45 protein-coding genes, 7 tRNA genes and 2 pseudogenes are annotated in these 52,024 nt (G+C 61.9%); 22 read left to right on the top strand and 32 right to left on the bottom strand.

Translation table 11 applies throughout. From position 1 onward, the window contains the following. Positions 1-264, top strand: a pseudogene (locus tag F7P65_RS08280) (transposase); the annotation flags it as partial. A gap of 301 nt (positions 265-565) precedes the next feature. Next, positions 566-874: a hypothetical protein gene (locus tag F7P65_RS08285; RefSeq protein ID WP_162854565.1), complete on the top strand. Its 309-nt coding sequence runs from the start codon at positions 566-568 to the stop codon at positions 872-874. A 43-nt stretch (positions 875-917) separates the two neighbouring features. Here F7P65_RS08285 and F7P65_RS08290 read toward each other — a convergent pair whose 3' ends face one another. Together F7P65_RS08290 and F7P65_RS08295 are read right to left on the bottom strand one after the other, a co-directional pair. Continuing rightward, positions 918-3,512, bottom strand: coding sequence for an FG-GAP-like repeat-containing protein (locus F7P65_RS08290; protein ID WP_150291278.1), 2,595 nt, complete (start codon positions 3,510-3,512; stop codon positions 918-920). An 88-nt stretch (positions 3,513-3,600) separates the two neighbouring features. Then, positions 3,601-4,360: pseudogene (locus F7P65_RS08295) on the bottom strand (IS5 family transposase). A 106-nt stretch (positions 4,361-4,466) separates the two neighbouring features. Between F7P65_RS08295 and F7P65_RS21975 the strand changes: the two are divergent. The 3 genes from F7P65_RS21975 to F7P65_RS08305 are packed head-to-tail and all read left to right on the top strand — an operon-like array spanning position 4,467 to position 5,485. Then, entirely contained in the window at positions 4,467-4,616 is a 150-nt protein-coding gene (locus F7P65_RS21975) for a hypothetical protein (protein WP_162854566.1), read from the top strand. A gap of 32 nt (positions 4,617-4,648) precedes the next feature. Beyond that, a complete protein-coding gene (locus tag F7P65_RS08300) occupies positions 4,649-4,891 on the top strand; it encodes a hypothetical protein (RefSeq protein ID WP_150291279.1) in 243 nt (80 codons plus the stop codon). Positions 4,892-4,927: 36 nt separating this feature from the next. Further along, the gene (locus F7P65_RS08305) at positions 4,928-5,485 is read left to right on the top strand and encodes a hypothetical protein (RefSeq protein ID WP_150291280.1); all 558 of its coding nucleotides are present in this window, start codon (positions 4,928-4,930) and stop codon (positions 5,483-5,485) included. A 61-nt stretch (positions 5,486-5,546) separates the two neighbouring features. On the opposite strand, the gene F7P65_RS08310 is transcribed toward F7P65_RS08305, so the two are convergent. The 9 genes from F7P65_RS08310 to F7P65_RS08350 form a co-directional block, all read right to left on the bottom strand. Further along, a tRNA-Lys gene (locus F7P65_RS08310) sits at positions 5,547-5,622 on the bottom strand. 38 nt (positions 5,623-5,660) lie between these two features. After that, positions 5,661-5,736, bottom strand: a tRNA-Lys gene (locus tag F7P65_RS08315). 38 nt (positions 5,737-5,774) lie between these two features. Next, positions 5,775-5,850: transfer RNA gene (locus F7P65_RS08320), tRNA-Lys, on the bottom strand. Between the two features lie 38 nt (positions 5,851-5,888). Beyond that, positions 5,889-5,964, bottom strand: a tRNA-Lys gene (locus F7P65_RS08325). A gap of 124 nt (positions 5,965-6,088) precedes the next feature. After that, entirely contained in the window at positions 6,089-7,201 is a 1,113-nt protein-coding gene (rodA, locus tag F7P65_RS08330) for a rod shape-determining protein RodA (RefSeq protein WP_150291281.1), read from the bottom strand. After that, positions 7,198-9,264 carry a penicillin-binding protein 2 gene (gene mrdA, locus F7P65_RS08335; protein ID WP_150291317.1) on the bottom strand — a complete coding sequence of 689 codons (2,067 nt, stop codon included), beginning with the start codon at positions 9,262-9,264 and terminating at the stop codon, positions 7,198-7,200. The genes rodA and mrdA overlap by 4 nt, the downstream gene beginning before the upstream one ends. Positions 9,265-9,266: 2 nt before the next feature. Continuing rightward, positions 9,267-9,797, bottom strand: coding sequence for a rod shape-determining protein MreD (gene mreD / locus F7P65_RS08340; protein WP_150291282.1), 531 nt, complete (start codon positions 9,795-9,797; stop codon positions 9,267-9,269). Continuing rightward, the gene (gene mreC / locus F7P65_RS08345; RefSeq protein WP_150291283.1) at positions 9,794-10,708 is read right to left on the bottom strand and encodes a rod shape-determining protein MreC; all 915 of its coding nucleotides are present in this window, start codon (positions 10,706-10,708) and stop codon (positions 9,794-9,796) included. Before mreC ends, mreD begins: the two co-directional genes overlap by 4 nt. A 9-nt stretch (positions 10,709-10,717) precedes the next feature. Continuing rightward, a complete protein-coding gene (locus F7P65_RS08350) occupies positions 10,718-11,764 on the bottom strand; it encodes a rod shape-determining protein (RefSeq protein ID WP_007685698.1) in 1,047 nt (348 codons plus the stop codon). Between the two features lie 147 nt (positions 11,765-11,911). On the opposite strand from F7P65_RS08350, the gene mutL reads away from it, so the two are divergent. Then, positions 11,912-13,690: a DNA mismatch repair endonuclease MutL gene (gene mutL / locus F7P65_RS08355; RefSeq protein ID WP_150291284.1), complete on the top strand. Its 1,779-nt coding sequence runs from the start codon at positions 11,912-11,914 to the stop codon at positions 13,688-13,690. 58 nt (positions 13,691-13,748) lie between these two features. Here mutL and F7P65_RS08360 read toward each other — a convergent pair whose 3' ends face one another. Further along, positions 13,749-14,096, bottom strand: coding sequence for a DUF952 domain-containing protein (locus F7P65_RS08360; RefSeq protein WP_150291285.1), 348 nt, complete (start codon positions 14,094-14,096; stop codon positions 13,749-13,751). Then, positions 14,093-16,771 (bottom strand): DNA gyrase subunit A, encoded by a 2,679-nt coding sequence (gene gyrA / locus F7P65_RS08365; protein ID WP_150291286.1) that lies wholly within the window; start codon positions 16,769-16,771, stop codon positions 14,093-14,095. The genes F7P65_RS08360 and gyrA overlap by 4 nt, the downstream gene beginning before the upstream one ends. A gap of 257 nt (positions 16,772-17,028) precedes the next feature. Between gyrA and F7P65_RS08370 the strand changes: the two genes are divergently transcribed. Then, positions 17,029-18,306: a hypothetical protein gene (locus tag F7P65_RS08370; RefSeq protein ID WP_150291287.1), complete on the top strand. Its 1,278-nt coding sequence runs from the start codon at positions 17,029-17,031 to the stop codon at positions 18,304-18,306. 105 nt (positions 18,307-18,411) lie between these two features. After that, entirely contained in the window at positions 18,412-19,683 is a 1,272-nt protein-coding gene (locus F7P65_RS08375) for a tetratricopeptide repeat protein (protein WP_150291288.1), read from the top strand. Between the two features lie 79 nt (positions 19,684-19,762). Here the strand turns inward: F7P65_RS08375 and F7P65_RS08380 are convergent, their stop codons facing one another. After that, on the bottom strand, positions 19,763-20,239 hold the full coding sequence (locus F7P65_RS08380; protein WP_150291289.1) for an Lrp/AsnC family transcriptional regulator: 477 nt from the start codon (positions 20,237-20,239) through the stop codon (positions 19,763-19,765). 168 nt (positions 20,240-20,407) lie between these two features. Between F7P65_RS08380 and F7P65_RS08385 the strand changes: the two genes are divergently transcribed. The 3 genes from F7P65_RS08385 (at position 20,408) to F7P65_RS08395 (ending at position 23,355) form a co-directional block, all read left to right on the top strand. After that, positions 20,408-22,120, top strand: coding sequence for a sensor histidine kinase (locus F7P65_RS08385; RefSeq protein WP_240334240.1), 1,713 nt, complete (start codon positions 20,408-20,410; stop codon positions 22,118-22,120). Positions 22,121-22,167: 47 nt separating this feature from the next. Next, positions 22,168-23,205: a polysaccharide deacetylase family protein gene (locus F7P65_RS08390; protein ID WP_150291290.1), complete on the top strand. Its 1,038-nt coding sequence runs from the start codon at positions 22,168-22,170 to the stop codon at positions 23,203-23,205. Positions 23,206-23,279: 74 nt separating this feature from the next. Beyond that, positions 23,280-23,355 (top strand) — tRNA-Ile (locus F7P65_RS08395). 388 nt (positions 23,356-23,743) lie between these two features. Here the strand turns inward: F7P65_RS08395 and F7P65_RS08400 are convergent. The 3 genes from F7P65_RS08400 to F7P65_RS08410 all read right to left on the bottom strand — a co-directional run bounded on the left by F7P65_RS08400 (position 23,744) and on the right by F7P65_RS08410 (position 25,699). Then, positions 23,744-23,820 (bottom strand) — tRNA-Pro (locus F7P65_RS08400). A gap of 130 nt (positions 23,821-23,950) precedes the next feature. Then, on the bottom strand, positions 23,951-24,166 hold the full coding sequence (locus F7P65_RS08405; protein WP_150291291.1) for a hypothetical protein: 216 nt from the start codon (positions 24,164-24,166) through the stop codon (positions 23,951-23,953). A gap of 156 nt (positions 24,167-24,322) precedes the next feature. Further along, the gene (locus F7P65_RS08410) at positions 24,323-25,699 is read right to left on the bottom strand and encodes a M28 family peptidase (protein ID WP_150291292.1); all 1,377 of its coding nucleotides are present in this window, start codon (positions 25,697-25,699) and stop codon (positions 24,323-24,325) included. Between the two features lie 101 nt (positions 25,700-25,800). Between F7P65_RS08410 and ettA the strand changes: the two genes are divergently transcribed. After that, positions 25,801-27,486, top strand: a complete 1,686-nt coding sequence (ettA, locus tag F7P65_RS08415) for an energy-dependent translational throttle protein EttA (RefSeq protein WP_150291293.1) — start codon at positions 25,801-25,803, stop codon at positions 27,484-27,486. Between the two features lie 202 nt (positions 27,487-27,688). On the opposite strand, the gene F7P65_RS08420 is transcribed toward ettA, so the two are convergent. Genes F7P65_RS08420 through F7P65_RS08430 form a run of 3 tightly spaced genes read right to left on the bottom strand, consistent with a single transcriptional unit; the run spans position 27,689 to position 29,356 of the window. Continuing rightward, positions 27,689-27,970, bottom strand: coding sequence for an acylphosphatase (locus F7P65_RS08420; RefSeq protein WP_150291294.1), 282 nt, complete (start codon positions 27,968-27,970; stop codon positions 27,689-27,691). After that, positions 27,970-28,704: an NYN domain-containing protein gene (locus F7P65_RS08425; protein WP_150291295.1), complete on the bottom strand. Its 735-nt coding sequence runs from the start codon at positions 28,702-28,704 to the stop codon at positions 27,970-27,972. Before F7P65_RS08425 ends, F7P65_RS08420 begins: the two co-directional genes overlap by 1 nt. Position 28,705: 1 nt before the next feature. Continuing rightward, on the bottom strand, positions 28,706-29,356 hold the full coding sequence (locus F7P65_RS08430) for a carbonic anhydrase (protein WP_150291296.1): 651 nt from the start codon (positions 29,354-29,356) through the stop codon (positions 28,706-28,708). A gap of 38 nt (positions 29,357-29,394) precedes the next feature. Here F7P65_RS08430 and lipA point away from each other — a divergent pair, with 38 nt between their 5' ends. After that, complete coding sequence (gene lipA, locus F7P65_RS08435) at positions 29,395-30,360, top strand: lipoyl synthase (RefSeq protein ID WP_150291297.1); 966 nt, start codon at positions 29,395-29,397, stop codon at positions 30,358-30,360. Between the two features lie 4 nt (positions 30,361-30,364). Then, positions 30,365-30,841: a type II toxin-antitoxin system RatA family toxin gene (locus tag F7P65_RS08440; protein WP_150291298.1), complete on the top strand. Its 477-nt coding sequence runs from the start codon at positions 30,365-30,367 to the stop codon at positions 30,839-30,841. On the opposite strand, the gene F7P65_RS08445 is transcribed toward F7P65_RS08440, so the two are convergent. Further along, on the bottom strand, positions 30,787-31,305 hold the full coding sequence (locus F7P65_RS08445; protein ID WP_150291299.1) for a CinA family protein: 519 nt from the start codon (positions 31,303-31,305) through the stop codon (positions 30,787-30,789). The two genes, F7P65_RS08440 and F7P65_RS08445, sit on opposite strands and share 55 nt — an antisense overlap. Positions 31,306-31,309: 4 nt before the next feature. Beyond that, positions 31,310-32,476 (bottom strand): bifunctional 2-C-methyl-D-erythritol 4-phosphate cytidylyltransferase/2-C-methyl-D-erythritol 2,4-cyclodiphosphate synthase, encoded by a 1,167-nt coding sequence (locus F7P65_RS08450; protein WP_150291300.1) that lies wholly within the window; start codon positions 32,474-32,476, stop codon positions 31,310-31,312. Between the two features lie 106 nt (positions 32,477-32,582). Here F7P65_RS08450 and dusB point away from each other — a divergent pair, with 106 nt between their 5' ends. The 7 genes from dusB to hflX all read left to right on the top strand — a co-directional run bounded on the left by dusB (position 32,583) and on the right by hflX (position 41,888). Continuing rightward, the gene (dusB, locus tag F7P65_RS08455) at positions 32,583-33,602 is read left to right on the top strand and encodes a tRNA dihydrouridine synthase DusB (protein WP_150291301.1); all 1,020 of its coding nucleotides are present in this window, start codon (positions 32,583-32,585) and stop codon (positions 33,600-33,602) included. Continuing rightward, positions 33,599-34,708 (top strand): two-component system sensor histidine kinase NtrB, encoded by a 1,110-nt coding sequence (locus F7P65_RS08460; RefSeq protein ID WP_150291302.1) that lies wholly within the window; start codon positions 33,599-33,601, stop codon positions 34,706-34,708. The genes dusB and F7P65_RS08460 overlap by 4 nt, the downstream gene beginning before the upstream one ends. Continuing rightward, positions 34,708-36,153 carry a nitrogen regulation protein NR(I) gene (ntrC, locus tag F7P65_RS08465; protein WP_150291303.1) on the top strand — a complete coding sequence of 482 codons (1,446 nt, stop codon included), beginning with the start codon at positions 34,708-34,710 and terminating at the stop codon, positions 36,151-36,153. The genes F7P65_RS08460 and ntrC overlap by 1 nt, the downstream gene beginning before the upstream one ends. A 97-nt stretch (positions 36,154-36,250) precedes the next feature. Beyond that, positions 36,251-38,503: a sensor histidine kinase gene (locus F7P65_RS08470; RefSeq protein ID WP_150291304.1), complete on the top strand. Its 2,253-nt coding sequence runs from the start codon at positions 36,251-36,253 to the stop codon at positions 38,501-38,503. Next, positions 38,493-39,866 (top strand): nitrogen assimilation response regulator NtrX, encoded by a 1,374-nt coding sequence (gene ntrX, locus F7P65_RS08475; protein WP_150291305.1) that lies wholly within the window; start codon positions 38,493-38,495, stop codon positions 39,864-39,866. Before F7P65_RS08470 ends, ntrX begins: the two co-directional genes overlap by 11 nt. 144 nt (positions 39,867-40,010) lie before the next feature. After that, positions 40,011-40,493 (top strand): RNA chaperone Hfq, encoded by a 483-nt coding sequence (hfq, locus tag F7P65_RS08480; RefSeq protein WP_150291306.1) that lies wholly within the window; start codon positions 40,011-40,013, stop codon positions 40,491-40,493. Positions 40,494-40,556: 63 nt separating this feature from the next. After that, a complete protein-coding gene (gene hflX / locus F7P65_RS08485; protein ID WP_150291307.1) occupies positions 40,557-41,888 on the top strand; it encodes a GTPase HflX in 1,332 nt (443 codons plus the stop codon). Between the two features lie 12 nt (positions 41,889-41,900). Here hflX and mazG read toward each other — a convergent pair whose 3' ends face one another. The 10 genes from mazG to F7P65_RS08535 form a co-directional block, all read right to left on the bottom strand. Next, entirely contained in the window at positions 41,901-42,689 is a 789-nt protein-coding gene (mazG, locus tag F7P65_RS08490; RefSeq protein WP_150291308.1) for a nucleoside triphosphate pyrophosphohydrolase, read from the bottom strand. Positions 42,690-42,817: 128 nt separating this feature from the next. Further along, complete coding sequence (locus tag F7P65_RS08495) at positions 42,818-44,113, bottom strand: MFS transporter (protein WP_150291309.1); 1,296 nt, start codon at positions 44,111-44,113, stop codon at positions 42,818-42,820. Then, positions 44,110-44,718, bottom strand: coding sequence for a retropepsin-like aspartic protease family protein (locus tag F7P65_RS08500; RefSeq protein WP_150291310.1), 609 nt, complete (start codon positions 44,716-44,718; stop codon positions 44,110-44,112). The genes F7P65_RS08495 and F7P65_RS08500 overlap by 4 nt, the downstream gene beginning before the upstream one ends. A 5-nt stretch (positions 44,719-44,723) precedes the next feature. Next, on the bottom strand, positions 44,724-45,515 hold the full coding sequence (locus F7P65_RS08505; protein ID WP_150291311.1) for an MBL fold metallo-hydrolase: 792 nt from the start codon (positions 45,513-45,515) through the stop codon (positions 44,724-44,726). Then, positions 45,512-46,285, bottom strand: coding sequence for a TatD family hydrolase (locus F7P65_RS08510; RefSeq protein ID WP_150291312.1), 774 nt, complete (start codon positions 46,283-46,285; stop codon positions 45,512-45,514). Before F7P65_RS08510 ends, F7P65_RS08505 begins: the two co-directional genes overlap by 4 nt. 3 nt (positions 46,286-46,288) lie before the next feature. Further along, complete coding sequence (metG, locus tag F7P65_RS08515; RefSeq protein WP_150291313.1) at positions 46,289-47,851, bottom strand: methionine--tRNA ligase; 1,563 nt, start codon at positions 47,849-47,851, stop codon at positions 46,289-46,291. A 20-nt stretch (positions 47,852-47,871) separates the two neighbouring features. Beyond that, positions 47,872-48,858 (bottom strand): AAA family ATPase, encoded by a 987-nt coding sequence (locus tag F7P65_RS08520; protein WP_150291314.1) that lies wholly within the window; start codon positions 48,856-48,858, stop codon positions 47,872-47,874. Then, a complete protein-coding gene (gene tmk / locus F7P65_RS08525; RefSeq protein ID WP_240334241.1) occupies positions 48,855-49,493 on the bottom strand; it encodes a dTMP kinase in 639 nt (212 codons plus the stop codon). Before tmk ends, F7P65_RS08520 begins: the two co-directional genes overlap by 4 nt. Then, positions 49,490-50,653, bottom strand: a complete 1,164-nt coding sequence (locus tag F7P65_RS08530) for a D-alanyl-D-alanine carboxypeptidase family protein (RefSeq protein ID WP_150291315.1) — start codon at positions 50,651-50,653, stop codon at positions 49,490-49,492. Before F7P65_RS08530 ends, tmk begins: the two co-directional genes overlap by 4 nt. 78 nt (positions 50,654-50,731) lie before the next feature. Continuing rightward, the gene (locus F7P65_RS08535; RefSeq protein ID WP_150291316.1) at positions 50,732-51,769 is read right to left on the bottom strand and encodes a lytic murein transglycosylase; all 1,038 of its coding nucleotides are present in this window, start codon (positions 51,767-51,769) and stop codon (positions 50,732-50,734) included. Positions 51,770-51,916: 147 nt separating this feature from the next. Between F7P65_RS08535 and F7P65_RS08540 the strand changes: the two genes are divergently transcribed. Continuing rightward, a tRNA-Ser gene (locus tag F7P65_RS08540) sits at positions 51,917-52,006 on the top strand. Positions 52,007-52,024 lie beyond the last annotated feature (18 nt).

Raw genomic sequence — 52,024 nt, forward strand, 5'->3', positions numbered from 1 at the left:
CGGGTTCGGCACCAAAATCCACGCCATAGTGGATGCCTTGGCTTGCTGATCCGCTTCATCCTTGGTCTCGGGCAGCAAAACGACATGGCGCCAGCCTGCGATCTGATCCGAGGCATTCCGGCTGACAAGGTGCTGGCCGATCGCGCCTATGACGCCGACAGCTTGCACGACCTCATCTACGAACAAGGCGGCGAGCCGGTCATCCCGCCTCGCCGACATCGCAAATATCAGCACCGCTATGATCGCATCGCCTACAAGCAGCGATGCACGGGGAGAACGCGCCCGCCATGATCCGCGACGGCCTAGCCGCCGTCGACGCTGCGGTGGTGCGCCGGCCACCTCACCGAATCTGCCGCCGAAGCGATCGTTGCCAGCCCTAGGGCGCTGTCGAAGGCCACAGAGTTCCGTCGTTTCGGCGCAAGTATCGGAAAAGCGCGAAGTCCACTATCGGCATAAGCGGCGGTGGCATTGGCGCTCTAGTCATCATCGACGAAACGGTGGTTTCGTCGAAGGAGCAAGCGGCGATCGGGCTCGAAATCGCCATGCAGAATAGCATGGAGGACAGGTGGCCGCCGGCTTGACGATCGGCGTCATTTTCTATAGCTGGAACGGCCGTCCCGCGCTGGAAAGCCAGGATGGCCGGCTCCGCTACATCGCGTCGCCCGGCACCGGCTGGATAGGCGCGACCGACGAGACGGCCACCACCGGCGCCACCCTACGGGCTCATGCCATCACGATCGGCCGCGACGAGTTCGACGATAGGTTTAGCGGGGTGCCGTGGAACGTACCCGATCTGGACGGCTGGTTTCAGCGTCGCGACCCGGCTCGGCCATTCGACAGCTATCGGCGAATGTGCTTCTGGGTAGGGAACTGAAACAGATTCAAATACCGAAATGGCAAAAGCGTCCCACTGCAAACTAAATCAGTAGATCTCCTGCGTGATTGATCCCAGTGTATACGCCGGCGTAACCGAAGCCGACGATGTCAGCGTAGCCGTCACCGTTGAGATCAGAAAGTTCACGGTGATAGTTAAGATCGCTGGTCCAGCCCTGGGCCTGGCTGAAGCCTGCAACGTCGAAGCTCGGAGGTGAAAAAGTGCCTCCCGCATTGCCGAATGCGACCCAAGTGCCCTGCGTGCCAAACCCCACAATATCCTCGAAACTATCACCATTGATATCGCCGGCAGTGCGCGCGAAGCCATTCTGGCTTGCCCAACCTTGGTTAGTGCCAAAATCATCAAGCGCAAGCTGCGGCGCGGCAAAACTACCGTCCCCATTGGACAGCGCGACGTAGGTCCCCATTACGCCAAACCCGATAATGTCATCTTTGCCGTCACCATTCACGTCTGCGGCGACACGGTGGAAGCCGTTGTCGCTTGTCCAGCCTTGGTTTGCGCCAAAGTTTGCTATCGCGAACTGCGGGGCTTGGAAGGATCCGTCACCGTTGCCGAGTGCGACATAGGTGCCTGCTACGCCGAAGCCGATGACGTCGGCGAAGCCATCGCCATTAACATCGCCAGTCGTGCGTGCAAAACCGTCCTGGCTCCCCCAGCCCTGATCGGTTCCGAAGTTGCTGATCTCGAGGGCGGGAGCGGCATAGCTGCCGTTAGACTGCGCTAAAGATACGTAGGAGCCCGCCACACCGAAGCCGACGATATCGGCACGACCGTCGCCATTCACATCCGCCACTGCGCGATGATATTTGTTGTCACTCGTCCAACCTGTCGTTTCCCCGAAGCCGGAAGAAGCGAGCGCGGGCGCCGCAAAGCTGCCATTAGCCGCCCCATAGGAAGCCCACATCCCTGCAAAGCCGAAACCGACTATATCTCCGTAGCCATCGCCGTTTAAGTCAGCCACATGGCGAGGATAGCTGTCTTGGCTCGTCCAGCCGCCTGTTCCGACAGCAAAATTGGAAACTACAACGCTGCTAGGAGAACCGAACTGCAATGAATATAGACCGTCGGCGAACTGAAATTGCTCAACGCTGGAGACCGTATCGATGCCTTCCGTGCTCGCACTGATCGTCACCGTCCCGTTAACGTTGTGCGTCACGGTCGCCTGAGAACGTGATATCGAATAAACCGCTGTGTCTATACCTGTGCCACCGTCTATGACGTCATCGCCCGCGCCGCCTGATAGAACATCGTCGCCTGCATACCCTTTCAACGTATCGGCGCCGTATCCGCCTGAAATATTATCCGCACCTACCCCGCCCAGCAAAATATCGTTGCCGGCGTAGCCGTAGACGGCTCCCAGAACATTTCCGCCTCGGCCATCATAAAGATCGTCGCCAAAATAGAGCTGAACATCGCCAAGGATCGTCCCATAATTGACCACGTCGGTGCCTAAGTCAGCTACAGCGATTGGTTCATTATCCAGTTGGGAATAGCTATAGCCGCCCGAGGCGAAGCCGTAGCGGCCGACTATCGATGAAGCGGAGATTTCAACGTGCCCCGCCAGGCCATTTACATACGCATTAGGTGAAAAAGAATCTACGATAGAAAGTAGATTGCGATGCTGAAAATCAACAGCAGAATAACCGTCAGCATGGCGCAGTGTTAGGTCGAAGATGCGCGGATTGCCCCCGTCCTCCAACTGCTCAAATCCAGTATAGATTGAAAGATCGATATCCCACTGTCCAGATGTGACCAGTTTGAGGGCGTCCTGTCCTGCGCCGCCCTTTACGCCGACCGGCGCTACATATTTTGAGCCATCAGTAGATAGAAAATAGGTGTCGTCGCCATCACCAAGATCAACTATGCCTAGGACGTGACCATCTCCGTCGATCGAAATGAAATCATTTTGATCGTTTCCGGTTAATGATTTAAACACCGAGCCACGGCTTATACCGATGCTCCCGCCGCTAACGTTTATATCTGCAAGTGGGTTGACCGAATAAAGAAAATTGGCAACGCTACCAGGCCTTATATCTACAACACTGAAACCCGATAAATTGAGTAAGTTGTTTGCATAACCCTGAAATGGATCTCCAATCGGAGCATCGATTACCAAATGCTCAAAGTTTAATACATTTTGCCCATGAAATGAGTAGATTTGTCCGGTGAGAATGAATTCATCCATTCCAGTCCCGCCATTTGTTGTGATCATGGCGCCATTCAAACGAGAGGATGGACGAAATTCGAAAACGTCATTTCCTTCGTCCAAGTTATAAATGGCTGAACCGTTTTCCGGCTGACTGGTGATTACATGATCATCACCGTTAGCCAGATCGATCGTTCCATAGATTGCGCCGTAATTCCGGATTGTATCGCTACCGTCGCCCCCGACGACCGTACGGCCAAAGCCTTGAATTATGGCGCCTGATTGGTTTTCGATTAGGCTGCCTGTTCCGGTGACAACTATAGCAGGGCTGTCGGCATATTCTTGGGTTATCAACCCTGACCCGATGTTAAAAAAATTAATTTGGTTGCCTATCAAATTAAAGGCCGGAGCGCCGGATATCGAAATAGAATTCTGGTAGGTATAACTGTCTCCTAGCACGTCGATATGCATTAATTCTGCTCCTTTGGAGCGAAGCTTAAATCAATTTCGTTTTAACGCAACAGATTTGGTAAGACTTTAGGTTGTAGTGACGATTTAATCATTTGAGCCATAGCATGATGCTGGCGAGTTTGACGAAGCCGAGGAAGTTTGCGGCGAGCTTATCGTATCGGGTTGCAATGCGGCGCCATTGTTTGAGCGTTGCGAAGAATCCTTCGATGCCCCATCGCTGCTTGTAGGCGATGCGATCATAGCGGTGTTGATATTTGCGATGGCGGCGGGGCGGGATGACCGGTTCGCCGTCTTGTTCGTGGATGAGGTCGTGCAGGCGGTCGGCGTCGTAGGCTCGATCGGCCAGAACCTTGCCTGCCGGGATGCCGCGGATCAGATCGAAAGGGGGTGCCATGTCGTTTTGCTGTCCGGGAACGAGAATGAAGCGGATCGGCAAGCCCAAGGCATCGACTACGGCATGGATCTTGGTGCCGAACCCGCCTCGCGAACGTCCAAGAGCCTGGGCTTGAGTGCCCCCCTTTTTATCCGCGCTCCGGCTGCCTGGGCCTGAGCACGGATCACGGTTGCATCAATCGCCAGCCACTCAATGTCGGATCATCTGAAACCGCCGCGAAAATCCGATCGATCACACCTTGCTCCACCCAGCGATAATAGCGGCGCTTGGCCGTCTGATAGGAGCCAAACTTCTCCGGCAGATCGCGCCAGCGGCCGCCTGATCGGGCCAGCCAAAGCAAGGCGTCCAAAAACAACCGGCCGTCACTACGAGGACCCCGCTTACCTTTGCGGCCGCCAGGCACAAATTCGCGCAACCGCTCCCATTGATCGTCCCGCAAAACTTCCCCTTCCACGCCTGCCTCCAAAAGCCTGCTTTGAATCAGAAATCCTCACAAGCGTGAATCCCTAAAATGTCACTACAACCTAGAGCGCAGCCCCAAAGCATCGACGCGGACCGCTATGTCGCTTTTCGACATGTTCAAGGCCACTGCGTCGATCATGTCGCAGAACCGTTTATTGGAGGCGGTTGCCGGCCAGGTGAACGAGGTCCGGTTCCTGGCCTATCTTGATATAGCCGGCGACATGGCCAAGCGGATGGGAAACAGTTAGCCGCGCAGGGCGAGGCGCTCGACAGTGTGCGCGTGACCAATACGGGGCAATGGGCCGACGCCGAAGCGGTGCGCGCCTACCGCGCCGCCGTTTCGAAAGAGGTGGATAGCGTCGTGGTGACGCGCAGCGTCGGCGACGTGCCCCTCTTGGCCAATACGCCGCTCGGCAAGACACTGCTTCAGTTCCGCATCTACAACCTCGCCAGCCATCAACGCGTGCTCTTGCGCGCGATGCAGGAAGGCCGGGGGCACTTCACGAGCATGATGGTGGCATGACGTTTGCCGGGCTGCTTTCTGCCTGGCTACGCGCCTATGCGTCCGGTTGGCGAGCGCTTTGAACGTTTGGATCGTCATGACGTGATTCCCGACCGCCATCCAAAACATCATCGAATGGATGTATTCGCGGCCGGCCGGGGGCGGCTGCTACTCCACGGGAAGCATCGCGACGTCCTGTTCGTTGTGAAGCAGCGTTTGCATGAAGCCGCGCGTGTAGACGGTAGGGTCACCGAAGAAGCTCACGCCATCGTCGTGGTAGATGTTCATCAGCATCGTGTCGGCGCTGTCAGGCGGAACGAGTCATGCGCGGCGTCTCCAGTGTTCCGAAAGCGCCTCGCCATCGAATTGGTGAAAAAGCGCGCTCCGCACGGCTGTTTCGAGAGTGACACCATTAAAAGCGCCGACAGGATCGTCCATTCGCCGGTTATGGACAGTAAGCGATTTTCTCTCCGCCATCGTCGCTTTGGCCCTCTCTTCGTCCGCTTTGTCAAAGTCCTAATCGGCCATGGCAAGGCAGGCGAGCAAAATTATTTTCGGCGCGTCGCAAGCGGCCGCAGCAGTATTCCGGGTCTGGAATACATGCGGAACACATAGCCGAAACTGTATTCCAGCCCTTACGCGAGAATGTACTAAGCTGTTGATTTTAGGGAACAAATGGTGGACGCACTAGGGCTCGAACCTAGGACCCGCTGATTAAGAGTCAGCTGCTCTACCAACTGAGCTATGCGTCCACGCTCGCTTTCGGCTTATGCCGTCGGCTGAAAGAATTTGGTGGACGCACTAGGGCTCGAACCTAGGACCCGCTGATTAAGAGTCAGCTGCTCTACCAACTGAGCTATGCGTCCACACTCGCTTTCGGCTTATGCCGTCGGCTGAAAGAATTTGGTGGACGCACTAGGGCTCGAACCTAGGACCCGCTGATTAAGAGTCAGCTGCTCTACCAACTGAGCTATGCGTCCACACTCGCTTTCGGCTTATGCCGTCGGCTGAAAGAATTTGGTGGACGCACTAGGGCTCGAACCTAGGACCCGCTGATTAAGAGTCAGCTGCTCTACCAACTGAGCTATGCGTCCACACTCGCTTTCGGTTCAGTCCCGGATGGGCATCGCCTTGGCGTGGGCGGGCTGTTAGCAGTCACGCTGAGCTTTGCAAACAGGAAATCGCCTGCCGACGCAAATTTTTGTGAACAGGGCGGTTTTAGCCCCAGCTTCCGGGCCGATTGCGCTGTCGCCCCGACCGTTCGATCGCCATGATGATGCCGACACACAGCATGACGGTCAGCATCGACGATCCGCCATAGGACATGAAGGGGAGGGGAATGCCCACCACGGGAGCCAGACCCATGACCATCATCAGGTTGATCGCGACATAAAAGAAGACCGTCGTTGTCAGACCCGCCGCCACCAGCCGCGCATATTTGTCCTGGCTGCGCATCGACACGCCGATCCCCCAACGGAACAGCAGCATGAAAGCGCCGATCAAGAGTACGCCGCCCAGCAATCCCCATTCCTCCGCCATGGTGGCGAAGACGAAATCGGTATGGCCTTCGGGCAGATAGTCGAGATGGCTTTGCGTGCCCTTCAGGAAGCCCTTGCCGAAAATGCCGCCTGAGCCGATGGCGATCTTCGACTGGCTGATATGATAACCCGCGCCCAAGGGGTCGCTTTCGGGGTCCATGAAGATCAGCACGCGGTTCTTCTGATAATCGTGCAGAAAGCTGAAGGCGATGGGCACGATGGCGGCGAAGGCCAGTCCCGATCCGACGAACAGCCGCAAAGGCAGCCCGGCGAGGAACATCACCGTCACCCCACCCGCCGCGATCATCGTCGCGGTGCCGAGATCGGGCTGCACCAGCACCAGCATGAAGGGTACGCCGATCAGCACCAGCGCCGGCCAGATCGCGTTCCACCGCCGGATTTCGCCCACAGGCAGCAGCGCGTAGAAGCGCGCGACGGCAAGCACGATGATCGGCTTCATGAATTCGGACGGCTGGAGCTGCATGAAGCCAAGATTGATCCAGCGCTGGCTGCCACCCGCGACGCCGCCGATGAGTTCGACCATCAGCAGCGACACCAGCACAAGGCCATAGGCGGGAAAAGCAAAGCGCGCGAAATATTCCAGTCTGATCCGGCTCAGCACCAGCGCCATGCAGGAGAAGATGATGAAGCGCACCCCCTGGTTGATGGCCCAGGGCGTGATGCTGCCACCCGCCGCGCTGTAGAGCACCAGCGTGCCGAAACCGGCTATGGCCAGCAGGATGCCGAGGACCCGCCAGGGGAATTGGGTCAAGGGTTCGGGGACGATGCTCATCGCGCCGTGTCTGCCGGAGGAGGGGTATCGTCGGCATCGGCAGGAGCAGGCGTCTGGGCCGCAGAGGCTGTGCTGTTGCCTGGCTCGGCCGCGTTCATGGCATTGGCTGCTGCCGGGGGCGGCGCTTCGCCTTTCTCAATGGCTTTGGCGAGGCGATAGGCGCCCATCTGCCGCGCCATGCGCTCCGCCGGCGTGCCGCCCCAGCCCTTTTCCAACGTCTCCAGCTTTTCCATCGCCTTGGCCTGATCGAACAGGAAGGTCATGGTGTCCGCCGCGATCATCGGTGAGTCTTCGTTCCGGTTGACATGGCCGCCATGCTCCAGAATGCAGGCAATGGCATAGCGGGGATTGTCGAACGGGGCGAAACCCTGGAACAGCGCATGGTCGCGCAGTTTGAAGGGGAGGGATGCATTGCTGCGCACGCCGCCGCCGCGCTCCGCCATGGTGATACGGCGAACCTGAGCCGTGCCGGTCTTGCCCGCCATCAGCACGCCGGGAAGGGTCATCCGCGCCGCGCCCCCGGTACCGCCGCCGTTCACGACCGCGCTCATGGCGTCGCGGATCGTCACCAGATGCTCTTCATTCACTCCGACCGGCGCTGGTTCCGGTCGCTGCGCGCCGAAGATGAAGTTCGGCATCAACTGTTTGCCGGTTGCCAGTCGCGCCGCCATCACCGCCATCTGGAGCGGGTTGATCAGCATATAGCCCTGACCGATGGTCGCGTTGACCGTGTCATAGACCTGCCATTTCTGGTTGTATTTTTTCAGCTTCCATGCCGGATCGGGTACCGTGCCATAGCTTTGGCTGGAGAAGGGCAAGGCGAATTTCTGCCCCATGCCGACGCGCCGCGCCATGCTGGCGATGCGGTCCATGCCAATGCGCTGCGCCATGGTGTAAAAATAGATGTCGCAGCTCTGGGCAATCGCGCCGCGCATGTTGAGCGATCCATGGCCGCGCTTCTTGTGGCAATGGAACAGCGTGTTGCCGACCCGGATCGCGCCGGCGCAGTTCACCGTGTCCATCGGCGAAATCCCCGCCTCCAGCAGCGCCAACGCCACCATCGGCTTCACCGTCGATCCGGGGGGGTAAAGGCCCTGAAGCGTCTTGTTGCGCAACGGCACATGGTCATCCTTCGACAACATGTCCCATTCCATATGGCTGATGCCGTCGGAAAAGCTGTTGGGGTCGAAGCTGGGCATCGACGCCATCGCCAGCACATCGCCATTATGACAATCGATCACCACCACCGATCCACTCTGCGTGGCGAGGCGGCGACCCGCATATTCCTGAAGGCCCGCATCGATGGTGAGCTTGATCGGATCGCCGGGCGTATCGGGTCGAGTGGTCAGTTCCCGCACGATCTTGCCGCGCGCCGTCACCTCGACCCGCTTGGCGCCGGGCTTGCCGGTCAACTCCTTGTCGAACGCCTTTTCCAGACCGTCCTTGCCGACCTTGAAGCCCGGCGTGATCAGCAGCGGGTCCTTGCGTTCCTCATAATCCTTGGCTGATGCCGCGCCGACATAGCCGAGCAGATGCCCGACAGTGGCTCCGCCCGGATAGTTGCGCGAAAAGCCCTGGCTGGGCGCGACGCCCGGCAGGTCGGGCAGGCGTACGGAAACGGCGGCGAACTGGTCGTAGGTCAGTTTTTCGGCGACCTGCACCGGGCGGAAGCCGGCGGACTTGTCCAGTTCCTCCCTGATCCGCTCGACCTCGTCATCGGTCAGGGCCAGCAGATGGGCCAGGCTGCGGATCGTGGATTCCGCATCCGTCATTCGTTCCGGGATCAGGTCGACGCGAAAATCGGTGCGGTTGTTCGCCAGCGGCCGGCCATTGCGGTCGATGATCCACCCGCGCCGGGGCGGGATCAGCGTCAGGTTGACCCGGTTGCTTTCCGACAGCAGATTGTATTTCTCGTTCTCGGCAATGCTGATCCAGCCCATGCGGGTCACCAGCATCGCGCCGACCGCCCCCTGCAATCCCCCCACGACCATCGCGCGCCGCGTGAAGGTGAAGGACAGGGAGGCTTCGGTGACGGTCTTCTTCTTGAGCAGGGGCAGTTTCAACTTCATGCCATCACGCGCCAGCGGTCGATCCGGGCGCATTGCCGGACGACGAAGGGAAAGAGCAGGACCGTCCACAGCATTTGCGGCGCAACCAGTTGCAGCGTGATGCCTCCTCCACCGGTGATCCGCGCGAAGAAGACGCCGCCGGCGATGCAGAAGATAATCGCGGCGGCGGCGATTAGCCAGTCCTGCCGATAGCTGCGCCAGACCATGCGATGTTCGACGGCATCGATGCCGACCAGCGTGACGGTCCACAGGAACATGGCCGAACCGATCGGTTGCCCGCTCGCCATATCGTCGAACAGACCGAGCGGAAGGCCGATCCACGCCCGCCATAATTCGGGCCGCAAGAGCCGCCACGACAGCAACAATAACAGGCCGAAGGGGGGCATCACCGGCGATTGCGCGATCAGTGGCAAAGCAGTGACCACCGATCCCAGCATCACCGTGACGACCGGCGTGCCCGCCAGCCGCCAGCGCGAAGGCTGTCGGCCAAGACGCGGCACGGCGGGTTGAAGATGGGGATCGATCATGGCGTGGTTGCGTTGCCCGCCGGGGGATCGGCGGCGACGGTCGGCACATTGGGATCGGGCCGCGTCACGGTTTCCTCGAAGGAGCGTTCGACCACCACGGCATCCACCTTGGACGGGTTGGCGAGCGGAACCCCATAGGCGATCTCGCCGGCCACCCGCACGATCACCGCGACCGGAATATTGGGTTGATAAACGCCGCCAATGCCCGATGTCACGAGCAGGTCGCCCGGTTTGAACGGATTGCGCCCGGCCGCCAATGCCCGGATTTCCAGCGTCCCGTCGCCCAGGCCCGTGGAAATGGCGGGGACGCTGTCATTGGCCCGCCGAACCGGAACGATATTGCTGGTGTCGGTCAGCAGCAGCACCTCCGCCGTATTGGGCGTGGTGATGTGAATGCGTCCGATCAACCCTTCGGGTGCGCGCACAGGCATGCCTGTGCGCACGCCCTGCCAGTGTCCGGCGTTCAACCGCGCATAACGGCGGGTGCTGGAGGAGGAGGAGGCGATCAGCCGTGCCGTCAGCAATTCGCTGCCATCGTCCTCCACCAGCTTCAGCAGCTTTTTCAGGCGCAGATTTTCCTGCGCGACGGCCTTTGCCTCGATGATCCGGTTGCGGTCTGTCTCCACCTGCCGGCGCAGCGCCACATTCTGGGAACCCGCCTGCCAATAGGATGCGAGTACCTCGTCAATCGAACTGACCCCACTGACCATGTTCTTGAGGCCGACAGACGCCGGGCGCGTGACTTCGCTCGTCGCGATACGGATCGCGGCGAAGCCGGTCGGATCGAAAATGGCGACAACCACCAGAAGCAGGCCGACGGCGGCGCCCGTCATCGCCACCACATAGCTGGCGAAGAGGCTGTATTGCGCCTTCCGGTTGTGCCCGGGGCGTCGGCTGGGTGGCCGCGCCATCGTTTCCCCTTAAGCGGTCTGGAGCACGCCCCGGAAGATCGGATCCTCCATCGCCCGGCCAGTGCCGATGGCGACGCAGGTCAGCGGATCTTCGGCGATGGTGACGGGCAGGCCGGTTTCGTCGCGCAACTCGTCGTCCAGCCCCTTGAGCAGCGCGCCGCCGCCGGTCAGGACGATGCCCTGATCGACGATGTCCGCTGCCAGTTCCGGCGCGGTATTTTCCAGCGCGATGCGAACGCCCTCGACAATGGTGCTGATCGGTTCGGCCAGCGCATCGGCAATCTGGCCCTGATTGATCGAGATTTCCTTGGGCACGCCGTTCACCAGATCGCGGCCCTTGATGTGGATCGTCTCGCCCACCCCGTCTTCGGGCGGCTGGGCGACACCGAACTGCTTCTTGATCCGTTCGGCGGTCGCTTCACCGATGAGCAGATTGTGATGACGACGCACGAAGGAGACGATGGCCTCGTCCATCTTGTCGCCGCCGACGCGGACCGAGGTGGTATAGGCCAGACCGCGCAGCGACAGCACCGCGACTTCGGTCGTGCCGCCGCCAATATCGACCACCATCGACCCGATCGGTTCGGTCACGGGCATGTCGGCACCGATCGCGGCGGCCATGGGTTCCTCGATCAGGAATACCTGCGAAGCACCGGCATTGCTCGCTGCATCGCGAATCGCGCGGCGCTCCACGCTGGTCGAACCCGAAGGCACGCAGATCACGATCTCGGGGAAACGCCAGGGGCGCGATTTGCCGCCATGCACCTTGGTGATGAAGTGCTTGATCATCTGTTCCGCGACATCGATGTCCGCGATCACGCCGTCTCGCAGCGGGCGGATGGCTTCAATCGAATCGGGGGTCTTGCCCATCATCAGCTTGGCGTCGTCGCCGACCGCTTTCACCCGCTTCACGCCGTTCAGCGTCTCGACCGCCACCACGGAAGGTTCGTTGAGCACGATTCCGCGCCCACGCACATAGACCACGGTGTTTGCCGTGCCGAGGTCGATGGCCATGTCCTGAGAGGAGAGTTTGAAAAGTCGCGAGAAGATCGACATGCCTGTTCCTGTTCAGCCCGCATGCCCCGGCGAAGCGAACCGGGACAGTCGGAAAGTTCGCCCCACGTTCCACCCGCCCCCTGGGTAATCAATTTTTCTAAGGCTTGCGTCTCGCGGAAAGCGCTCGCTTGGGCTAGTCACTAATCAATGTCAATACGCCGTCTGCCCGAACATCTGGTCAATCGCATCGCCGCGGGTGAAGTGGTCGAAAGACCCGCCAGCGCGCTCAAGGAAATCATTGAAAATGCACTGGATGCCGGATCGCGCCGGATTTCCGTCCGCATTTCCAATGGCGGCCTCGACCGGATCGAGGTGAGCGACGATGGCTGCGGCATGGATTCGGGCGAGATCGCGCTGGCGCTGGAGCGGCATGCGACCTCCAAATTGCCCGATGACGCCATTGAAAATGTCGCAACTCTGGGATTCCGGGGCGAGGCTCTGCCTTCCATCGCCAGCGTCGCCCGCCTTTCCATCGACAGCCGGCCTGTGGGAAGCGACGGCTGGAACCGTACCGTGGATAATGGCGTGGTCGTCCAAGAGGGGCCCGCCGCTTTGCCGCCCGGCACCCGGGTCACGGTCGAGCAACTTTTCGCCCGCGTGCCCGCCCGCCGCAAATTCCTCCGCTCGCCCAAGGCGGAATATGCCGCCTGTCTGGATGTCGTCCGTCGTCTCGCCATGGCGCACCCTTCGGTCGCCTTCAGCATGGAGCATGACGGCCGCCGCGTGCTGGGCGTGCAGGCCGGGGAAGCGCGGGAAGATCGGGTGGCGGCGCTAACCGACCGGGCGCTGGCGGGAAACCACGTCATCGTCGCACTGGAGCGGGACGGGGTGCGCCTGTCCGGCGTGGCATCGCTGCCAACCTATAATCGGGGGGTGGGCGATCATCAGTTCCTCTTCGTCAATGGCCGTCCGGTGCGCGACCGCCTTCTGGTCGGATCGGTTCGCGGCGCCTATGCCGACATGCTGGCGCGGGACCGGCATCCGGTCGTTGCCCTGTTCCTCGACGTTCCGCCGCTGGAGGTCGATGTCAATGTCCACCCTGCCAAGACCGAGGTGCGTTTCCGCGATCCCGCATTGATTCGGGGGATGATCGTTTCCGGTCTGCGCCGGGCGCTGGACGCGGAAGGGTTTCGGGCTGTGCAGCATGCCGATCCGGCCGGTCTGTCGGCGTGGAAACCGGAGCCGGTGTCGCCCACGCCGATCAGCGCCATGCCGATCTTCGACGCGGTAGGCGCACCTTTGCCGGTCCCGAGCCATATTCTGGCAGACCGCCGCGCCAGCTTCTTCACCCCGCCGCCCCAGGCCCGCGCCGAGCCCGCCGCCGCGCCGGCGCCGGAAGGCAACAGCTTCCCGCTCGGCGTCGCCCGAGGGCAGGTCGCACGCACTTATATCGTCGCGGAGGCCGAGGACGGGCTGGTCATCGTCGACCAGCATGCTGCCCATGAACGGCTGACGCTGGAACGGATGCGCCGGGCCATGGAGGGGCAGGGCGTCACGGCGCAGGCATTGCTGCTTCCCGAAGTGGTGGAACTGGACGAGCCCGCCTGCGACCGGCTGGAAACGCGGATTGGCGAGTTGAAGGAATTGGGACTGGAACTGGAGCGCTTCGGCCCTGCCGCGATGCTGGTCCGCGCGACCCCCGCGATGCTGGGGCAGGGCGATGTGCAGGGACTGGTGTCCGACCTGGCCGACGATCTCGCCGCCTATGACAGCGCCTTGTCGCTCAAGGAACGGCTTGATCTGGTTGCGGCCACCATGGCGTGCCACGGCTCCGTTCGCGCGGGACGTGTCCTCAGCGTCGCGGAAATGAATGCCCTGTTGCGCGAGATGGAAATCACCCCTCGCAGCGGCCAGTGCAATCACGGTCGCCCCACCTGGGTGAAATTGGATCACGCTTCGATTGAAAAGCTTTTCGGTAGGAAATAGAGCGGTTTAAGCCTGATCCGGTTGCGCCGGAGGGTGTAGGCAGGACGTTCCAGTTTCCCTAGAATCCCGCCGGGAAAAGATGTTTGCCCTGCTCATCCAGGCGAAGGATGACCTTGCCGGCCACTGCGCTCAGCGGCAGGTCGGCATAGAGATGAGGGAAGAGGGCGCCGCCGCGCGATGCTTCCCATTTGATCGTATCGCGAAAGGGCGCCAGGTCCACCATCACCATCACCAGATTGTCCTGGCCCGCGAAATGCCTGGCGGCGGTTTCGGCGGCCTGCTGCCGGGTGGACATGTGGATATAGCCGTCCGCAAGATCGACGGGCGCGCCCTTGAACACGCCGTCGGTCTTCAACTGGTCATATTGATCCCTGGTCAGGATCTTATAGGCGAAGAGATCGGTCACGCCTCCGCAGTTTCCACCGCGTCGTCGGCTTCGTCGCTTTCCTCGATCTTGGCGGCGCTGACGACATGTTCGTCGTCGGACACGTTGAAGAGGCGCACGCCTGCCGAACTGCGGCCGATGACGCGCAGGCTGTCGAGGCCCATGCGGATCAGCTTGGCCTGATCGGTGACGAGCATCAATTGATCCCCCTGCGTCGCCGCGAAGCTGGCGACGACCGGGCCGTTGCGGCCGATATTGTCGATATTCGTGATCCCCTGACCGCCGCGTCCGGCGCGGCGATATTCATAGGCCGAGGACAGCTTGCCATAGCCGTTGGAGCAGACGGTGAGGATGAACTGTTCGCGCTCCTTCATCAGCGCGAACATGTCCTGATCCTGCATTTCGCCTTCCTTCTCCGGCTTCCAGGGGGCGAAGCGCAGATATTCCTCGCGCTGTTCCTGATCGGCGCCGGAGCGATGGAGGATCGACAGGGAGATCACCTCATCATCGCCCTTCAGCGTCATGCCGCGCACGCCGGTCGAGGTGCGGCTCTGGAATTCGCGCACATCGGTCGCCTGGAAGCGGATGGCTTTGCCCTGACGGGTGGCGAGGAGGACGTCATCCTCTTCAGTAAGCAGCGCGACGCCGATCAGGCGGTCGCTGCTGTCGTCATCGAAGCGCATGGCGATCTTGCCGTTCGACGGGATGTTGGCGAAGGCGTCCATGCTGTTGCGGCGCACCGTGCCGTTCGCGGTTGCGAACATGACGTGGAGCTCCTTCCAGCTATCCTCATCCTCGGGCAGTGGCAGGACGGTCTGGATCGTCTCTCCCGGGCCAAGCGGCAGCAGGTTCACCATCGGGCGGCCGCGCGTCGCCGGGCCGCCTTCAGGCAGGCGCCAGACCTTCAGGCGATAGACCTTGCCCGCCGTGGAGAAGAACAAGACCGGCGTATGCGTGGACGTCACGAACAGTTCGGTGATGGCGTCCTCATCCTTGGTCGCCATGCCGGAGCGGCCCTTGCCGCCGCGTGCCTGCGCGCGGAAGCTCTCCAAGGGCGTGCGCTTGATATAGCCCTGCACGGTGACGGTGACGACCATCTCCTCGCGCTCGATCAGGTCCTCATCGTCGATGCCGTCGGCGGCGGCGGTGATTTCCGAAAGGCGCGGGGTGGCGAAGTCGCGTTCGATGGCCTCGAACTCCTCGCGCATCACGGCATAGAGTTTCACGCGATCGCCGAGGATGGCAAGATATTCGGCAATGGCAGCCGCGAGTTCGGCGAGTTCATTGCCGATTTCGTCCCGGCCCAGCGCGGTCAGGCGGTGCAGGCGCAGATCGAGGATGGCGCGGACCTGCGTGTCGCTCAGGCGATAGGTGTCGCCGCTGACTTCCGTTTCGATGGCTTCGACAAGGCGCAGATAGGGCGCGATTTCCGCGACCGGCCATTCGCGGGCGAGCAGGGATTCGCGCGCTTCCGCCGGGCTGGACGATCCACGGATGATGCGGACGACTTCATCGAGGTTCGTGACCGCAATGACGAGGCCCAACAAGATATGCGCGCGGTCGCGAGCCTTGTTGAGCTCATATTTGGTGCGGCGGGTGATGACCTCTTCGCGGAAGCGAACGAACGCTTCGATGATGTCGCGCAGGTTCAGGACCTCCGGCCGGCCGCCGCGAATGGCGAGCATATTGGCCGGGAAGCTCGACTGGGCGGGGGTGTTGCGCCAGAGCTGGTTGAGCACGACTTCGGGCGTGGCGTCGCGTTTCAGGTCCATGACGATGCGCACGCCTTCGCGGCTCGATTCGTCGCGAATGTCGCTGATGCCCTCGATCCGCTTGTCCTTGGCGGCTTCGGCGATCTTCTCGACCAGACCGTTTTTGCCGACCTGATAGGGAATGGCGGTCAGCACGATGGAGCGGCGGTCGCCGCGTCCTTCCTCGACCTCATGGCGCGAGCGCATCATGATCGAGCCACGGCCGGTATGATAGGCGCTGCGTGCGCCCGACTGGCCGAGGATCAGCGGCGCGGTGGGGAAGTCGGGACCCGGGACGATCTGGATCAGTTCGTCAATGGTGATGCCGGTGTTGTCGATATAGGCAAGGCAGGCGCGGATCACTTCGCCGAGATTATGCGGCGGAATGTTGGTCGCCATGCCGACCGCGATGCCGCCCGCGCCGTTGACCAGCAGGTTGGGGAAGCGCGCCGGCAGGACCTGCGGCTCGCTTTCCGAGGCGTCATAGTTGGGCTGGAAATCGACGGTGTCCTTGTCGAGATCCTCCAGCAGCGCGTTCGTGACCTTGGCCAGGCGCGCCTCGGTGTACCGCATCGCCGCCGGCGGATCGGGGTCCATCGAACCGAAGTTCCCCTGGCCGTCGATCAGCGGCACCCGCATCGACCAGTCCTGCGTCATGCGCGCCAAGGCGTCGTAGATCGCGCTGTCGCCATGCGGGTGATATTTACCGATCACGTCACCGACGATGCGCGCCGACTTGCGATAGGGCTTGTTATGCTGGAAGCCCGATTCATGGGCCGAAAAAAGAATACGGCGATGGACCGGCTTCAACCCGTCGCGCACGTCCGGCAGGGCGCGGGCGACGATGACCGACATGGCATAGTCGAGATAGCTCGCCTTCATCTCGTCCACGATGGAGATGGGGCTGATGTCCGAGGGGTCGGCGAGGACGGTCTCGTCGGTCAAATCGATTCTCTTTTTGGTGAGTGTATAGTGTTGGGTATGCACTAGCGGAGCGAAACAATTCTGTCACCCCTCGCGCGTACGCGCGCGCCGAGCACGAACTGTACAAACCATGAGATGCATGAAGAGCGGGCCAGAACGTTTGCCGGGGGCTGACATGCGGTTAAGTGGTGCATATAGGCTGTTCAAACGTTATTCACGCGCCGACCCCTAATCGGCGTCATACAAGGGCCGCCTGTCCCCCGGGCGCAGAGGAGAAGATGAACATGCGTTTTGTTACCCCCGTGGCGCTCGCGCTGACTCTTGCGCTGACTGGCGGCGCCATCTCGGCTCCCGCATTCGCCAAGAAGGAAGAGAAGAAGGGCAGCGCGCCCAAGCTCAACGTATCGCCCGATGTCATGAAGGCGCTCCAGGCGGCGCAGACCGCTGCGGGCAAGCAGGACTTCGCGGGCGCCAAGGCGGCGCTGGCCGAAGCGGACAGCAAGGCGAAGTCGAATGACGACAAATATCAGATCGGCGCGGTCAAGCTGAACACCTCCATCGCTGCCAAGGATAGCGCGATGCAGGGCGAGGCACTGACGCAGATGCTCGACAGTGGTCTGACCCCGGCGGACCAGGTCGGTCAGTTCAACGCGGTGGCGGCCGAACAGGCACTTCAGGCGAAGAATTACGATCTGGCGATCTCGCGCGCCAAGGCCGCCGCTGCGGCCGGTTACAAGCCCGACGCGGTGAACGTGACGCTGGCGCAGTCCTATTTCGGCAAGGCCGGCACCGCCAACGCGTCGGTCGAGCCGCAGCGCGGCTTGAACCTGCAGGGCCTCGCGGCGCTGAAGGCGGCGGCTGACGCGACCAAGGCGGCGGGCGGACAGGTGCCCGCGCAATGGTATCAGATCGGCGTCAGCCGTGCTGCCACCGCCAAGTTGCCGGAAGTGACCGAATGGGCGACGCTTGCCTATCAGGCCAACCCGAGCGGCGAAAATCTGCGCACGCTGGTCCGCCTGTTCCAGCAGGCCAACCCGAATATCTCCAACCGCGAAAATCTCGACGTGCTGCGTCTGATGGCGGTCTCGGGTGGCCTGGTGGTCGCGCAGGACTATCTGGAATATGCCGAAATGGCTTCCAAGACCGGCATTTACGGCGAAGTGAAGTCGGCCATTGACGCCGGCCGCAGCAAGGGCGTGCTGAGCGCGAGCCAGGGCGGCGACCTGTATCAGACTGCGGTTCCGAAAATCGCGGGTGACAAGGGTTCGCTCGGTTCGGCCGAGGCCGATGCAAGGAAGGCGGCCAACGGCAAGATCGCGGCCGCGACGGCCGACGCCTATCTGGGCTATGGCGATTATGCCAAGGCTGCGGCGATGTTCGAACTTGCCAAACAGAAGGGCGGCGTCGACGCGGATGAGATCAACAGCCGCATGGGCATTGCCAAGGCGCTGGGCGGCGACACCGCTTCGGCCAAGTCGGCCTTCCAGTCCGTGCAGGCCGGATCGCGCAAGAAGATCGCCGATCTGTGGCTGGCCTATCTCGCGACCAAGGCCTGATTTTTCGGGCGATCGTGACGCGCTGCCCGTGGGGGCGGCGCGTCATGCCTATTCGAACATGATGAACGCTCTGGTCAGGGCCAGGCGACAAGGGGGATGGCTGACATGGCCGCAATTCGACATTCGATTCTGATGGGGTTGTTGGCGGGCACGGCGCTGCTGACGGGGGCGCCCGCTGCTGCGAAGAAGGCGGCTGCGACCGGCCCGGTTATCGAAATGTCGGACAGTTTCCGCGCGGCGACGCAAGCGGCGGAGAGCGCGATCAAGGCAGGTGATTTGTCCGGCGCCCAGACCCAGATTACGGGGCTGATGCCGGTCAGCGATTTCGAAGCCTATGTGGCCGCAGGGCTGCGGTTCGAACTGGCGGTGTTGAAGATCGACCGGCAGGCGCAGCGCGTTGCGCTGAACGACATGTTCAAGACCTCGTCCGTCCCCAAGACGGACATGCCGCGTTTGCGTTATGTCGCGGGCTATCTTTCCTTCATCGTCGGCAATTATGACGATGCGACGGCGCAGCTCGATTATGCCAAGACGCTTGGCTACGATCCCATCGATGCGACCATGCTGCGGGCGGATATCGCTTTGCGGCGGAACAAGGCCAAGGATGCGCGCGGCTTCGTGCAGGACGCACTGGCGCGGCAGCGGGCAGCGGGACAGCCGATCCCGGCCGCCTGGTATGACCGTGCGATCTCCATGGCGTATCAGGCGGGCGACTGGTCCGAGGTCGGGGCGCTTTACCGCGAACGGCTAAGCCATTATGGCTCGACGGGCGACTGGCGGTCCGCGCTGGCGAACTATCTCAGCGCGCCGGGCATGGATGCACAGGCTCAACTGGACCTTTACCGTTTGCAGGCGGCCAATGGCGCCATGGCGAGCGAGCGCGATTATCAGGCCTATGCGCAATTGGCCGACAAGACTGGCTATAGCGCCGAAACCAAGGCGATTATCGAAGCCGGGCGCTCGGCAGGCAAGCTGACTGCGGGTCAGGCGACGACGGCGCAGTTGCTGAAGAGCGCGACGCCCAAGGCGGCGAAGGAAATCGCGGCACTGCCCGTTGCAGCGAAGAAGGCGGCGGCTGCCAAGGATGGGTCGGCGGCGATGACGGTCGGCGACACCTATTTCTCGCTCAGTCAGTTCCCGCAGGCGGCGGAACAGTACCGGCTGGCGCTGAGCAAGGGCGGAGTGGATGCCGGGAAGGCCCATGTCCGGCTGGGCGTGGCGCTGGCGCGATCGGGCGATCTGGCGGGCGCGAAAGCGGAACTGGCGCAGGTGACGACGGGCAACTGGGCCAATGTCGCGGGTTTCTGGTCGGTATGGGTCGATCAGCAGAGCCGCAAGACGGCGTTCACGCCGGTGGTCGTGCCCCCTGCCAGTTGAAAATAGCGTAGGCTGATTTCACGCGCTTGCGATTTCCCCCATCCGTGAGATGGGGGACGTCCATCCATGATCTTCGCGATCACTCAACCGGCAGCGGCACGCCCGGCAGATTTTTCGACGTGCGAATGGTGAGAGATGTCTTCACGCTCACCACATTGGGGGCGGGCGTCAGTTTCGACGTCAGAAATTGTTGGAAGCTCTGAAGATCCTTCGCCACCACCTTCAAAATGAAGTCGATTTCGCCGTTCAGCATATAGCATTCCCGCACTTCGGGCAGGGTGGCGATGTGGTCCTCGAACGCTTTAAGGTCAGCTTCGGCCTGGCTCTTCAGGCTGACCATGGCGAACACGGTGATGGTATAGCCCAGCATCGCCGGGTTGACGACCGCATGATAGGAATTGATCGCGCCGCTTTCCTCCAGCGCGCGAACGCGGCGCAGGCAGGGGGGGGCCGTCAGTCCGACCTTCCGAGCCAACTCCACGTTGGTCATCCTGCCGTCGCCCTGCAACTCGCCGAGGATCTGGAGGTCGATGTCGTCAATATTGGGGCCGGCCATTATTCCGCTTATTTCCTTGCCTGTTAAGAGCAGGTTACCATAATAATATTTCAGGACAATGCAATTGTCCCACTATGCGACGTTCGGATAAGAACCCATTTGCGCCTCTTCCCCTTTGGATCGCGAAGCATTATCGCTGTGTAACGATCTCTCCGACGAGGAATTTGGGTGCGCTTCAACGATCTCATGCAGACGGTTCTTGCCGCGGACAGCAGAAGCGGCCTTGGTGCCGTGACGCTGTGGCGGCAGTGCGTGGATCTGTTGGCGCAGAACGACCGGCATGACCGCACAGTGGTATCCGACGCCGAGCGCGCAGCCCTGTTGGAACGCATGACCGGCTTGCTGCCCAAACTGTCGGAAACGCAGCGCATCGCGACGGTGGTGGAATTGGGCGGGCGGCTGCGGTCGCCGGCGTTGGTGGAATTTTTCGCGGGCGACCGACCGGCCATTGCCGCGGCGGCCGTGTCGCGCGCGAAGCTGTCCGATGAAGCATGGGTCGACATGCTGCCCCGGTTGACGCCGACGGCGCGCGGCGTCTTGCGCGCGCGGCGCGATCTGGGCCCGGCGACGGCGCAGGGGCTGGAGGCTTTCGGCGCGACCGATCTGGTGTTGACCAGCGCGGTCGAGCAGCAGGAAGACATGCTGCTGACCGACGCGATGATCGTTCCTTTCGAAGCGCCCGCCGAAGCAGCGGCAGCGCATGGCGGCACTAGGCCGGAGGAGGTCGCGGAGGACCAGAGCCAGATTCGCAATCTGGTCGACCGGATCGCCCGCTTCACCAGCGCCCGGCGGGCGGGGGAAGCGGTCGAAACACCGCGACCCGCTGAGTCGGCGGGCCCGCGCAGCTTCGCCTTTGAAACGGATGCGGCGGGCGTCATCGTCTGGATCGATCAGGGGCCGAGGGCGGCGCTGATCGGTCTGGCGCTCAACGAGATCGCGCTGGACGGCGGCAGCGGTCCCGATGGTCATGTCGCCGGAGCCTTCATGCGGCGCAGCGGCTTTCAAAATGGCCGCTATACGATTGTCGGCGGGACGATGGCGGGTGAATGGCGGTTGTCGGCAACGCCCTTTTTCGATCCGCGCTCCGGCCGGTTCCAGGGTTATCGCGGCCAGGCTCGGCGGCCCTATCTGCATGAGGTGGCGAGCGAACCGCGAGCTGAGCCGGTGTCGATTGCTGGCCTTTCAGCCGACTCCATCCGGCAGCTCGTGCATGAGTTGCGCACTCCCCTGAACGCGATCTTGGGCTTTGCTGAGATCATCGAGCAGGAACTGTTCGGTCCGGCAGGCGAAGCCTATCGCGACATGGCGGGGAAGATCGCGCTGGATGCGCGGCATTTGCTGACAGCCTTCGACGATCTCGATCTCGCGGCGCGGGTATCGCGGGGGGAGGGGGACACGGCACCGCGTGCGGTCGATCCGGCGTTGCTGGTGACGCAGGTTTCGGCACGTTTCCGGGAGCAGGTCGATGGCCCGCAGATCGACATCGCAATGGCGCGCGGCCTGCCGATGGTACGGATCGATCCGGTGCAGGGCGAGCGCATGGTGCAGCACCTGCTGCGCACGCTGATTTCCGTGGCGCCCGGTGGAGAGCCGCTGGCCGGGGCCTGTCGCTATCAGTTCGATGGAGGCGAAGGACGGGTCGTGCTGGCGATAGACCGACCCTCCAGCCTGGCAGGGATGGAAGAGGAACGGCTGCTCGATCCGGGCTATATGCCGGACGGGAATTGGGCCGATGGACCTTTGCTGGGGCTGGGCTTTTCCCTGCGGCTGATCCGCAGTCTGGCGGCGGGGTGCGGTGGCGCCCTGGAGATCGAGCCGGAGCGTTTCCTGCTTGCCATGCCTGCCATGGCCGAAACCGGGGATGCGGTCGGCAACGGTTGATCCGGTCCGGAAACCCTATGGCAACCATTGCCGCTTAGGAAAGCGCGATGGATGGATTTCCTCATGACGGTAATCTGCTCCGCGCGCCTGTCGCGGAGGATGGGATCGCGCTCGATCCGGCGTTCGGCACGCGTTTCATGCTGTTCGTGGACACTGAGGAAGAATTTGACTGGACTGCGCCCTTCAGCCGCACGGGCCATGGCGTGACGGCGCTGCACGGCATGGCGCGGGGGCAGGCCTATTTCGCGGCGGCGGGGCTGAAGCCGGTCTATGTGACCGACTATCCCGTGCTCGAGAGCGATGCGGCAGTGGACATGATGGGCCGTTGGCTGACTGACGGCGCGGCCGATATTGGCGCGCATCTCCATCCGTGGGTCAATCCGCCGCATGTCGAAGAGGTCATGGCGGCGAACAGCTATGTCGGTTTTCTGCCAGAAACGCTCGAACGGGCGAAACTGGAGATGTTGCGCCGACGGATAGCCGAGCGGTTCGGGCGATCACCCATCGCTTATCGGGCGGGACGCTATGGCGTGGGGCCGAATAGTGCGCGCCTGTTGGAGGAGGCGGGATTTCGTATCGACAGCTCGGTGCGCAGCCGGTTCGACTATAGCGCGCAGCATGGGCCGGATTTCCGCGGGCTGCCGCAAAATCCCTATTGGGCCGGGCCGAACCGGGCGCTGGTGGAATTGCCGCTGTCGACTGCCTTTGTCGGTCTGTTGCGAAATGGCGGTGAGCGGCTCTATCGTGCGGCGTTGGACATGGGGCCGATTGCGGGCGCACTGGCGCGGACACGGATGTTGAGCCGCGTCCCGCTAACGCCCGAAGGAGTGTCGTCGCGCGAGGCGATCCAGGCGATCGACGCGCTGATCGAGGAAGGCGTTCGGGTGCTCAACTTCAGCTTCCATTCGCCGACGCTGGAGCCGGGACACACGCCCTATGTGCGCAATGAACGCGATCTCGTTGCCTTTTATCGCTGGTGGGACGGCGTGCTCAACCATCTGGCGCGGCGAAATATTCTGCCGGCAACGCTGGATCAGTTGCTGAACGCGGTTCCGCCACGCAGACGGGCTTGCCAAGCGGCGTGATGCTGCCTATCCGGGCGGCTATAAGGATTTACTGCGATATCCAGGCCGGGAGCTTCGAAATCGCATCAAGGGTGGGGCCTGTAGCTCAATGGTTAGAGCTGGCCGCTCATAACGGCTAGGTTGCGGGTTCGAGTCCTGCCGGGCCCACCAAATTCTTACTATAACAGTCGCTTGCGGGCATCTTTGCGCTGTTTATCTTGCAGTTCTCAGGCCATTTGCGCGAAAATTTTTTCTTCAAGCCAGGCACACCCGTGCATAGAGCGACCTCCCATGCTTTCGCGCAATGCCCCGGCACTGTTTGGAGAGCGTCGTGCTGCACTTTAGAGTTTGTTGCAACGCGCTGACGAGGATTTCGATAGCAAAGACGTGGTTGTCGGTCGCGATTGCGAAGAATGTCATCTCCAGCCGTTGGAACGCCGCCGCAGCGGTTTGGGGAAAATGGGGCGAGGTGATGGGACGCCTTGGAATGGCCGAACGGCCAACACTGCCGCGCTTGCAACAGCTTCAGGAAGGGATGGAACAGCACGGAAAAGATAGGTGGTCGGGGAGACAGGATTCGAACCTGCGACATCCTGCTCCCAAAGCAGGCGCGCTACCAGACTGCGCTACTCCCCGGCGCGAGGGCGGCCTTAGCGGCGAATTAGGGCGCCCGTCAATCTCGGTTTTATGCGGATGTTCGATCCATGTAAAAAGGGCGGACCGTCGTAGACGATCCGCCCTTTCGAAAATCTCGCTGAAGCGAAGATTACTTGGCGTTCGCAGCGTTGTCAGCGGCGTTCGCGGCAGCGTTCGCAGCATTGTCAGCAGCGTTCGCGGCGTTGTCAGCAGCATTAGCGGCGTTCTCGACAACGTTCTCGACAACAGCGTTCGAAGCGTTCGCGGTCTCGTTGGCCGGCTTCTCACCGCAAGCGGCGAGGGCCAGCAGGCCGGCCGAAGCGAAAACAACAGCGATCTTCTTCATTGTGTACGGCTCCCATAGCATTTTGCCGCGTCAGACACGTTAAATTCGTGGCTTACGCGAGCGACCCGCATTAACGTGTGCGTTGCACAAATCAATGCTTTTCTGCGTCGGTGAAGCGACAGAATCACGCGACAAGCAGTTGTCTACAATAAAAGTTCAGTTAACGCCTAGCGATTCTGGCGCATTCGCGATTTCAAAAAGTGCAACCGCCCAAGCCGCGACATTCTGCTGCAATTGATCCCGATCGATCTTGTCCAATGTATCGTCAGGCGTGTGGTGAATGTCAAAATAGCGGGTACCATCTTGTTGGAGATCGATCACGGGAATGCCCGCCTTGACCAAAGGTTCGATGTCGGACCCTCCGCCCGCCGGCAAGCGGCTGGTGCCGATCCCCAGCGGCGCGAGTCCGGAAGCGATCCGGCTGGCAAGGCCCTCATGACCCTGCGGCAGTCTGAAATCCACGCGCCAGACACGATCGGCGCCGAAGTCCGATTCCATCGCCATTGCGTGCGGTTCCTTGCCATGGGCGTCGAAATAGGCGCGGCCGCCATTGCCGCCGACCTCCTCTGTACCGGCCATCAGTACACGGATTGTACGGCGGAGTGCCCCCGCCTTCGCGGCTTGCAGCGCGGCCGCAGCGACGATACCGCAACCGGCGCCATCGTCGATGGCGCCCGTGCCCTGATCCCAACTGTCAAGATGACAGGCGGCGACGACCACGCCGGCCTTGGGATCCCTACCCGGAATTTCGGCGATGACATTGCCGGAGGGCTGATCCTTCAACATCTTCGACGTCAATGTCAGGTGCAGGCGGACCGGCTGGCCACGTGCAACCATGCGGGCCAGTTGTTCGGCATCCGGCACGCTGAGGGCGGCGGCGGGAATCGGTTTGACGCCATCGGCCCACATCTGGACGCCCGTGTGGGGCTGGCGGTGATGATCGGTGCCGATGGAGCGGATTAATATGGCGACGGCACCCTTCTTCGATGCGATGCTGGGTCCCTGGCGACGGGTCGCGCCGAAATAGCCGTAGGAACTGCCGTCCTGCGTAGCATGCATGGCGTGGCTGACGAAGGCGATCTTGCCCTTCAGACTGCCTTCGGGCGCGGCTTCGAGGTCAGCGAGAGTGGGGAAATAGACCACTTCGCCCTCGATACCCTTTTCCGGTGTCGAGGCACTGTTGCCCAGCGCGGCGAGCATCAGATTTTGCGGGAAGGGCGAAAGCACATGCGCTTCGTCCCGACCGCGCAGCCAGACGGGCATCGTGTAGGGTTCGGCACGGACATTGGTAAAGCCGAGACTCTTGAGCTTCGCCACGGCCCAGTCGCGGGCGCGGGCCTCCTGAGGGGTGCCGGCGGGGCGAGGGCCGATTTCGGTGGTCAGCCCTTCGGTGAAGTCCATCGCGACCGCGTCGGTCAAAGCCGATGCGCGAATCGCCTCCACGGGGGACGGCGCGGCGATGAGGGGGAGGGCGGGGGTGAAGATGCTGCCGAAGAAAAGGGCGGCCAGCGTGCCCGATCGGATTTTCTGCATGGATGAAGGCTTAGCGGGGCATCGCCCATTTGCCAACGCGCTTGGGCTCCGCTAACTCCGCCCGGATTTTATCTGTCTGACTTTCGGAGCTCGCGCGAACCATGTCCGCCTCATCGCAATATGCCTTTGTCATGAAAAACATGACCAAGAGTTTTCCCGGCGCCCAGAAGCCGGTGCTTAACGCCATCAATCTGCAATTTTATCGCGGCGCCAAGATCGGCATCGTCGGTCCCAACGGCGCGGGCAAGTCCACCCTGATGAAGATCATGGGCGGCATCGACAAGGATTTCACTGGCGAGGCGTGGCCCGGCGAGAATATCACTGTCGGCTATCTGCCGCAGGAGCCGCAACTCGACACCAGCAAGAACGTCCTGGAGAACGTCAAGGACGGCGCCCGCGAGATCGCGGACAAGATGGACCGCTTCAACGAGATCAGCATGATCATGGCGGACCCGCCCGAGGACGCCGATTTCGACGCGCTGATGGAGGAAATGGGCACGCTCCAGGAACAGATCGACGCGGTGGATGGCTGGACGCTCGACAATCAGCTCGAGATTGCGATGGAAGCGCTGCGCTGCCCGCCTTCGGACTGGTCGGTCGAAAGCCTGTCGGGCGGTGAAAAGCGCCGTATCGCACTCACCCGCCTGCTGATCCAGAAGCCGGACATCCTGCTGCTCGACGAACCGACCAACCACCTCGATGCCGAAAGCGTCGAATGGCTGGAAAATCACCTGAAGGAATATGCGGGAGCGGTGCTGATGATCACCCACGACCGCTACTTCCTCGACAATGTCGTGGGTTGGATTCTGGAACTCGATCGCGGCAAATATTTCCCCTATGAGGGCAACTATTCCACCTATCTGGAAAAGAAGGCCCAGCGTCTGGATCAGGAATCCCGCGAGGAATCCGGCCGTCAGAAGGCGATCAAGGACGAGCTGGAGTGGATTCGCGCCGGCGTCAAAGGCCGCCAGACCAAGTCCAAGGCGCGTATCAAGAAGTTCGAGGAACTGGTCGCCGCGCAGGAAAACCGCACGCCCGGCAAGGCGCAGATCGTCATTCAGGTGCCCGAGCGTCTGGGCGGCAAGGTGATCGAGGCGAAGAACATCTCGAAGGCTTATGGCGACAAGCTGCTGTTCGAGGACCTCTCCTTCATGCTGCCGCCGGGTGGCATTGTCGGCGTGATCGGGCCGAACGGCGCGGGTAAGTCGACCCTGTTCAAGATCATCACCGGGCAGGAACAACCCGATTCGGGCGAGATCGACATCGGTTCGACCGTGCGCCTGGGCTATGTCGACCAGAGCCGGGACCATCTCGACCCGTCGAAGAATGTCTGGGAAGAAGTGTCCGACGGCCTCGATTATGTGAAGGTCAACGGTCACGACATGTCGACCCGCGCCTATGTCGGCGCCTTTAACTTCAAGGGGCAGGACCAGCAGAAGAATGTCGGCAAGCTGTCGGGCGGTGAACGCAATCGCGTGCATATCGCCAAGATGCTGAAGAAGGGCGGCAACGTGCTGCTGCTTGACGAACCGACCAACGACCTTGACGTCGAAACGCTGGCGGCGCTGGAAGAAGCCATCGAGAATTTCGCGGGCTGCGCCGTGGTCATCAGCCACGATCGCTTTTTCCTCGACCGTCTGGCGACCCACATTCTGGCCTTTGAAGGCGACAGCCATGTCGAATGGTTCGAAGGCAATTTCGAAATGTATGAAGAGGACAAGCGCCGTCGTCTGGGCGACGCCGCAGATCGTCCGACCCGATTGGCCTACAAGAAGCTGACCCGCTGATTTCCGTGGTGCCGGGCCTATGCGGTAACCAAGTTGCAATCATTGCAACGAAGGTTTTACTTTTCGCACTTGCGAAATAGCATGCTGCACTGCACATAGGGGGTGCCTTTCAGGCATCCTCTCCTAAAACTTTCAGGCCGGTCCCTTTGGGATCGGCCTTTTTTTATTTAATTACGAGAAAAATTTCGATGCGGCCCAAAGATCAGCAGGTCGGCCGCTTCTGGAAGGAGGTGAGTCCTTCGACGACGGCATCCGAAACATCGATGCGCGCAACGCGGGCGGCCGGTGGGCCTTCATGGGCGAGGGCGATGAAGTGCGCAACGGCCTCTTCCAAACCCTCGACTTGGACCTCCACGCAGCCGTCCATGCGGTTGCGGACCCAGCCGGCGAGGCCCAATCTGCTCGCCTCGTCCACGGCCCAATTGCGGTAGAAGACGCCCTGAACCCGACCGAGGATCATCAGATGGCGGGCGATAGGGACCATTAATGGACTCGCTTGATCCAGGTCTGGCCGTCGCGGCTCTCCACTTTGAAATTCTTGATCGAGCGGACCAGATCGGACAGTCGCTTGAAACCATAGTTGCGGGTGTCGAAGCTGGAGCGGTTGCCCGCAAGCTGGCCGACTTCGCTGAGGCGGGCAAAGCCCTGATCGTCGCGCTTCACGGCGTTGTAGGCGTCGATCAGCAGCTTGACGAGATCGGGAGCGACCTCCGCGCCATCGTCACTATCGGAGCCGTTATCCGGCGTTTCAGGCTCGACCGGCGCATCGCGTGAACTTGTCAGTGCGCCGACGTCGATGAAGCGGGTGCAGGCCGCCCGGAAACCTTCGGGCGTGTTGGCCGACCCGAAACCATAGACCGGAATGCCCTCCTGCCGAAGGCGCGTCACCAACGGGGTGAAGTCGCTGTCGCTCGACATCAGGCCAAAGCCGGTGACGCGGCCCGATGCCATCAGGTCCATGGCGTCGATCGTCATCTTCATGTCGGTGGCGTTCTTCCCCTTTGTGAGGTCGAACTGCTGCTGGGTTTCGATGGCCTGCGTCACCGCCTGATTGGCCCAGCCCTTGAGCGTGGGCTTGCTCCAATTGCCATAGGCGCGGCGGATGTTGACGGTGCCCAGCTCCGCCAGAACGGTCAGCACCGGGTCGAAATGGTCGGCGGAAGCATTGTCGGCGTCGATCAACAGGGCCACATTGCCGCTGGGGATCGGTGCCGTCATGTCAAACCTCCAGCGGGGCCGGATGGAATTCGCCGCTTTCCTCGTCCAGCAGATGGAGCTGGCCGTCGGCGATAGCGAAGAAGGCGCCGATCAGCTTGATCTCGCCATCGCGTTCCTTCGTCCGGACGCAGGGGAAGGTGCGCAGATTTTCGAGGCTGACCTTCACCCCTTCCTGCTCCATGGCACGTTCCGCATCGCGGCTGCGGTCGTCGCCGAATCGCTCCACCACCTTTGCGCGCGCATCGTCGAGCAGTTCGATCCAGCTGTGGATGAAGCCGCCTTCGCCCGGAGGCGAGTCCTTCAAAGCCTGGCTCAGCGCCGCCTTGCAGCCGCCGCACTTGCCGTGGCCCATGACGACGATCTCATCCACCTTCAGCACCTGCACCGCAAATTCCAGTGCGGCCGATACGCCATGGCGACCGGGATTGGTTTCGAAGGGCGGTACCAGCGCGGCCACGTTGCGGACCACGAAGATCTCGCCGGGGCTGGTGTCGAAGATCTGGGTCGGATCGACTCGGCTGTCGGAACAGGCGATGACCATGACGCGGGGGCTTTGCCCTTCGTTAAGTTCGTCCCATCGCTCGCGCTGCAAGGCCCAACCGGTGTTGCGGAAACGGCGATAGCCAGCGAGCATGTCGGCAAAGTCGGTCATGTCGCGCTCTGTGCCGGACAATCTAGGGGCTGGCAAGTATGTCCCTGCATCGCTATCTGGGGCGCATGACCGATATTGCCCCGATCCCCGTGCCCACCGAACGTCCCGAACGTGCCCGCAAGCCCGACTGGATTCGCGTGAAGGCGCCGACGAGTCCCGGCTATCACGAAACCCGCAAGCTGATGCGGGCCAAGGGGTTGGCGACGGTATGTGAGGAGGCGGCTTGCCCGAATATCGGGGAGTGCTGGACCAAGAAGCATGCGACCGTGATGATTTTGGGCGATGTTTGCACGCGGGCCTGCGCCTTCTGCAACGTCAAGACCGGGATGCCGCGCAAGGTCGATCCCAATGAGCCGCAGAATCTGGCGGACGCCTGTGCGGAAATGGGGCTGGAGCATATCGTCATCACCTCGGTCGACCGCGACGATCTGCCCGATGGCGGCGCTTCGCAGTTTGTGAAGGTGATCGAGGCCCTGCGCCGCACGACTCCGGACACGACCATCGAAATCCTGACGCCTGATTTCCGCAACAAGCATGAGCGGGCTGTCGAAATGATCGTCGCGGCGCGGCCGGACGTGTATAATCACAATCTGGAGACAGTGCCCCGGCTTTATCCGACCATCCGTCCCGGCGCGCGCTATTATGCGTCGCTGCGCCTTCTGGAGACGGTGAAGAAGCTCGACCCGTCGATCTTCACCAAGTCGGGCATCATGCTGGGTCTGGGCGAGGAACGGCTGGAGGTCCATCAGGTGATGGACGACATGCGCTCGGCCGACATCGATTTCCTGACCATGGGGCAATATCTTCAGCCCACGCCCAAGCACGCCAAGGTGATGGAGTTCGTCACCCCGGCGGCGTTCAACGCCTATGCGGCGATTGCGCGGGCCAAGGGCTTCCTGCAGGTGGCGTCCAGCCCGCTTACCCGGTCGAGCTATCATGCGGGCAAGGATTTTGCCGAAATGCGCGCGGCCCGTGAGGCGCAGCTGGCGAAGGCCGCCAAGTAACGCGATGCCCAAGCATAACGAAACAAGGCCGCTGCCCTATACGCCCCAACAGATGTTCGACCTGGTGGCGAATGTCGAAGCCTATCCCGAATTCCTGCCCTGGGTCAGCGCCATCCGTGTCCGGTCCGACAGCGAGTCGGAAATGATCGCGGACATGATTGTGGGGTTCAAGGGGATCAAGGAGAGCTTCACCTCCCGCGTCCACAAGCATCGACCCGACCATGTGCGCGTCGATTATCTCGACGGGCCGCTCAAGCATCTTCACAATGAATGGAGCTTCCGCGACGACGGCAAGGGCGGCGTGCTGGTGGATTTCGAAGTCGAGTTCGAATTCAAGAGCAAGCTGTTCGAGATGCTCGCGGGCCAAGTGTTCGACAAGGCGCTGCGCAAGATGATCGGCGCCTTCGAAACCCGCGCGGCGGAGCTTTACGGCGCGGGCGAGTCGGGCAGCAGCAGTTCGAGCGCGCAGAGCGCTGCCTGAAGGCGTACGCCGCCCCGGCCAGTATCCCCGAAATGATGCATGTCGGCGACGACCTTGTCGGGGTTGCCGCCCCGCTCGGCACGGGCAAAGACAACCGTGCCGACCGGCTTCTGCTCCGATCCGCCGCCCGGCCCGGCTATGCCTGTGATCGCGACAGCGACATTGGCGTGGCTCTTGTTCAGCGCGCCCTGTGCCATCGCCCAGGCCGTGGCGATGGAAACCGCACCGAAGGTTTCGATGACATCCTGCGAAACTTTCAGAAGTTCATTCTTCATGTCATTGGAATAAGTAATAAATCCGGCTTCGAATACTTCCGATGATCCGGCGATCTCGGTCAGCGCTGCGGAAACCAGGCCGCCGGTGCAACTCTCTGCCACGGCAATGGTGCGACCGGCACGGCGGTTGGCGATGATGACGCGCTCGGCAAGGTCGACAAGCGGTGCGGGAAGGATGCTGTCAGGCATGGCGTCAGAATAGCGCGGGGAGGGAGAGCGTGGCAACAGCCTGTGCGGCAATGCCTTCGCGACGACCGGCGAAACCCAGCCGCTCGGTCGTGGTGGCCTTCACGCTGACACGGTCGAGCGGCAGGCTCAGGATTTCCGCGATCCGTGCACGCATGGCATCGCGATGCGGGCCGATCTTGGGCGCCTCACAGATGATCGTCAGGTCGATATGTTCGATGAAGCCGTCCCGTTTCGCGACACGCTCGGCCGCATATTCCAGAAAACGGGAGGAGGCGACTCCGCGCCATTGCGGATCGTTGGGCGGAAAGTGGCTGCCAATGTCTCCTTCGGCCAGCGCCCCCAGCAAGGCATCGACAATCGCATGGAGCGCGACATCGGCGTCGCTGTGGCCGGAAAGACCGCGATCATGGGGAATCTGGATGCCACCCAGCCAAAGTTCCTCCTTGTCGGCGAGGCGGTGGACGTCATAGCCCATGCCGACGCGGATGCCACGCGCGGCGCCAAGGCTGCGTTCGGCCCGGGCGAAATCCTGCGGATAGGTCAATTTTTCCAACCTTTCATCTCCCGCCACGAGCATGACGTCATGGCCCTGATGCCGCACCATTTGCGCATCGTCGGTCGCCTCCCGGTCAGCGTCCCAGGCTCTGTGAGCCGCCAGCACTGTGCTGAAATCGAAGGCTTGGGGCGTCTGTACGCGGGCCAGCGCATCGCGGTTCACCACTTCGCCCGCGCGATTGTCCTGATGGCGAACCAGCGTGTCCGCCACTGGCAGGACGGGAACGGCCCCGACTGCACGTTCCAATGCGACCAACAGCCGGTCGATGACGGTTGCCGGCAGGCCGGGGCGGGCGGCGTCATGGATGAGGACGCGCGCCGCGCCGCCCGAAACGGCGATGTGTTCGAGTCCCGCGCGGACGGACCCCTGGCGGCTGTCGGCGCCTTCGACAATGGCGGCGATGGCGCGTCCGGCCAGGGCTGCCTTGGCGGCGCTTTCCTGCCCGGCGCCCACCACTATCGTGATGGAATCGATACCGGGATGGGCGAGCATGGCATCGGCGGCATGTGCCAGGACCGGCTTGCCGCCGATGAGGCGGAATTGCTTGGGAATTTCGCCGCCCGCGCGGTTCCCTTGACCTGCTGCGACCAGCAATGCGACGGTTTTTTCTGTCATGGCGGGCCATGTATCGCACGGTGCGGCGGATCGCCAGACCCGCTTTGCTTGCCGTCAGGGGCGATTTCGGCTAAGGGCTGCCTGTTTTTTAGGCAGTGACAGATTGATGACGACGCTTTCCCCCATTTCCATTGGTCCGGTGACGATTGACATGCCGGTGGTGCTGGCACCGATGACCGGCGTGACGGATATGCCGTTCCGCACGCTCGTGCGGCGTTATGGATCGGGCCTCAATGTGACGGAGATGATCGCGACCGCCGCGATGATCCGGGAAACACGGCAATCGCTGCAAAAGGCTGCCTGGCATCCGCTGGAAGAGCCCGTGTCCATGCAGCTTGCCGGCTGTTCGCCCCTGGAAATGGCGGAGGCAGCGAAGCTCAACGCGGATCGCGGCGCGGCGATCATCGACATCAATATGGGCTGTCCGGTGAAGAAGGTCGTCAATGGCGACGCGGGCAGCGCGCTGATGCGGGATCTGCCACTGGCGGCTTCCCTGATCGAGGCGACGGTGAAGGCCGTCGACGTACCCGTCACGGTGAAGATGCGAATGGGCTGGGACCATGCCAGCCTGAATGCGCCGGAACTGGCCCGCATCGCGGAAGATTTGGGCGCAAAGCTCATCACCGTTCATGGCCGGACCCGTTGTCAGATGTACAAGGGGTCGGCGGACTGGGCGTTCGTGCGCAGCGTCAAGGATGCGGTGTCGCTGCCGGTGATCGTCAATGGCGATATCTGCTCCATCGATGACGCCGAAACGGCGCTGCAACAGAGTGGCGCGGATGGCGTGATGATCGGGCGCGGCGCTTATGGGCGGCCCTGGCTGATCGGGCAGGTCATGCACTGGTTCCGGACTGGGGAGCGTCTGACCGACCCGTCCTTGGAAGAACAATATCGCGTAATTACAGAACATTATCGCGCAATGTTGGAGCATTATGACATTCACACGGGTGTCAATATGGCCCGCAAGCATATCGGCTGGTATACCAAGGGCCTGCCGGGATCGGCCGAGTTTCGCAACGCCGTGAATCAGGAACCCGACGGCGATGTCGTGCTCGACATGCTGGCGCGCTTCTACGAACCGCTGATCGCCGAAGAAGGGCCGGTCGAGACGCGCAAGGCGGCATGACGGCAGACATGACGACCATCCCGTCGCTTCGACCGCAACAGGATGGGCCATCGCTTTCCGAGCTGATGACCGCGCTGCCCGTGGCGACGCTAGTGATCCGACCGGATAACAGCGTTGCCGACGCCAATGTGAGAGCGGAAACGCTGCTCAACATGGCGCGATCCGCCATTGTCGGCAGTGATGTGGCGCGGACCATCCGTATCGCGGAAGTGGGCGCGCGTTTCGATATCTGGCACAGCGACAAGCCGATTGCGGCCTATGATATACGCGTGCATGCCGGCCGTACGGCGGAGATGGAGGTCGATCTGATGATCTCCCCCATCGTCGATCATGACGGCTGGCGGGTCGTGTCGATCCACAGTCAGAGCCAGGCGCGCAAGATCGGCCATCGTGGCACGACCGGCGGCGCACGCTCTGCCATCGGCGCCGCGGCGATCCTGGCGCATGAGATCAAGAATCCGCTGTCCGGAATACGCGGCGCGGCGCAATTGCTGGAATCGGGCAATGGCGGGCGGGACACCGCCCTGACCCAGCTGATCTGCAATGAAGTCGACCGCATCGCGGCTTTGATCGACCGGATGCAGGATTTCACGACGGACCGGACATTGGAATGCAGAAGCGGCAACATCTATCCGCTGATTGATCGCGCGGCGAATATCGCCGCTGCGGGATTTGCGAAAAATATCCGTATTATAAAAAGTTACGATCCATCGCTGCCATTTGCCAATATCAATGACGATGCGCTGGTGCAGGTGATGATCAACCTGCTCAAAAATGCCGCCGAAGCGCTGGAGCATAGGGAGAAGCCCTGCATTCGCGTCGAGACAGCCTTTCGCCATGGCGTGTCCGTCGTGGTGGGCAAGGGCAAGGGCAGCGCGGTGTTGCCCATCGAGATTCTGGTGGTCGACAACGGGCCGGGGGTCCCGGACCATATTCTCGACCATCTGTTCAATCCCTTCATCACCGGGCGACGGGACGGGACGGGGCTGGGGCTGGCGCTGGTGGACAAGCTGGTGCGGGACATGAATGGTTTCGTTCAATATTCGCGCGACAGGGAAGCGGGGGAATCCACCTTCCGCATCCTGTTGCCGATGGGAATGGATTGATGGCGGCGATTGGCGCGATTCTGGTGGTGGATGACGATCCGGCGATCTGCCTGGTCGTTGGCGAAGCGTTGCGGCGACAGGGGCACAGGGTCAAGACCGCTGCCTCGATCCGGGAGCGGGGCGCGCTGCTGGAGAGCTTTTCGCCTGATGTGCTGATCACCGACGTCATGCTGCCCGATGGCGACGGACTGGAAGGTATCGCGGGGATTCTGGAGCAGCGGCCTGCGCTCAGCGTCATCGTTCTGTCGGCACAGAATACGTTGAACACGGCGATCCGGGCCACGGAAAAGGGCGCGTTCGAATATTTGCCCAAGCCTTTCGACCTCAACGAACTGACGCGCGCAGTGGCCGATGCGCTGGGGGTCAGAAAAGAGGCCGATGATGATGCGGCCGACGCAGGCCTGCCCCATGATGGCCTGCCGCTGGTGGGGCGATCGCCGGCCATGCAGGAGGTTTATCGGACGATCGCGCGGGTTCTGTCGAACGATCTCAGCATTTTGGTGCTGGGCGAATCCGGGACTGGCAAGGAACTGGTGGCGGAGGCGATCCACAGTCTGGGCCAGCGGCGGAACAAGCCCTTTGTGCCGATCAACATGGCGGCCATTCCACGCGAACTGATCGAGGCGGAACTTTTCGGTTATGAGAAAGGGGCCTTTACCGGCGCCCACGCCCGGACCGCCGGCAAATTCGAGCAAGCACAGGATGGCACGCTGTTCCTCGACGAGATCGGCGACATGCCGATGGAGGCGCAGACGCGCCTGCTGCGTGTGCTGCAATCAGGTGAAGTGACGACCGTCGGCGGGTCGAAATCGGTCAAGGTGAACGTCCGCATCATCGCCGCCACCAACAAGGACCTGCCCAGGCTGATCGAGGAGAACCGCTTCCGGCAGGATCTTTATTATCGGCTGAATGTCGTGCCCATCGCCCTGCCGGCCCTGCGCGAACGGCGGGAGGATGTGGTCCTGCTGGCCCGCCATTTCCTGGATAGGGCCGCGCAGGAGGGGCTGCCGCGCAAATCGCTGTCGGAAGCGGCCGCGCGATTGCTGATGGCCTATCACTGGCCGGGCAATGTGCGTGAATTGCAGAATCTGATGCAGCGGCTTGCCGTGCTCAGCCGCGAAAATGTGATTACGGCGGACATCCTGCGCAACAGCCTGCCATTGGATGCCCTGTCGGCCGATCATGCCGCACCCGCCGACCTGCTGGGACAGGCGGTGCGGGAATGGGCGAAGCGCCAGCTGGGCATCGGTATCGCACAGCCTAACCGCAATCTGCATGACGATCTGCTGGCGGTTGTCGAGCCGATCCTGTTCCAGGAAACGCTGGCCAGCGTGGACGGAAACCAGATCCGCGCCGCCGGGCTGCTGGGGATCAACCGCAATACCTTGCGCAAGAAATTGACCGACTATGGACTGGACCCTCTACAGCTTCGGATCGGCGATTGAAGCGCTGGGACGAAGCGACAGCACTTTCCGACCGGAAGCGTCCGCTGCGTCAATTACTGTGTTTGATCGGGCACATTAATGTTGTAACCAAGCCACTATGGCAGGCGCAGTAACTCTCCCGGTACGTCGCCGGGCCTGGAAAAGGCATTTTCCGCCCTTCCTCCGCCGTCGCCTGGCCGCAGTGGTGGAAGCGGTAACGCTGATCCTGTTTCTCGGGATGGCGGGCATCACCTATTTTCTGCTGGCGGGCCAGGGGCAATCCTACACGCTGTTGACGCCGCCGATCGTCGCGCTGCTGCTGGTAGCCAATCTGGTGCCGGCCATAGCGTTGCTGGTGCTGTTGGGACGGCGCGTGGCGAAGCGGCGAGCGGCGCAGTCGGCCATCGGCAGCGACGGGCAGTTGCACGTCAGGCTGGTCGCCATCTTCTCCATCGTCGCCAGCGTGCCGATGCTGTTGGTGGTGATCTTTGCCTCCCTGCTGTTCCAATATGGCGTGCAATTCTGGTTTTCCGACAGCGCGCGCGGAATGCTGCAAAATGCGAGCGATCTGGCGCGCGGCTATTATGAGCAGAATTTGCGGGAAGTGGGCGACGAAACCACCACCATGGCCAGCGACCTGCGCGACTATCTGACGCAGTCGAAGGTATCGAGTCCGCGCTTTGCCGAAGGGTATATTTATCAGGTCGTAACCCGGAAGCTGAACCGCTCCGCGATCATAGAGGTGGGCAAGGACGGTGTGGCGCGCACGGCGGCGACGGTCGATCCCGACAGCCGGCCCGCATCGGAGATGCTGTCCGCCGATGTCATCAAGCGGCTGGAAACCGGCGAAAATGTCGTGGTCGCGGCCAAGCCCAATCAGATCGAAGCGGTGACGCTGCTCTATCCGAATGCGAAAATCTACCTCTATGCGACGCGTGATTCCGGCTCGACCGCGTTCAGCAATGTCGAGAGGGCGCAAAAGGTGTTGTCCGATTACGACATTTTCGCCGCTCAATCACGGGCTCTTCAGTTGCGCTTCAACATCATGCTGTTCGTCGGATCGCTGTTGCTGGTCGGCGTCGCGGTCTACATCGCGCTCAAAGTGGCCGACTGGATGGTGCGGCCGGTCAATGAACTGGTGATGGCGGCACGGCGGATCACCGCGGGCGACCTTTCCGCGCGCGTCACCAGTCCGCAGGCGCGCGATGAGATCGGGACCCTGGCCTCCGCCTTCAACCGGATGACGCAGCGGCTGGAGGCGCAGACCGGAGCACTGGTGGCCGCTAACAGCCAGTTGGACGAACGCCGCGCTTTTATCGAGGCGATATTGTCCGGGGTGTCGGCGGGCGTGCTGTCGGTGGATCGCGATGGCGTGATCCTGCTGCTCAACAGCTCGGCGGCGGAGATATTGGCGCGGGAGGGCGACGATCCGGTGGGGCGTCCGCTGACCGATGTGTCGCCGGAACTCGCTGCGTTGATCGAGTCGGAGGATGGGGCGGCAATTGTACAGATTCGCGCGCATGGCGATGTGCGGACTCTGGCCGTGAAGGTCTCGGAAGATGCGTCGCGGCATATTTTGACCTTCGACGACATTACCCAGCAGCTTTCCGACCAGCGCCGCGCCGCCTGGTCGGACGTGGCGCGGCGGATCGCGCATGAGATCAAGAACCCGCTGACGCCGATCCAACTCGCGGCCGAGCGCTTGCAACGTCGCTATTCCGAAGAGGTGACGAGCGACAAGGCGACCTTCGCCCGCCTCACCGGAACCATCGTTCGGCAGGTGGGCGATTTGCGGCGGATCGTGGACGAGTTTTCCTCCTTCGCCCGCATGCCCAAGCCGGTGTTCCGGCGGGAGCGGATCGACGACATCGCTCGCCACGCACTGTTCCTGCACGAAGTGGCCCATCCCGATATCCGCTTCGAATATCGGTCGCACGACGGCGATGTCGAAATGGTCTGCGACCGGCGGCAATTGGGCCAGGCGCTTACCAACATCGTCAAGAATGCGGTGGAAGCCATCGAGCCGAAACCGGCCGCCGATGACGGCTTGTCGCGAGGGCGCGTGTGCATGACGGTGGACCGTGACGACGGCAATCTGCTGATTTCGGTGCAGGACAATGGCATCGGCCTGCCGCCCGAGCGGGAGCGCATTTTGGAGCCTTATATGACGACCCGGACCAAGGGTACGGGTCTGGGCCTCGCCATCGTCAAGAAGATTGTCGAGGAGCATATGGGTGAAATCCGTTTCGACGATGCCGAAGGCGGCGGGGCGCGCGTGACCTTGCGCTTCCCGGTTGCCGTGCTGGAAAAATTGGAAGAGGGGCAGGTGATCGCCATGCCCAAGGGAAAAGTGACGGCCAATGGCGCTTGATATTCTGATAGTCGATGACGAAGAGGACATTCGCGATCTGGTCGCGGGCGTGCTTGAGGATGAAGGCTTCACAACCCGCACCGCGGCGAACAGCGACAGCGCAATGGAGGCGTTGGACGCGCGGCGCCCTTCGTTGGTGCTGCTGGACGTGTGGTTGCAGGGGTCGAAGCTCGACGGGCTGGAACTGCTGGACGAGATCAAGCGGCGCGATGCGACCATCCCTGTGCTGATGATTTCCGGCCATGGCAATATCGACACGGCCGTCGCCGCCATTCGCAAGGGGGCTGCTGACTTTATCGAAAAGCCGTTCGAGGCGGACCGGCTGCTGCATCTCGTATCGCGCGCGACCGAGACGGAGCGGTTGCGGCGGGAAAATCAGGTGCTGCGCGCCCGCTTTGGGCAGGATGACGAACTGACCGGCACCTCGGCGGCGATCAACGCCGTGCGGGCGACCATCAAGAAGGTGGCGGGAACCGGTAGCCGCGTGCTGATCTCAGGCCCCGCGGGCGTGGGCAAGGAAGTCGCGGCGCGGATGCTCCATAGCTGGAGCGGGCGGGCGGATGCGCCCTTCATCATCGTCGCGGCCGCGCGCATGGACCCCGATCGGGTCGAGGAAGAACTGTTCGGGGTCGAGGACCCAAGCGGTCTGGTCCGTCCGGGCTATCTGGAGCAGGCGCATGGCGGCACGCTTTATCTCGACGAAATAGCCGATATGCCGCTCACGACACAGGCAAAGATCCTGCGCGTGCTGACGGACCAGAGCTTTACTCGCGTGGGCGGGCAGCGGCAGGTAAAAGTGGACGTGCGCGTCATTTCCTCGACTGCGCTCAACCTTGCCACCGAAATCGAGGAGCGGCGGTTCCGCGAGGACCTGTTCTACCGGTTGAACGTGGTGCCGCTGGTGATCCCGCCACTGGCCGATCGGCGCGACGATATTCCGCCGCTGGTCGAACATTATCTGGCGCGCTTCGCCGCGGAACGACGCGTTTCCCCGCCCGAGATCGCGAGTGACGCCATGGCGGCGTTGCAGGCCAATGAATGGCCGGGAAATGTCCGCCAACTGCGCAACGTCATCGAACGCACGATGATCCTGGCGCCGGGCGAGCGGATCGGGCGGATCGAGTTGGACATGCTCCCGGCCGAGCTCACCAGCAACGGCAATTCGGAAGGGATGGGCCAATCCGCCATCATGGGCGCGCCGCTTCGCGAAGCACGGGAGAGTTTCGAGCGCGAATATCTGCGTATCCAGATCCGGCGTTTTTCGGGCAATATTTCCCGCACGGCTACCTTCATCGGCATGGAACGGTCCGCGCTGCACCGGAAGTTGAAGCTGCTGGGTATTACGGATGGGAAGGACGGCTGATTGCTTTCACCCAATCAGGGCATGGACGGCTCTTCGCAATTGCGGTAGGTTCGCGCTGCTTCCGACAGGCGGGAGCAGGCAAGACACTCTGCCCAGGAGTGCGAGAGCGGGTAACGTCCCGCCAATAAAGGACTGGCGAAGACCATGGCCGACAAAGTGAACAACCTTCAAGACATCTTCCTGAACAGCCTGCGCAAGAGCAAGACGCCGGTGACCATGTTCTTGGTCAAGGGCGTGAAATTGCAGGGTATTATTACCTGGTTCGATAATTTTTCCGTGCTGCTGCGTCGGGACGGACAGTCGCAACTGGTGTACAAGCATGCGATCTCCACCGTCATGCCGGCGCAATCCATGGATCTTGCCGATCTGCGCAAGGCGAGCGACGGCAATAGCAAGTCGAAGCTGCTTCAGGAAATCTTCCTGAGCGCGGTGCGAAAGTCCGGCAGCCCCGTCACTATGTTCCTGGTGAACGGCGTGATGTTGCAGGGTGAAATCGCGGCTTTCGACCTGTTCTGCATGTTGCTGGAGCGGGACGGGATGGTCCAGCTTGTCTACAAGCACGCGATTTCGACCGTGCAGCCGCTGCATAATCTTGACCTCTCCGGCGAAGGCGAGGGCGAGGATTGATCGCTTTTTGCCCCCGGCCCTGACTTGACGGAAGCGGGCCGGGGGCAGAAGCGTTAAGCCGATATGGCAGTTTTCAACAGAGATTCCGCTGATGAGGTGTCGCGTGGCGCGCGGGCCGTTGTCGTGCGCGCCGATGTCCACGGGCCGGAACGGCGCGATAGCGACGCGCGGCTGGAGGAGGCGAGGGGCCTTGCTCTCGCCATCGGCATTGATGTGCGGGCGGCGCAGGCCTTCCGCGTGCGCGAGCGCAAGCCCGCGACCCTGTTCGGCAGCGGCCAGGTCGATCAGATCGCGACGCTCGCCCGCATGGAAGAGGCCGAACTGGTCATTGTCGATAATGCGCTCAGCCCGGTGCAGCAGAGCAATCTGGAAAAGGCGACCGAAACCAAGGTCATCGACCGGACGGGCCTGATCCTGGAAATCTTTGGGGAACGGGCCGCGACCAATGAGGGGCGTCTTCAGGTCGAACTGGCGCATCTCGACTATCAGGCGGGGCGGCTGGTTCGCAGTTGGACTCACCTGGAGCGGCAACGTGGCGGCTTCGGCTTCCTGGGCGGCCCCGGTGAAACCCAGATCGAGGCTGACCGCCGGATGATCCGCGACCGCATGGCGAAGATCCGCCGCGAACTGGATCAGGTGACGAAGACGCGCGGCCTGCATCGCGCCCGACGTCAGCGGGCGCCTTGGCCGGTGATCGCGCTGGTCGGATATACCAATGCTGGCAAGTCGACGCTGTTCAACCGATTGACCGGGGCTGACGTCATGGCGGAGGATCTGCTGTTCGCGACGCTCGATCCGACCATGCGGCAGATTGCGCTGCCGGGATTGGACAAGGCGATATTGTCGGACACGGTGGGGTTCGTTTCGGACCTGCCGACGCAGTTGATCGCGGCCTTTCGCGCTACGCTGGAGGAGGTGCTTTCGGCCGACCTGATCGTTCATGTGCGCGACATTGCCCATCCCGATACGGAGGCGCAGCGCGACGACGTGCTCGACGTACTCAGCGAACTGGGCGTGGCAGGGGAAGGGGCGCTCGAGGCAGGCGAAGGACATGAGCCGCCGCCGATCATCGAGGCCTGGAACAAGCTGGACCTGCTCGATGAAGACGCCGCCCTAACGGTGCGTGAAACGGCAGCGCGGCGGGATGATGTTGTGATCCTGTCAGCGTTGACGGGCGAGGGGGTCGATGGCCTTCAACGGGTGATCAGCAAACGGCTGACTGCTGGCGCGCAGGTTCACCAGTTGCGCCTCCCGCTGGCTGACGGCGCGGCAATGGCCTGGCTGCACGAACATGGCGAGGTGATTGGCACACGCGCGGAAGGCGAGGACATGCTGGTCGATGTCCGGCTCTCGGACTCGGCGATGGCGCGTTTCCTCAAACGTCGGGGAAATTGAGAACAGGCGCGATCAGTCCCGTTTCAACCGCCGTTTCGCCTCTTGCCACAAGGCTTCCTTCTGATCGAGCGGAAGGGTTGGGAAACTGTCTCCCGCCATATTTTCCATGGCGCGAAAACGCCTGTCGAACTTGCTGTTGCCACCGCGCAGGGCGGCTTCGGGATCGACGTTCAAATGGCAGGCAAGGTTGACAACGGCAAAGAGCAGATCGCCAATCTCCTCCTCCCGATCTTGCTGAGAGGTAGCCGCCCGTACTTCTTCCAGTTCTTCCTCGATCTTGTCGATGACGCCGCCGATATCGGGCCAGTCGAACCCTGTCCGGGCCGCACGCTTCTGAAGTTTCTCGGCGCGGAGCAGGGCGGGCAATGCAATGGCGACGCCAGCAAGCGCGCTGGGATCGGGGTCCTTGTCGGCCCGTTCGGCTGCCTTGATGGCTTCCCATTGCGCATGCCCGTCCTCCCGGACCGCGCCTTCGCCAAAAACATGAGGGTGGCGGCGGATCATTTTTTCCGTGATGCCGTCGATCACATCCTGCAACGCGAAGTGACCGCTCTGTTCAGCCATGCGGCTGTGGAATGCCACTTGAAGAAGCAGGTCGCCAAGCTCATCGCGCAACGCCGCCATATCGTCGCGCTCTATGGCGTCTGCAACCTCATAGGCTTCCTCGATCGTATAGGGTGCGATACTGCCGAAATCCTGCTGGATGTCCCATGGACAGCCGGTTTCCGGATCGCGAAGCCGTGCCATGACATTGGCAAGCGGCATGATGTCGGCGGGACTCGCCTTGGCTTTGGAAGACATGAGAGGTCCTGAATAGCGACTTTGTCTTTTCAGGAATAGGGTTTTGCCGGGGCGATGGCCAGAAGAGGAAATGGATTATTATATTCGATAATATATATTATGTTAAATGTAAGCCATTCCGGACCGGATCAATCCTCCAAAATCTGACTGTATCGCTGCGTATCCCGCATGCGGATATAAACGATCAGCGATATCGCGATCATCGCCGTGACGTAGATGTAGAACGCCTGCTCTACCCCCATTTGCTTGAACCACAGCGCGACGAATTCCGCCGTGCCGCCGAACAAGGTATTCGCCAGTGCATAAGGCAGCGCGACACCCAGCGCGCGGATATGCGCCGGGAAAAGCTCCGCCTTCACCACGGCGTTGATCGATGTATAGCCGGTCACGATCACAAGCCCCAACATCGCCAGCATTCCCGCGATCACGGGATCCCTGGTCACGGCCAGCGTCGCGAAGATCGGATAAGTGCCGATCACCCCCAGCACGCCAAAGCCGATCATCAGCGGCTTGCGACCGATGCGATCGGACAAGGCGCCGGCCAATGGTTGCAGAAGCATGAAAAGGAACAGTGTTATCCCATTGATTTGGGATGCAGTTTCCCGGCTCAGACCACTGGTGTTGACCAGAAATTTCTGCATGTAGATGGAATAGGAATAAAAGGCGATCGTGCCGCCCGCCGTCAGCAACATCACTGTTAGCGTTTCGCGAGGATGGCGGGTGACAAGTTCGACGAAGCCGGATTGAGGCGCGCCTACCGCCTTGGCCTTGGCAAAGCTCTGCGTTTCTGAAAGACCCCGCCGCAGCCAGAAGACGATCACCGCCAGTGCGCCGCCAATCGCAAACGGAATGCGCCAGCCCCAGGCGTCCAATTCCGCTTCGCTGAGCGTGGCTTGCAGAATGAGCAGGACGCAGATCGCGACGAGCTGTCCGGCGATCAGCGTCACATATTGGAAACTGGAAAAAAAGCCGCGTCGGCTCCGGCCCGCCATTTCCGACAAATAGGTCGCGCTGGCTCCATATTCGCCGCCCACGGACAATCCCTGCATCAGCCGGGCCAGCACCAGCAGCATGGGCGCGCCCATGCCGATTGCCCGATAGGATGGCGTGATCGCGATCAACAGAGATCCGGCGCACATCAGCGCCACGGAAAGCGTCAGTCCGCTCTTTCGCCCGTGCCTGTCTGCATAGACGCCCATGAGCCAGGCGCCGATCGGCCGCATCAGAAAGCCCACTGCGAATATGCCCGCAGCGCTCAACAACTGCGCGGTGCGATCTTCGCTTGGGAAGAAATGCGGCGCGAAATAGAGGGTAAAGGCCGAATATGCATACCAGTCATACCATTCCACCAGATTGCCGGTGGAGCCGCCGATAATGGCCTTCAGGCGCTGGCGCCGGTCGGGCGCCGTCAACTGTGCCGTCATGGTGTCAGCACCATTTCACCCCCTTGGACGCCCCAGCTTTTCAGGCGCGACAGCATGTTCATGCCGATCACATTCACATCGCCAAAGGCGGGTGAAATCACGATGTCGAGGTCGCTTGCCCGGATCGGGCCGATCGCGAGCGTGGCGATGGTCGAACGCTTGGCATCGATTTTCCCATTGGCGGTCATCATGCTGACGCCGGACGCGTCAAGATCGAAATTGAGACCGGCCGTACGGGCGGACGCAACGGACAAGGCCGTGACGCTGGCCCCGCTGTCGATCAGGAAACGGACTGGCGAGCCATTGACGCTGCCCTCGACCCAATAATGGCCGTCCGCCGCTATGGGGATATGGAGGGCCTGCCCGTCTACGCGCGCGGGGGGTGGTGCCGCGGGCAAGCCGCCCCCCGCCCCGCTGCGGCTGGAAAACAGGCCGTATTTCTCGCCGATCTTGAAAAGCCCCAGCAGCGCCGCGAAGATTACGACCCACATCATGGCCATGCGCAGCATGCCGCTCATGGGCGCACGGCGCGCCAGCAGGGCCGATCCGACCAGAACGAGCGCCAGCATATACCAAAGGCTGGACATCGCCTGATCGCTGTTCATGGCCTTTAGTCCCCGCTTGCTTTTGCGCCCAACTCCACCACCATGCCGTCATAACCCGGTTCGACGCCCCGCGGGAGGGTGGCGCATAATGTCGCATAGTCCATGCTGTGGTCCATATGCGTCAATATGGCACGGCCGGGGCGGAGCGCTTCTACGGCATCCAGAGTCAATGCCAGATGGGCATGGGTGGGATGCGGCCGTTCGCGAAGCGCATCCACGACCCAGATGTCGAGGCCATCGTATAACGCCAGCATATCTGCCGTCATGTTATGGAAATCAGTAGCATATCCGACAGACCTGCTGCCATGTGTAAATCGAAATCCGGTCGAGAATATCTCGCCATGGGGCTGATCGGTGCAGGCAATGTCGATGTCGCCGATGCGCAAGCCATCGGGAAGGAGATGCGCTTCAATGGTAGGATGATAGCCATGGCGGCCATCGAAGGCATATCCGAAGCGTTGCTTCAGCAATGCGAGGGTTTCGGCGCGGGCATAGCCGGGAACGGGTGTTCCCCGATGATGGTAAAGCTGGCGCACCTCATCCAGGCCATGGCTGTGGTCGGCATGGTCGTGGGTCCACAGGATCGCGTCTATGTCGATGACATCGGCCGCGAGCAACTGCGCGCGCATGTCGGGCGACGTATCAACCAGAATGCGCGTGGATGGGCTTTCCACCAAAATGGATACGCGGGTCCGCCGGTTTCTTGGCTCAGCCGGATCGCAGGCGCCCCAATCATTGCCGATCCGTGGCACGCCAGAGGACGTGCCACTGCCCAAAATGGTCAGCTTGAGGCTCATTCGGCCTTGCTGAACAAGGTGTGGAAATTCGCCGAGGTCGCCTCGGCCAGTTGCTCAAGGCTCTCACCCCGCAATTGGGCGAGAAAGCGGGCGGTGTCGGCCACATAGGCAGGTTCGCAGGGCTTGCCGCGATGGGGCACCGGGGCGAGGAAAGGCGAATCCGTTTCCACCAGCAACCGCTCCAGCGGCAGGCGCGCGGCGGTTTCCTGCAAATCCCGGGCACTTTTGAAAGTCACGATGCCGGAAATGCTGATGTAAAATCCCAGTTCCAGCGCCGCGTCGGCAAAGGCTCCGCTGGCGGTGAAACAATGGATGACGCCGGTATAGGCCCCCTTCCCCATTTCATCGCGCATGATGGCCAGCGTATCCTCTTCCGCATCGCGGGTGTGGACGATCAACGGCAGGCCGGTTTCACGCGACGCCACGATATGGGCACGGAAGCTCCTTTGCTGCCGCTCGCGGTCGCTATGGTCGTAATAATAATCAAGGCCCGTTTCCCCGATGCCGACAACGCGGCGATGCGATGCGCGCTCGACCAGCTTGGCGGTATCGATATGGGGATGTTCGTCCGCCTCGTGCGGATGGATTCCAACGGTCGCCCACACATCGGGTTCACGCAGCGCCGTACTCAGCACATCGTCCCATTCGCTTTCCCGGGTGGCGATGTTGAGCATCAGACGCACGCCGGCCGCGCGCGCACGTTCAAGAACATTCTGCTGATCTTCGATCAAACCTTTGTAATTCAAGTGACAATGGCTATCGATCAGCATGGCTTATGCCTCTTCGGCAGGCAGGTCGAGACGCGGGAACAGCGGCTTGGGCGGGTTGAGGATGAAGCCTGAAGCCCGAAGCTGCGCATACCAGTCGGCGCCGATGACCGCATAAGACCGTCCCTCTCCGCTCAGTCCCATCTGGTCGAGCAAAGCCGTGGCACTGGCCGGGATCACCGGCTGGATCATGATGGCAAGATTGGCGATGGCTTCATAGAGGGTGGCCAGAACCGCTTCCATCCGAGCCGGATCGGTCTTGCGGAGCGCCCAGGGTGCCTGGGCGTCGATATAGGCGTTGCAGGCGAAGACGGCACGCATCCACGCCTCTATGGCGGCCGAAGGCGCAAGATCGGCCATGGCATTCTGGAAGGTTTGCGCCGCTTCTACAACGGTCTTGAGGAGGTCGCTGTCCACATCCTGCGCGACGGGTTCGGGCAGGCGGCCTTCCAGATTTTTAGCGATAAAGCTCAACGTCCGCTGGGCAAGATTGCCGAAACTGTTCGCCAGATCGCTATTGGATCGGGCAACGATCGCCTCCGCGCTGTAGCTGCCGTCATTGCCGAAGGTGACTTCGGACAACAGGAAATAGCGCAACTGGTCGACGCCGAACCGCTCGGCCAGTTCCATCGGGTCGGCCACATTGCCCAGCGATTTGGACATCTTCTCCCCCCGGTTGAGGAGAAAGCCGTGACCGAACACCTTCTTCGGCAAAGGCAAATTCGCGCTCATCAGGAACGCTGGCCAATAAACTGTATGAAAACGCACAATATCTTTGCCGATGATATGCGTGATATCGCCGCCCTCCGACCAATAACGGGCCATGCGTTCGGCGTCGTCGGGGTAGCCGCAGCCGGTCAAATAGTTGGTGAGCGCGTCCACCCAAACATACATGACATGGCCATTGCTGCCCGGCACCTTCACGCCCCAGTCGAAGCTGGTGCGCGAAACGCTGAGGTCGGAAAGCCCCCCCTCGACAAAGCGCATGATCTCGTTACGGCGGCTGTCGGGCTGGATGAAATCCGGCTGGCTGGTGTAGAGGTCGATCAGCCTCTGCTGATAGGCGGCCAGGCGGAAAAACCAGCTTTCCTCCACCGTCCATTCGACCGGCGTGCCCTGGGGCGACAGTTTCTGGCCCCCTTCCCCTTCGATCAGTTCCTTTTCGTCATAAAAGGCTTCGTCGCGGACGGAATACCAGCCTTCATAACGGCCGAGATAAAGATCGCCATTGGCCTCCATCGCTTGCCAGATGGCTTGGCTGGCGCTGTGATGGTCCGGCTCGCTGGTCCGGATGAAGCGATCATAGCTGATGTTCAAATCATCGTTCATAACCTTGAAATAGGCTGACATTTCGTCGGCCAGTTCTCGCGGTTCGATACCTCGGTTGCGCGCGGTCTGGGCCATTTTCAACCCATGCTCGTCGGTTCCGGTCTGGAAGAATACGTCGCGGCCCATCATCCGCTGGAAACGGGCAATCGCGTCGGTGGCGATCACTTCATAGGCATGGCCGATATGCGGGCGACCGTTGGGATAGCTGATAGCGGTGGTAATGGTGTAGGGCTTGGACATGCGGCCTTCCCTAGCGGTTGTTAAGCCCCGCGCAAAGCCGCTTTTCCATTGGCGAGAGCGGCGACATGACCCGCCAGTTCGAAGACGACCGCGCCCGGTTCCAGCGAGAGGATGACGGCGCCACCGGCAAGTTGCCGTGCCGCCTCCCAATGGTCGAGCGCCTTGCCGAGATCGGCGCCCTCGCGCAGCCGGGCTGCGGCGGCGATAAAGGCCGGCGCCCGTTCGAGAAAGGCTTCGTAACGCGGCTTCGCAGCCTTGGACGCCAGGGATTTGGCGAGGGCAAGGCGTTGACGGTTGCCGGGATCGCCATCGGCTGCGATGGCCGCCAGGGAGCGCTCCATGTCCGCTATGTCGAGTCCGGCATAGCGCAACGCCTTGCCGGGCGAGCCTTCCCCGGCGCGCACCAGAGCATCGAGTTCAGCTGAAGACAGGTCGCCTTTCTCGCCGCGGAGCACCGTCCGCATGACTTCCTCGCTCAATATATCGAAACGAAGGGTTCGACAGCGGGAACGGATCGTCGGCAGCTGGCGTCCCGGCGCATGGCTGACGAGCAGGAACAGCATGTCGGCGGGCGGTTCCTCGAGATTTTTCAGCAGCGCATTGGCGGCGCCCCGCTCCAGATCGTCGGCGCTGTCGATAACGACGACACGGCGCGCGGACATGGATGGAGCGGACTGGATCAGGCGCTGGAGCCCCCGAATCTGATCAACAGTGATGTTGCGTGCGGTGCCGCTGTCCTTTTCCAGGCAGAAAAGTTCGGCATAGTCGGGATGGGCATCCGCCTCGAACAGACGGCGAATGGGATGATCCTGCGGCACGTCGAGCCCGTCGTCGGGCATGGCCGCACCGGCGGCTTCGGCCAGCAGGCGCAGGGCCATGGCGCGGGCGAAGCTGGCCTTGCCGATGCCGCGCGGCCCGGCAAGGATCCATCCATGATGCAGGCGGCCGCTGCGCGCTGCGCCTAGGAGCGTACGGGCCTGCTCGTCATGCCCCAGAAGTGACGTCATGGCAGAAGGTCTTGCAGGGCAAGCAACAGGCGTTCTGTCACAGTGTCGGCATCGCCCGAGGCGTCGATCGCGCGCACGCGTTCCGGCTCAGTCTGCGCAAAGCGGGTGAAGGCGTCGGCCACGGCCAGATGAAAGGCGCGGTCCCGGCCGCCGATCCGGTCGGCCGCGTCGCCGTCGCGGCTGCGGGTGCGGGCCGTTGCCTCCGTTTCCGGCAAGGTGAGGAACAGGGTCCGGTCAGGCAGGAAACCGCCGCTGCCAATGCGATGCAGCGCCAATATGTCGGCGTCTGTCAAATCCCCCATGCCTTGATAGGCGCGGCTGCTGTCCAGAAAGCGGTCCGACAGGATCCAGGCCCCCCGGTCGAGCGCCGGACGGATCGTCTTTTCGACATGGTCGGCGCGCGCGGCAGCGAACAGCAGCGCCTCGGCGCGTGGACTCCAGCGGTCGGCACCGCCCGTCAGCAACAGCGTGCGGATCGCCTCCGCGCCCTCGCTGCCGCCCGGTTCGCGGGTTTCGACGACTTCCAGACCACGCGCGCGAAGAGCGGTGGCAAGCGCCCGAAGCTGGGTCGACTTGCCTGCCCCCTCCCCGCCTTCCAGAGAGATGAAACGGCCCTTTGCCGTCCGAATTGTCACCCGAAGAACGACTTCAGGCCGTTCCACAGACGCCAGAAAATACCCGCTTCGGACACGTCCTCACCCGCGACCAGCGGCAGAATCTGCGGCGGGGTGTCGGGCGTGGAGATGATAAGCTGCGCGATTTTCTGCCCCTTGACGATAGGCGCCTTGATCGGGCCGGTATAGGCAACCTTGACCGAAATCTGGGACGAAGCGGCGCGCGGCAGGGTCACGGCCATATCCTGCGGGGCGACCAGCGCGACCTTGGTGGTGCTGCCTAACTGGACCTCGGCGGTTTCGACCGTCTGGCCCTTCTTGAACAGCGGTTGCGCCTTCCACGCGCGGAAGCCCCAGTCCATGAAGCGCACGGATTCGGCGATACGCTGGTTCGAACTTGTGAGCCCGGCGACGACCATCACCAGACGGCGGCCCTCCTGCTCGGCGGAACCGGTGAAGCCATAGCCCGCTTCTTCCGTATGTCCGGTCTTGAGGCCGTCGGCCCCCTGCACCTTGCCCAGAATGGGATTTCGGTTGCCCTGCTCGATGTCGGCCCCGCCCATGGTCTTGCCCCAGGTGAAGGCGCGGGTGGCGTAAAATTTCTTGTAGAGGCTCGGCGTTTCCTCGATCGTCGCTTCCGCGAGCAAGGCGAGATCCTGTGCCGTTACATAGGTTACGCCCTCGTCCGGCCAGCCATTGCTGGTGCCGAAATTGCTATTCTTGAGACCCAGGCGCTTGGCTTCCTGGTTCATCAGGGCGACGAACGCCGGTTCGGTGCCAGCGATGCCCTCGGCCAGAACGACGCAGGCGTCGTTGCCGGACAGCGTGACGATGCCGTGCAGCAGATTTTCGACCGACACCTGCTCGCCGGGCGAAAGGAACATGGTCGATCCGGCCTGCGGGCCATGCCATTTCTGCCAGGTTTCCGGGCGAACGGTAAATTTCTGGTCGAGCTTCAGATCGCCCTTCTGGATCAGGCGGAAGGCGACGTGCACCGTCATCATTTTCGCCATGGATGCCGGCGGAATCCTTGTTTCGCCGCCCTGATCAAAGAGCACGGCGCCCGAGGACAGGTCCTTCATATAGGCGATCGGCGCTTCGCTGGTATAGGGCGGCGCGGCAGCCACCAGCGGCTGGGAAAGCAAGCCGACGAAAAGGAGGGCGGCGACGGACTTCTTCATGCAGGACTGCCTTCGGATTGATGGATTCTGATGGGCCTTGGTTTTCATTAGCCCTGACGGGGCCAATCGCAAAGAGGTCTATTGCTTGACCGCGTCCGCCAGCAAGCCGACCGACAAGGCATAGAAATTGGAGCAATTATAATCCAGGATCGCCCGGTAATTGCTGGTGAGCAGATAGGCGGTCTTGCCGGGACCGTCGGGTTCCAGCAGGGTCGCCATCACTCGGTCGGCAGGCCAGCTTCCGCCGGTCGGAACCACCCCCATGCGTCGCCATTCGGCCATGCTGAGCCAGCGGCTGTGCCGGTTGAACACGCGTTCGCAGCGAGCCGGATTTGTCCGTGCGGTGACAGAGGCACGATCGAGGCCAGCGGGCACGGACACGGCGATGCCCCAGGGTTGCCCGCGCCGCCAACCGGCATGGACGAAATAATTGGCGATGGAGGCAAGGGCATCGGCTTCGCTGTTCCAGATATCGATCCTGCCGTCGCCATCGCCATCCTTGCCCAGGCGCAGATAAACGCTGGGCAGGAATTGCGGATAACCGGTGGCACCCGCCCAACTGCCGACCAGACGGCTGCGGGGTACGCCGTTGTCCAGCATCTTGAGGGTCGCGAGCAGTTCAGGTTCGAACAAACTGCGGCGACGGCCTTCATAGGAGAGCGTCGCCAGCGACCGGATCAGGTCGAAATCGCCAGTATAGGCGCCATAATTGGTCTCATGGCCGTAAATGGCGACCATGATCTCTTCCGGCACGCCGGTTTCGGCTTCGATCCGGGCGAGCCGGGCGCGATTGGCAAGATAGGCGGTACGGCCCCGGCTGATGCGCGCTGCGTCGACATGTTGGCGGCGATAGGGTTCGAAATTGGGAATCGGCGCATAGGCGCCTCCGCCGGGCTGATTCTGATCCAGTTGAACCACGCGCGGATTGGGCGTCAGCGTTGCAAAGACATCGTTCAGTGTCGCATCCCTGATGCCCATTGCGCGGGCGCGAGGACGAATGGATTCAAGATAGCCGCGAAATCCGGCATCCCCCTGCGCCATCGCGCTGTCCGTCGCCAGACTGCCCACCATGATCGTGGTCAGGCCCAGCAACAGCGACACTATCGACGAACGCATTGAAGAATCTCCTTGTCCCCTTTTGTTGCACAGCGATGCCGCAAGGTGAATCCCCTTATTGGCGCATGGGCATATAATGGCGATGAAAGCCCCGCTGACGATTTTCCGCTTGGCATGGCGGTTTGTGTCGCTAGGAAGCGTGGCGACGGACAGGTGGCCGAGTGGTTTAAGGCAGCGGTCTTGAAAACCGCCGTGGGTTTACGCTCACCGTGGGTTCGAATCCCACCCTGTCCGCCAAAGCCCCCCCCCCCCCCC

Origin of the sequence: Sphingobium estronivorans, assembly GCF_008692605.1 — a bacterium.
Taxonomy (GTDB): Bacteria; Pseudomonadota; Alphaproteobacteria; order Sphingomonadales; family Sphingomonadaceae; genus Sphingobium; species Sphingobium estronivorans.

Bases quoted from the DNA above. Each gene is read 5' to 3' on its own strand.
- F7P65_RS08460 (WP_150291302.1), top strand. From the start codon at position 33,599: ATGACGGCAGACATGACGACCATCCCGTCGCTTCGACCGCAACAGGAT.
- hflX (WP_150291307.1), top strand. From the start codon at position 40,557: ATGGCAGTTTTCAACAGAGATTCCGCTGATGAGGTGTCGCGTGGCGCG.
- F7P65_RS08390 (WP_150291290.1), top strand. From the start codon at position 22,168: ATGGATGGATTTCCTCATGACGGTAATCTGCTCCGCGCGCCTGTCGCG.
- F7P65_RS08375 (WP_150291288.1), top strand. From the start codon at position 18,412: ATGGCCGCAATTCGACATTCGATTCTGATGGGGTTGTTGGCGGGCACG.
- F7P65_RS08450 (WP_150291300.1), bottom strand. From the start codon at position 32,476: ATGACAGAAAAAACCGTCGCATTGCTGGTCGCAGCAGGTCAAGGGAAC.
- F7P65_RS08470 (WP_150291304.1), top strand. From the start codon at position 36,251: ATGGCAGGCGCAGTAACTCTCCCGGTACGTCGCCGGGCCTGGAAAAGG.
- F7P65_RS08495 (WP_150291309.1), bottom strand. From the start codon at position 44,113: ATGACGGCACAGTTGACGGCGCCCGACCGGCGCCAGCGCCTGAAGGCC.
- ntrX (WP_150291305.1), top strand. From the start codon at position 38,493: ATGGCGCTTGATATTCTGATAGTCGATGACGAAGAGGACATTCGCGAT.
- F7P65_RS08520 (WP_150291314.1), bottom strand. From the start codon at position 48,858: ATGACGTCACTTCTGGGGCATGACGAGCAGGCCCGTACGCTCCTAGGC.
- F7P65_RS08420 (WP_150291294.1), bottom strand. From the start codon at position 27,970: ATGGTCCCTATCGCCCGCCATCTGATGATCCTCGGTCGGGTTCAGGGC.
- F7P65_RS08410 (WP_150291292.1), bottom strand. From the start codon at position 25,699: ATGCAGAAAATCCGATCGGGCACGCTGGCCGCCCTTTTCTTCGGCAGC.
- rodA (WP_150291281.1), bottom strand. From the start codon at position 7,201: ATGAGCATCGTCCCCGAACCCTTGACCCAATTCCCCTGGCGGGTCCTC.
- F7P65_RS08350 (WP_007685698.1), bottom strand. From the start codon at position 11,764: ATGTCGATCTTCTCGCGACTTTTCAAACTCTCCTCTCAGGACATGGCC.
- hfq (WP_150291306.1), top strand. From the start codon at position 40,011: ATGGCCGACAAAGTGAACAACCTTCAAGACATCTTCCTGAACAGCCTG.
- metG (WP_150291313.1), bottom strand. From the start codon at position 47,851: ATGTCCAAGCCCTACACCATTACCACCGCTATCAGCTATCCCAACGGT.
- F7P65_RS08510 (WP_150291312.1), bottom strand. From the start codon at position 46,285: ATGCTGATCGATAGCCATTGTCACTTGAATTACAAAGGTTTGATCGAA.
- F7P65_RS08405 (WP_150291291.1), bottom strand. From the start codon at position 24,166: ATGAAGAAGATCGCTGTTGTTTTCGCTTCGGCCGGCCTGCTGGCCCTC.
- F7P65_RS08290 (WP_150291278.1), bottom strand. From the start codon at position 3,512: ATGCATATCGACGTGCTAGGAGACAGTTATACCTACCAGAATTCTATT.
- lipA (WP_150291297.1), top strand. From the start codon at position 29,395: ATGTCCCTGCATCGCTATCTGGGGCGCATGACCGATATTGCCCCGATC.
- F7P65_RS08530 (WP_150291315.1), bottom strand. From the start codon at position 50,653: ATGAAGAAGTCCGTCGCCGCCCTCCTTTTCGTCGGCTTGCTTTCCCAG.
- F7P65_RS08425 (WP_150291295.1), bottom strand. From the start codon at position 28,704: ATGACGGCACCGATCCCCAGCGGCAATGTGGCCCTGTTGATCGACGCC.
- F7P65_RS08505 (WP_150291311.1), bottom strand. From the start codon at position 45,515: ATGAGCCTCAAGCTGACCATTTTGGGCAGTGGCACGTCCTCTGGCGTG.
- ntrC (WP_150291303.1), top strand. From the start codon at position 34,708: ATGGCGGCGATTGGCGCGATTCTGGTGGTGGATGACGATCCGGCGATC.
- F7P65_RS08370 (WP_150291287.1), top strand. From the start codon at position 17,029: ATGAACATGCGTTTTGTTACCCCCGTGGCGCTCGCGCTGACTCTTGCG.
- dusB (WP_150291301.1), top strand. From the start codon at position 32,583: ATGACGACGCTTTCCCCCATTTCCATTGGTCCGGTGACGATTGACATG.
- F7P65_RS08305 (WP_150291280.1), top strand. From the start codon at position 4,928: ATGCGTCCGGTTGGCGAGCGCTTTGAACGTTTGGATCGTCATGACGTG.
- mutL (WP_150291284.1), top strand. From the start codon at position 11,912: ATGTCAATACGCCGTCTGCCCGAACATCTGGTCAATCGCATCGCCGCG.
- F7P65_RS08445 (WP_150291299.1), bottom strand. From the start codon at position 31,305: ATGCCTGACAGCATCCTTCCCGCACCGCTTGTCGACCTTGCCGAGCGC.
- mreC (WP_150291283.1), bottom strand. From the start codon at position 10,708: ATGGCGCGGCCACCCAGCCGACGCCCCGGGCACAACCGGAAGGCGCAA.
- F7P65_RS08440 (WP_150291298.1), top strand. From the start codon at position 30,365: ATGCCCAAGCATAACGAAACAAGGCCGCTGCCCTATACGCCCCAACAG.
- F7P65_RS08535 (WP_150291316.1), bottom strand. From the start codon at position 51,769: ATGCGTTCGTCGATAGTGTCGCTGTTGCTGGGCCTGACCACGATCATG.
- F7P65_RS08500 (WP_150291310.1), bottom strand. From the start codon at position 44,718: ATGAACAGCGATCAGGCGATGTCCAGCCTTTGGTATATGCTGGCGCTC.
- F7P65_RS08380 (WP_150291289.1), bottom strand. From the start codon at position 20,239: ATGGCCGGCCCCAATATTGACGACATCGACCTCCAGATCCTCGGCGAG.
- mreD (WP_150291282.1), bottom strand. From the start codon at position 9,797: ATGATCGATCCCCATCTTCAACCCGCCGTGCCGCGTCTTGGCCGACAG.
- F7P65_RS21975 (WP_162854566.1), top strand. From the start codon at position 4,467: ATGTCGCTTTTCGACATGTTCAAGGCCACTGCGTCGATCATGTCGCAG.
- mazG (WP_150291308.1), bottom strand. From the start codon at position 42,689: ATGTCTTCCAAAGCCAAGGCGAGTCCCGCCGACATCATGCCGCTTGCC.
- F7P65_RS08430 (WP_150291296.1), bottom strand. From the start codon at position 29,356: ATGACCGACTTTGCCGACATGCTCGCTGGCTATCGCCGTTTCCGCAAC.
- ettA (WP_150291293.1), top strand. From the start codon at position 25,801: ATGTCCGCCTCATCGCAATATGCCTTTGTCATGAAAAACATGACCAAG.